Genomic DNA, 56,844 nt, shown 5'->3' with positions numbered 1-56,844 from the left:
GGTGCGCTCGATAATATTAAAAATCTATTCTGCTGCCCGCGTGACTTATTATTTTAACTGGCTCAACGGTTTTATTTTTCCATGCAGCGCCGGATTATCGCTTTCGTCTTTCAGGCGCACTCCGGTAAGCCGCCGCAAAAAGGCCTGCTCCAGTAGCCAGGCCAGTTTAAATGCGGCGGCATCAAAGCTCAGTCCTTCCGGACGGATATTAGAAATACAGTTGCGCTCCGACTCCAGCCGCTGACGATGCGGCTGCCAGGTTAAATACACCCCGAGGCTATCCGGCGAGGAGAGCCCGGGCCTTTCGCCAATCAATATCGCCACCGCTCTGGCCTTCAGCGTTTCGCCTATATCATCGCCCAGCGCGACCCGCGACTGGTGCGCCAGTACCACCGGGGCCAGGCTCAGGCCGAGGGTTTTCAGATAGGGCTGCAGGGCGCGAATCAGCGGCACCGCCTGGCGCTGCACGGCGTACGACGACAGCCCGTCGCCAATCACCAGCAGCAGGTCGGCGGGGCGCGCGCCGCTGGCGGCGAGGTCGGCGCGGCTCTCTTCGTTCAGCTGTCGCCCCAGATCCGGGCGATTCAGATAGACATGGCGATCGCTGGCGGCGCTGCGGACGGTCAGCGTCGACAGCCCCAGCTCCGCCAGCGGCTGGACTAACTGGTCGCTGGCGAAAGGCTGGTGAATGGCATCGCGCGCCCGGGCGTGGGCGAGGCCGAAATTCAGCACTTCGCGGGTCGGCAGGCTGGCGCCGCTGCGCCCCAGCGCAATCCGCGCATCGGTAAACTCACGCAGCGGGTTCCAGGCGTCGGGAGGATTCATACCGGTTCTCCTTGCGGCAGGACGGAAAGCAGCGGATGGCGGGCATCGGTCAGACGCAGCGCGCCGTGACGGTCAATAATCTGCATCTTCGTCAGCCAGTCGGCGAACTCAGGCGCATGCTGTAAACCCAGCAGTCGGCGGGCGTAAAGGGCATCGTGGAACGAGGTGCTTTGGTAGTTGAGCATAATATCGTCAGCCCCCGGAACGCCGATCAAAAAGGTCAGCCCGGCCGCGCAGAGCAGCGTCAGCAGGGTATCCATATCGTCCTGATCCGCTTCGGCGTGATTGGTGTAGCAAACGTCGCAGCCGATGGGCAGCCCCATCAGCTTGCCGCAGAAGTGATCTTCCAGCCCGGCGCGGATAATCTGCTTACCATCGTACAGATACTCCGGGCCGATAAAGCCCACCACCGTATTGACCAGCAGCGGCTCAAAATGGCGGGCGACGGCATAGGCCCGGGCTTCGCAGGTCTGCTGATCAACGCCGTGGTGGGCGTTGGCGGAAAGACAGCTGCCCTGGCCGGTTTCAAAATACATCACGTTGTTGCCCAGCGTGCCGCGGTTCAGGCTAAGCGCCGCTTCCCGCGCTTCCTGCAGCAGCGCCAGATTAATGCCGAAACCGCTGTTGGCGGCTTCGGTACCGGCCACCGACTGGAACACCAGATCCACCGGCGCGCCGCGCTCAATCAGCTGCAGGGTGTTGGTGACGTGGGTCAAAATGCACGACTGGGTGGGGATGGCGAAGCGCTGAATAATATCGTCAAGCATATGGTTCAGCTGCGCCAGCACCGGCAGGCTGTCGCTGGCCGGATTGATGCCGATCACCGCGTCCCCGGCGCCGTACAGCAGGCCGTCGAGCATGCTGGCGGCGATGCCTTTCATATCATCGGTCGGGTGATTAGGCTGCAGGCGCACGCTCAGGCGCCCCGGCAGGCCGATGGTATTGCGAAAACGGGTGACGACCCGGCATTTGCTGGCGGCGAGGATCAGATCCTGATTGCGCATCAGCTTGCTGACCGCGGCGGCCATCTCCGGGGTTATCGCGCGGGCGACCTGGCGCAGCGCCGCTTCATCGGTGGCGTCGTCGAGCAGCCAGTCGCGAAAATCGCCGACCGTAAGATGGCTAATCGCCGCGAAGCCCCGGGCGTCGTGGGTATCGAGGATCAGCCGGGTCACCTCATCCTGCTCGTAGGGAATCAGCGGATTATCGAGAATCTCCGTGAGCGGAACCTCCGCCAGCGCCATTTTTGCCGCCATCCGCTCTTCGGCGGAGCCGGCGATAACGCCCGCCAGCGCGTCGCCGGAACGCGCAGGAGAGGCCTTCGCCATCAAGGTTTTCAGACTATCAAAGCGCCATACCTGGCCCGATAGCGTAGTTTTATACATGTGTCGCCTCCTCAGGAGACCGTACGCAGCTGCGGATCCACCGCCGCGCGCTGGCGGGCCGCTGCGGTCTTGCGAAACCACAGGTAGCCGCCGAGCATCATGGCGGCGAAAATCAGCGCCAGCAGCGTGTTGTACCAGACCATCGCCACCAGGCAGAGTACCGCCATGGCCAGCGCGAAGGCCGGCGCCCACGGATAGAGCGGCGCGCGGAACGGTCGAATCAGCTTCGGCTCGCTGCGGCGCAGTTTAAACAGCGCCGCCATCGAGGTGATATACATAACAATAGCGCCAAATACCGACATCGTGACGATACAGGCGGTCAGCGGCATCCCGCTAATGGTGATCAGCGAATCGGAGAAAATGGCGGCAATGCCCACCACGCCCCCGGCGAGGATCGCCAGATGCGGCGTGCGGGTGCGGCGGTTCAGCGTCGCCAGGCTGGCGGGGAGATAGCCCGCGCGCGCCAGCGAGTAAATCTGCCGCGAGTAGCCCATGATAATTCCGTGGAACGAGGCCACCAGGCCGAAGAGCCCCAGCCACACCAGCATATGCAGCCAGCCGCTGCTGTTGCCGACCACCATTTTCATCGCCTGCGGCAGCGGGTCGTTAATATTGGCCAGGGTTCGCCAGTCGCCCACGCCGCCGGCAAAAATCATCACGCCAATCGCCAGCACGGTCAGGGTCAGGATGCCGCCGCCCAGCGCCCGGGGAATGGTGCGCTGCGGATCCTTCGCCTCTTCGGCGGCCATCGATGCGCCTTCAATCGCCAGAAAGAACCAGATAGCGAACGGGATGGCGGCAAACATCCCCGGCAGCGCCAGGCCGCTGAAGCTCTCCGCGCCCGCCCAGCCGTTAGCAGTAAAGTGGCTCCAGGAGAAGCCCGGTGCGACAACGCCCATAAACACCAGCAGTTCGAAAATCGCTAATAACGTCACCACCAGCTCAAAGGTCGCGGCGATACCCACGCCGAGAATATTCAGCGTCATAAAGATGATGTAAGCGCTGCAGGCCACCCATTTGGGGTCGAGCGCCGGAAACTGCACGTTAAGATAGGCGCCGATGGCCATGGCGATGGCGGGCGGGGCGAAGACGAATTCAATCAGGGTCGCGAAGCCGGCGATAAACCCGCCGGTCGGGCCAAAGGCGCGGTAGGCGTAGGCAAAAGGCCCGCCCGCATGCGGAATGGCGGTGGTCAGCTCGGTAAAGCTAAAAATAAAGGCGCAGTACATCGCGGCGATGGCCAGCGCGACGATCATAAAGCCCAGCGTCCCGGCCTGGGACCAGCCGTAGCTCCAGCCAAAATACTCTCCGGAAATAACCAGCCCAACGGCGATCCCCCATAAGCGGAAACTGCCGAGCGTTCTTTTTAGCGTTGTGGTTTGCTCTGTCATGTTCGTTGCCTCGCCAGATAAAGATATCGGGAGGGTTGCAAAGAGAATGCCAGGGCATACCACCGATAAACGCGGCGGTTTACGCCAACGAGGATCAAAAAAGGTGCAGACCGCGCCCGGCGGGAGAGTCGCCGTGGTGCAGCTGCCCGCAAATGTGGCGTTACTGGCGCCAGCGTCTTTTTTGCGCCATCGCGCCAGGCCGCTTTGCAATTTAGCAGTGGTCGCGGTATAAGGAATCTCTTATCTGGATGTTTAGATGTCTATACGCCCATGAGGTCAAATGCAAACAACACAACAACAAGGTGGGCAGCTTAAGCGCACCATGAAGACCCGCCACCTGATTATGCTGTCGCTGGGTGGCGTTATTGGCACAGGGCTATTTTTTAATACCGGCTATATCATCTCCACCACCGGAGCTGCGGGTACGCTGCTGGCCTATCTGATTGGCGCGCTGGTGGTCTGGCTGGTGATGCAGTGTCTGGGCGAACTCTCGGTGGCGATGCCGGAAACCGGGGCGTTTCACGTCTACGCCGCCCGCTATCTCGGCCCGGCGACCGGGTACACCGTCGCCTGGCTCTACTGGCTAACCTGGACCGTCGCGCTTGGCTCAAGCTTCACCGCCGCCGGATTCTGCATGCAGTACTGGTTCCCGCAGGTGCCGGTATGGGTCTGGTGCGTGGTGTTCTGCGCGGTGATTTTCGCCCTCAACGTTATCTCCACCCGCTTCTTTGCCGAAGGTGAATTCTGGTTCTCGCTGGTGAAGGTGGTCACCATTATTGCCTTTATTATTCTCGGCGGGGCGGCGATCTTCGGCATCATTCCGATGCAGGATGGCTCCCCGGCGCCGGGGCTGCGCAATATCACCGCCGAAGGCTGGTTCCCGCACGGCGGTCTGCCGATCCTGATGACCATGGTGGCGGTTAACTTCGCTTTCTCCGGCACCGAACTTATCGGCATCGCGGCGGGGGAAACGGAGAATCCGCACAAAGTCATTCCGGTGGCCATTCGCACCACCATCGCCCGGCTGATTATCTTTTTTATCGGCACCGTCTTCGTGCTGGCGGCGCTGATCCCGATGCAGCAGGCGGGAGTCGAGAAAAGCCCGTTTGTGCTGGTGTTCGAAAAGGTGGGGATCCCTTACGCGGCGGATATCTTTAACTTTGTGATCCTGACGGCGATTCTATCGGCGGCCAACTCTGGCCTCTACGCCTCCGGGCGGATGCTGTGGTCGCTCTCCAATGAAAAAACGCTGCCGGCCTGTTTTACTAAATTAACCAAGAACGGCGTGCCGCTGACGGCGATTTCGGTCAGCATGCTTGGCGGCGTGCTGGCGCTCTTCTCCAGCGTCGTGGCCCCGGATACGGTGTTTGTCGCGCTGTCGGCGATTTCCGGCTTCGCGGTGGTGGCGGTATGGCTGAGCATCTGCGCCTCGCACTTTATGTTCCGCCGTCGCCATCTGCAGCAGGGGAAGGCGCTAAGCGAACTGCACTACCGCGCGCCGTGGTATCCGCTGGTGCCGGCGCTGGGATTTGTGCTTTGCCTGGTGGCCTGCGTGGGTCTGGCGTTTGACCCGAGTCAGAGGATTGCGCTGTGGTGCGGGATCCCGTTCGTGGCACTGTGTTATGGTGCGTATTATCTGACTCGTTCACGGAAACTCACCCAGGAGCCTCAACATGTCGCAGAATAATCCGTTAACCGCCCTCCTTGACGCAAAGCCCTTTATCCTGCTGGACGGCGCGATGGCGACGGAGCTGGAAGCGCGCGGCTGCAATCTTGCCGACAGCCTGTGGTCGGCGAAAGTGCTGGTCGACAACCCGGAGCTTATCCGCGAAGTTCACCTCGACTATTTCCGCGCCGGCGCGCAGGTGGCGATCACCGCCAGCTATCAGGCGACGCCGGCGGGCTTTGCCGCCCGCGGCCTCGATGAAGCGCAGTCGAAAGCGCTGATCGGCAAAAGCGTTGAGCTGGCCCGCAAGGCGCGGGAGGCGTATCTGGCGGAAAACCCGCAGGCGGGCGCGCTGCTGGTTGCCGGTTCGGTCGGGCCGTACGGCGCCTTCCTGGCGGACGGTTCGGAGTATCGCGGCGATTATGTCCGCAGCCGTGAGGAATTTCAGGCGTTTCATCGTCCGCGCGTGGAAGCGCTGCTCGACGCCGGGGCCGATCTGCTGGCCTGCGAAACGATGCCGAATTTCGCCGAGATGAAGGCGCTGGCGCAGCTGCTGACCGCCTATCCGCGCGCGCGGGCGTGGTTCTCGTTTACCCTGCGCGATGCGCAGCATCTCAGCGACGGCACGCCGCTGCGGGAAGTGGTTGGTGTGCTGGCAAACTATCCGCAGGTGGTGGCGTTGGGCATTAACTGTATCGCACTGGAGAACACCACCGCCGCGCTGGCGCATCTGCATAGCCTGACGGCTCTGCCGCTGGTGGTTTATCCTAACTCCGGGGAGCACTATGACGCGGTATCCAAGACCTGGCATCACCACGGCGAAGCCTGTGCAACGCTGGCGGAATATTTACCCCAGTGGCTGGCGGCGGGGGCGAAGCTGATTGGCGGCTGCTGCCGCACGACGCCGAAGGATATTGCCGAACTGAACGCCCGGCGTTGAGTTTGCGCCGGGTGGCGGCTGATGCCTTACCCGGCCGACAACGTGCACGAATCGTAGGCCGGGTAAGCGTAAGCGCTACCCGGCATCAATCATCCGGCATCCGCTAACACAAACATCCCGTACGGGTGGATTTCGAGATAGTAATGCTCGCCGACGTCCGGCTGCAGTCGCGTCGCGTTCACCTGCAGCAAAATTTCCTGCCCGTGCCACTCCACCGTCACCTCGTACTGCGGCCCCATATAGGCCACGTGACGGATCGTGCAGCGCTGGCTCTCCTCGCCGCGATCGCTCAGGGTGATCGCCTCCGGGCGGACGCCGACGCTGCCCTCGCCGTGGGCGGCAAAATGCAGCGGCCTCGGCAGACGATAGCCATAAATATCGACGAATCCTTCGCTGAAGGCGGCCGGGAACAGGTTGGCATCGCCCATAAAGCTCGCCATAAAGCGCGACGCGGGCTGGCGGTAAAGATCCTGCGGCGAGCCGATCTGCATGATATGCCCCTTATTCATCACCAGCACGGTATCGGAAACCGCAAAGGCTTCACTCTGATCGTGGGTCACGTACAGCGAGGTGATATCAAACTGCTTTTGCAGTTCGCGGATCTTATCGCGCATGCTGCGCCGCAGGTTGGCGTCGAGGTTGCTTAAGGGCTCATCAAACAGCAGCACCTTTGGCTTGAGGATCAGGGCACGCGCCAGCGCCACGCGCTGCTGCTGGCCGCCGGAGATCTGATCGACATAGCGGTCTTCGAAGCCCTCCAGATCCACCATCGCCAGCGCCTCCTTCACCCGCGCTTTCACGTCGCTGCGCGACGCGCCGAGCATCTTCAGACCGTAGCCGACGTTGTCCCCCAGCGACATATGCGGAAACAGGGCGTAAGACTGAAACACCATACAGATGTCGCGCTGCTGAATGGAGCGATGGGTCACGTCTTCGCCATCGATGAAAATCTGCCCTTCGCTCGGTTTTTCCAGCCCGGCGACCAGGCGCAGAATGGTGGTCTTACCTCAGCCGGAAGGGCCGAGCAGGGTCACCATTTGCCCCTGCGGGATGGTGAGATTGATATTGTCGATAACCGTGTTGCTGCCGAATCGCTTGGTGACGTTGCGCAGTTCAACAAAATTTTTCTGACTCATAGTGCGCTCCATTACGCCTGGTTTTTGGCTTTTGACCGGGAGATACGCGCTTCCCCGATCAGCCAGTCAAAGATAAAAATAATCGCCAGCATCACTACGATCAGAATCGATCCGTAGGCGATCGCCACGCCGTATTCGCCGTCTTCCACCCGGTTGAGGATATAGGCGGTAGCGACGCGGGTGTCCGGCGTCACGAGGAACACAATGGCGCTGACGGTGGTAATGGCGCGCACAAAGCTGTAGATCAGCGCCGAGAGGATCGCCGGGCGCAGCAGCGGCAGCAGGATGTGCGTAATGGTGCGCAGGGAACCCGCGCGCAGGCTGAGCGACGCTTCGTCCAGCGATTTGTCGATCTGGCCTAAACCGGCAATGCCCGCCCGGATGCCCACCGGCACGTTACGCATCACCATCGAGATAATCACAATCGCCGCCGTTCCGGTGAGGTACACCGGCGCGCTGTTAAAGGCGAGAATATAGGAGACGCCCGCCACGGTGCCCGGTACCGCGAAGCACAGCATGGTGGTGAACTCGATGGTCTTTTTGCCTTTAAACTGCTGACGCACCACGATCCAGGCGATCAGCAGGCCGAAGGCGGCGGTGATCGGCGCGGCGATCCCGGCGTAGAGCAGGGTATCGAGCAGCGAAGGCCAGGCGCCGTCGCTCATCCCCTGGCCGAACAGCTTGATAAAGTTATCCAGCGTCAGGGTGTAGTCCACGCCCCAGTTAACGGTAAAGCTGCCGTAGAAAATGCTGCCGTAGAGCAGGGCGTTGAAGGCGATCCACACCGCCAGAATGGCGATCACGCTCCACACCAGGGTCACCGGCAGCGGCTGCACGTCGCCGCGATAGGACTTACCGGAAACCGTGACGTACGAGCGCTTGCCGATCCACATATACTGAATGCAGAACACCAGCAGCGAGAACAGCAGCAGGAACGCGCCCAGGGTACTGGCGGCCTGATAATCGAGCTGCGAACCGGTGATATAGAAGTAGATTTGCGTCGCCAGCACGTCGAAGTTGCCGCCGAGCACCAGCGGGTTGCTGAAGTCGGCCAGCGACTGGACGATGACAATTAAAAACGCGTTCGCCAGCGCCGGTTTCAGCAGCGGGACGAAGACGCCGTTAAAGGTCTGCCAGCGGCTGGCGCGCAGGGTGTACGACGCCTCCTCCAGCGACGGATGAATGGTTTTAATCGCGCCGTCGAGGATCATAAACGCCATCGGAGTGAACGCCAGCACCTGCGCCAGCCAGATGCCGGTAAACCCGTACAGCCAGTTGGTGTTGGTTAAGCCGAACCAGTCGACCATCAGCTCGGTGACGTAGCCGGAACGGCCCATCATCAGGGTAACGCCGAGGCCGACGACAAACGGCGGGGTGACGATCGGCAGAATCGAGAAAATGCGGCCAATAATCGCGCTGCGCTTGGCGATGCGGGTGGTGTAAATCGCCAGCACCAGGCCAAAGAAGGTGCAGCCGATGCCGACCGCAATCGACAGGGCGATGGAGTTGAGGATCACCTGGACGATATGCGCCTGCGACAGCACGGCCATAAACGCCAGCGGGGCAAACTCGCCGGCGTCGTTGGTGAACATCGGGATGAAAATGGCGATGCTCGGCCAGACGATAAAGACGCCGATTAACGCCACGATGGTGACCAGCGAACCAATCACAAAGCGGTCGCCGCCCAGCCATTCCAGGCGGGTGAGCGCCAGGGTCATGATGGCGCCCAGCGCGACAAACAGCACGAGGGTGGCGTAGCCTAACCCGCGGCCTTCCACGGTGGCGCTGACGACGATAAACGCCATACAGAGGAGCGCCCAGCCGGCGTCGAGGTAGTGGCGGCTGCGCTGCTCCCGGCTGGCTTCCTGCCATGGACGAATCAGCAGCAGGCTCGGCAGGAGATACCACAGCCAGCTGATATTGAACTGTGACCAGCCGTAGGCCGCGAGAATTTCATCTTGCGTGGACTCCAGCAGACCGTAATCCAGGCTCCAGCTCGGCAGCAGGGCGAACGCCAGCCAGCCGAATAAAACCCAAAGGAATATCGCATCCCGCTTTTTCACGGGATGGAGTGCAAGTGTGTGTGACATAAGTTTTCCGGTGTCGTAGGCCGGGTAGGGCGTGGATGCCGCCACCCGGCAAATGAACGCAGTGCGGGCTTATTTACCCATCTTCACTTCGCTAACCCATTTATTGATGAGCGCTTTACGCACGTCCGTTGAGCCGTATTTATCCATGTCGTAGTTGATAAGCTTCAGGTCGTCGAGCTTCAGCGAGTTCGGCGAAGTTTCGGCGCTGGTGTTGGTCAGGATCTGATAGGACTTGCCTTTCTTCCACGCCAGCTCCTGGGCCTCTTTCGACAGCACCCAGTCGACGAAAAGTTTGGCGTTGTCGAGGTTGCGCGCGCCCTTCAGAATGCTCACGCCGCCAATTTCGTAGCCGGTGCCTTCGCACGGCGAGATCAGCTCCAGCGGCGCGCCCTGTTCTTTTTCCAGCGAATAGTCGTGCAGGAAGCCGATGCCGATGGCCGTTTCACCGCGGGCGGCGTTGCGCGCCGGGGCGATACCGGATTTCGTGTACTGGGAGACGTTAGCGTTGAGCTGTTTGAGATAATCGAAAGCCTGATCGTCTCCCCACAGCTGGGCGAAGGTCGCCAGCGCGGTGTAGGCGGTGCCGGAGCTCTGCGGGTCGGCAATCTGGATTTCGCCTTTGTATTCCGGTTTGGTCAGATCCTTCCAGCATTTTGGCACCGGCAGGTTTTTCTCTTTCAGGCGCTGGGTGTTCACGCCGAAGCCGAGAATGCCGACGTACACCGCCGAGGAGTAGTTGCCTTTCAGCTTCGCCGGATCGCGGAACTGCTCCATCACCTGCGTAAGATTCGGCGATTTATAGGGCTGCAGCAGGCCCATTTCGCCGGCCTGGGACTGCGGGTCGAGGGTGCCGCCGTACCAGACATCCGCCTGCGGGTTTTTCTTCTCGGCATCGACCTTCGCCAGCGTGCTGCCGGAGCCGTTGCGAATAAACGAGGTTTTTACGTCATATTTTTCGCCGAAGGCTTTAGTTTCCGCCTCACACATTTCGTTGGTGGCGCTGCAATAGACCACCAGACGACCTTTGGCGTGCGCCGCGCCGCTTAACGTCGCCAGCGCAATGCCGGAAGCAATCAGGGTAGTGACCAGCGTTTTTTTCATTATTTTATCCTTTGAGCAGCAGAGGTAGTAATGCTCGCCATCAGCAGCGGCATCAGCAATAAACCCATCAGAACTGCGGCGACCGAGAGTAAACTGAACATCCCCGACCAGCCGTAGCGTTCAATGACCAGCGACAGAGGCCAGCCCGCCAGCGCTGCCCCCAGATAGGCGAACAGGCCGAGAAATCCGCTGATTGACCCCGCCGCCGCTTTGTGTCCGCATTCCACCGCCGCGAGGCCAATCAGCATTTGCGGGCCAAAAACGAAGAAGCCCACCGTAAAGAAACAAACCGCCAGCAGCGCGTAGTGGTGTACCGGCGCCAGCCAGAGCGCGGCGACGGAGACCATCAGCCCCAGCGTGAACAGTAAAATCATCGGCGCCCGCTGGCCGCTGAACAGCAGATCCGAACCCCATCCGGCGAACAGCGCGCCGAGCAGGCCGCCCGCTTCAAACAGCATCACCGTGGCGTTGGCGCTGAGCAGGTTGACGCCGTGGCTCTCCGTCAGCCAGATGTTGCCCCAGTCGTTGAGCGCGATGCGGATCAGGTAGACCAGCACATAAGAGACGCCCAGCAGCCAGATCATCGGGTTCTTCAGCATCGTGGTGCGCAGCATCTGCCACAGCCCCATCGGCGGGCTTTGCCGCTCCTGGCGCAGCTCCAGCGGGTCGTTACGCCAGGCGCCCACCGACGGCAATCCCTCTTCGCGGGGCGTTCCTTTCAGGTGCAGCGTTAACCAGATGCCTGATGCCATGCTGATCATCCCCGGTGCCAGCATCGCCGCCTGCCAGCCCCACCAGTGGGCGGCAAAGGCGCTAATCAGCGGGATAATCGCCCCGCCGATGTTGATCGACATATTCCAGCAGCCCCACCAGAAGCCGCGTTCGTTGCGCGAGTACCAGTGGGTTAGCAGGCGGGCGCAGGGAGGCCAGCCCCAGCCCTGAAAAAATCCGTTCAGCGTCCAGACCGCCAGCAGCAGCGTCAGCGACTCGCCGAAGGCGAAAACCACGTTCAGCAGACCGGTGGCGAACAGTCCCGCGCCCATAAACGAGCGCTGCCCGTGGCTGTCGTGCCACAGCCCGGCGGTAAACTTCGACAGGCCGTAGGTCAGGTAAAACAGCGACCCCAGCAGGCCGATATCGCCTTTATCCAGGCCCAGATCCGTTTGCAGCGCCGGCAGAACGTAGTTGACGCTTTTGCGCGTCAGGTAAAACGCCGCATACCCGATGACCATGTACATCAGCAGCTGCGGACGCAGCGTCCTGTAACGTTGATTAATGTCGGTTGCTGAGCGCATAGCCGTCTCCGTTTTGCTGACTATATGAAAGTGAAATCGAAAGGGGATGAGAGAAAGTCCGGAGTGACTAAGACTTTTTCCTGGTTAGCCGGCTGTTTGTTGCAAATTTGTGGGCAAGTTAACAATTACGCGTGTGCCGCGCTGCGACTCCAGCGTCAGCTCTCCGCCCAGGGCGCTGACCCGCTCACGCATGCCCTGAATGCCGAAGCCGGCCATTTTGTCGGGGCTGATGCCGATACCGTTGTCCTTCACCTCCAGGCGCAGCAGCGTCCCCTGCTGATACAGGGCAATGGCGACCTCGCTGGCGTCGGCGTGCTTACAGACGTTATTAAGCAGCTCCTGCAGCAGCCGATAGAGGGTGAAGCGCACCGTTTCGCTCTCCGGCGTGGCGGTGAGCCGGTAGTCAAAGCGGCAGCGGATACCGCGCTCGGCAAAGGCAAACTCATTGAGCAAATGGTGCAGCGCCTCTTTAAACGACAGCTCATCGAGGGCCGGCGGGCGCAGCTGGCGCAGCAGCTGGCGGGTGGAGTGGTGAATACGCCGGGCGAGATCGTTAATCTGGCTGGCGGCGGCCTGGGTTTGCACCGGATCGCGCGCCCGCTTCACCAGCTGCGACTGGATCTGAATGGCGGTAATATTCTGGCCGATTTCGTCGTGCAGCTCGCGCGCCAGGCTTTTGCGCGTATCCTCTTCGGTATGGATCAGCTTTTCGGCCAGCGCCCGCCGGGCCGCCAGCTCCGCTTCCAGTCGCTGGCGGTAGTGGTGCAGGTTTTGCGCCAGGTGCTGCTGGCGGCTGATGGCAATGCCCAGCCCGATGCCGAGCAGCGCCTGGGTGGCCAGAAAAATCTCCAGCTCCACCAGGTTGCTGAATCCAACGCCAACCTGGCGGGCGATGGTGATCATCATGCTGCCCAGCAGGCCGGAAAGGACGCCGCCCTGCCAGCCGAACTTCCACGCCATCACCACGTTGGGCAGAAACACCACAATTAACAGCAGGCGCTCGATTTCCGGCGACAGTACCATCTGGGTGCCTATGCCGATGATAAAGAACAGGCTGCACCAGATGATCAGCGAGGTGCGCAGCGGTGGATTATTGGTATCCAGTCCCAGCAGATGGTAGCGGTGCTGCTGGCGCAGGAATTCAAAAATCAGATAGACAAACGGCGTCAGCAGCACCCCGCCGGTAAACGAGGCCAGGCCGAGCATCATCGCCGGGCTTTTCACAAACGTCGAGAGCAGCGCGGTGTTGAGCAGCGCGCTGGCGGTGACCGTGGCCAGCAGTAGCGTCAGCCGCTGCCAGTAAAGGGGAAAGCGGTGCCAGAACTGTTGGGCGATGCCGGCGGGAAGCAGGCCTATCAACGGCGCGGCCAGCAGAATATAGCCGTTCAGCAGCTGTTCGCCGTGCAGCCAGAGCAGCATCAGCACCGGAGGCAGCACCAGCGCGGGCCAGTAGCGGCGCGAAAGCAGGATCAGCAGCGCCAGATAGACGCCGTGCGGCAGGAACAGCGCCGCCTGCTGGCCGTTATGGGTCAGGTAAAACCCGAGCGTCCACAGCATCAGCCAGCCGCTTCCCCAGGCCAGCACGATGAACAGCGAGATGACGCTGTGGCGAAGGCTGCGCGACATTAATGACCCGCCAGCAGCTGGTGGTCGAGGGCGAAATGGACCAGATCAATGGTGCTGTGACACTGTAGTTTGCCCAGCACGTTGGCGCGATGGACGTGAACCGTTTTGTGGCTGAGCTCGAGCTTAAAGGCGATCTCCTTGACGCTGTCGCCTTTAACCAGCAAATCAAAGACTTCGCGTTCACGCGGGGTGAGCACTTCCAGCACCTGCGCCGGTTGCTCTCCGCCGCGCAGCGCCCGCAGCGCATCGGCGCACAGGTAGTGTCCGCCCATACCGACGGAACGCACCGCCTGGACCAACTCTTCCGGGCCGCAGCGTTTGGTCAGATAGCCGCTGGCGCCGGCATCGAGCGCGCTCTGCACGAAGGTGGGGGTGTCGTAAATGCTGAGAATAATGGCGCGGAACTGCGGCTTTTGCGCGCGCAGGCGCTTTAGCAGGCTCAGGCCGTTCTCATCCGGCATGGCGATATCCATGACCGCCACGTCGACGTCGTCGCGCAGCAGCGCCGGCCAGGCTTCCGCCGCGCGGCTGAACTGGCCAACCACCTCGAGATCTTCTTCGAGGCTGAGTAACTGCGCAAAGCCTGAACGCACCACCACATGGTCATCGACCAGCACGACTCGAATCATGTTTCTTCTCTCTCAGCGCATCATGGTTCTATGATGCCTGCCGCCGCTGCGCTGGCAATCAATCAGGCGCAGTTATGCAATGAATGTAACAAAATCGCAATACACTTCATCCTTCAAGCTGCCTCTTTGTTGGCTTCGTTTGCCCGCCCCGGTCACTGACTTATGTCAGCTCCCGGGGACGAACAACCTTGCCGCCTCGATGCAGCATGAATGATTTTGTGTATAAGCATTGCCGTTTTTTTTCTAAAAACGCTTTGTTCTTAGCAAGAATTTTTAATTACTTCATCAAACGCATCGCGCCGGAAATACTGCACCCATAACAACTATGGGAAGCAGACACTATGGCACTTAAATCGCGTATCACACTCATTGCCGCGCTGGCGCTCGCGGCGTTCCAGGCCCAGGCGGTCAACGTTACCGTGGCGTATCAGACCTCCGCCGAGCCGGCGAAAGTCGCCCAGGCGGACAACACCTTCGCCAAAGCGAGCGGGGCGACCGTCGACTGGCGCAAGTTTGACAGCGGCGCGAGCATCGTGCGGGCGCTGGCTTCCGGCGACGTGCAGATCGGCAACCTCGGCTCCAGCCCGCTGGCGGTCGCCGCCACCCAGCAGGTGCCGATTGAAGTCTTTCTGCTGGCCTCAAAGCTCGGTAACTCCGAAGCGCTGGTAGTGAAGAAGAGCATCACCAAACCGCAGGACCTGATCGGCAAACGCATCGCCGTGCCATTTATCTCTACCACCCACTACAGCCTGCTGTCGGTGCTGAAGCACTGGGGGATTAAACCGGGGCAGGTGCAGATCCTCAACCTGCAGCCGCCGGCGATTATTGCCGCCTGGCAGCGTGGCGACATTGACGGCGCCTACGTCTGGGCGCCGGCGGTTAACGCGCTGGAAAAAGACGGCACGGTTCTCACCGACTCGTCGCAGGTGGGGGAGTGGGGCGCGCCGACGCTGGACGTGTGGGTGGTACGCAAAGACTTTGCCGAAAAGCATCCTGACATCGTCAAAGCCTTCGCCAAAAGCGCCATTGACGCGCAGCAGCCCTATATCGCCAACCCGGATGAGTGGCTGAAGCAGCCGGAGAACATCAGCAAGCTGGCGCGCTTAAGCGGCGTACCGGAAGCCGACGTCCCGGGGCTGGTGAAAGGCAATACCTACCTGACCGCCGCCCAGCAGGCGCAGGAGCTGAACGGGCCGGTGAATAAAGCCATCATCGACACCGCTAAATTCCTTAAAGAGCAGGGCAAAGTGCCCGCCGCCGGTAGCGACTACAGCCAGTACGTCACCGACCGTTTTGTGAAGTAAAGGAGGTCATGATGCTGCAAATCTCGCATCTTTCCGCCGGTTACGGCGGTAAACCGGCGCTGGCGGATATCAACCTGACGCTGGACAGCGGCGAACTGCTGGTGGTCCTGGGGCCCTCCGGCTGCGGTAAAACCACGCTGCTGAACCTGATTGCCGGATTCGTGCCTTATCAGCACGGCAGCATCACCCTTGAAGGCCAGCGGGTTGAAGGGCCGGGCGCCGATCGCGGCGTAGTGTTTCAGCACGAAGGGCTGCTGCCGTGGCGCAACGTGCAGGATAACGTTGCGCTCGGGCTGCAGCTGGCCGGGGTCGACAAAACGCAGCGCCGGGCAACCGCCGCGCAGATGCTAAAAAAAGTGGGCCTCGAAGGGGCGGAAAAGCGCTTTATCTGGCAGCTCTCCGGCGGCCAGCGTCAGCGGGTAGGCATTGCCCGCGCGCTGGCGGCCAACCCGCAGCTGCTGCTGCTCGACGAGCCGTTTGGCGCGCTGGATGCCTTTACCCGCGAGCAGATGCAAACCCTGTTGCTCAGCCTGTGGCACGAGACCGGTAAGAAGGTGCTGCTGATTACCCACGATATCGAAGAGGCGGTGTTTATGGCCACCGAACTGGTACTACTCTCGCCGGGGCCGGGCCGGGTGCTCGAACGGCTGCCGCTCGATTTTGGCCGCCGCTTCGTCGCCGGTGAATCCTGCCGCAGCATTAAATCGGACCCGCGGTTTATCGAACAGCGCGAATACGTCCTCAGCCGGGTATTTGAACAACGGGAGGCTTTCTCATGAGCGTGGTCATCAATGACAAACCGCGTCAGCGGGGGCTGAAGTGGCGCTGGCCGCTCTCGCGTCAGCTCAGCCTGAGCGTGGCGACCCTGGCGGTACTGCTGGCTATCTGGTGGGCCGTTGCCGCCCTGCAGCTGATTAGTCCGCTGTTTCTGCCGCCCCCGGGACAGGTATTGCAGAAACTTATCACTATTGCCGGTCCGCAGGGTTTTATGGACGCCACCCTCTGGCAGCACCTGGCGGCGAGCCTGACGCGTATCGTTATCGCGCTGCTGGCGGCGGTACTGCTCGGCGTGCCGGTGGGGATCGCCATGGGGCTGAGCCCCACGGTACGCGGGATCCTCGACCCGCTGATCGAGCTTTATCGCCCGGTGCCGCCGCTGGCCTATTTACCGCTGATGGTGATCTGGTTCGGCATCGGCGAGACCTCGAAGATCCTGCTGATCTACCTGGCGATATTCGCGCCGGTGGCGATGTCGGCGCTGGCAGGGGTTAAGAGCGCTCAGCAGGTGCGCATTCGCGCCGCGCAATCTTTAGGGGCCAGCCGGGCGCAGGTGCTGTGGCTGGTGATCCTGCCCGGCGCGCTGCCGGAGATCCTCACCGGCCTGCGCATTGGGCTCGGCGTGGGCTGGTCGACGCTGGTGGCCGCGGAGCTGATTGCCGCCACCCGCGGGTTAGGTTTTATGGTGCAGTCCGCCGGTGAGTTCCTCGCCACTGACGTGGTGCTGGCCGGGATCGCGGTGATTGCCATCATCGCCTTTTTACTGGAACTGGGGCTGCGCGCGCTGCAGCGTCGCCTGACGCCCTGGCATGGAGAAGTACAATGAGCGAACGTTTAAGCATTACCCCGCTGGGGCCGTATATTGGCGCGCAGGTATCCGGGGTCGACATCACCCGCCCGCTGAGCGACAACCAGTTTGAGCAGCTGTATCATGCGGTGCTGCGTCACCAGGTGGTGTTCCTGCGCGAGCAAAACATCACTCCCGAGCAGCAGCGGGATCTCGCCCTGCGCTTTGGCGACCTGCATATTCATCCGGTCTATCCGCACGCGCCCGGCGTGGATGAGATTATCGTGCTCGATACCCATGACGATAACCCGCCGGATAACGACAACTGGCACACCGATGTCACCTTTATTGAGACGCCGCCCGCCGGGGCGATCCTCGCGGCAAAAGAGCTGCCGTCAACCGGCGGCGATACCCTGTGGACCAGCGGCATTGCGGCCTATGAGGCGCTCTCCGCGCCTTTGCGCCAGCTGTTAAGCGGCCTGCGCGCGGAGCATGATTTTCGCAAATCGTTTCAGGAGTACAAATACCGCAAAAGCGAAGAGGAGCATCAGCGCTGGCTGGAGGCGGTCGCGAAAAATCCGCCGCTGCTGCATCCGGTGGTGCGCACCCATCCGGTGACCGGGAAGCAGGCGCTGTTTGTCAATGAGGGCTTTACCACCCGCATCGTTGACGTCACGGAGAAAGAGAGCGAGGCACTGCTCGGTTTCCTGTTTGCTCACGTTACTAAACCGGACTTTCAGGTGCGCTGGCGCTGGCAGCCGAACGACGTGGCCATTTGGGATAACCGCGTCACCCAGCACTACGCCAACGCCGATTACCTGCCGCAGCGGCGCATTATGCACCGGGCGACGATTCTCGGGGATAAACCCTATTATCGGGCGGGGTAATGCTTGTAGCCCGGTCGCGCGCCGCGGAGAAAAGCGGAAGCGGTATTGCGCGCTGCTTCCCGGAGGCGGCACTTAACGCGCCTTGTGGGCTACCGCTCCGCAGAAAGCGGTAAACCCGTAGCCCGGCTAAGGCGCAATGCGCCGCAAGCCGGGAAACAACCTACGATAAACGCGCCGCCTCCGGGAAAAGGCTTTTATGCCGATTTTTGCGCGTCCAGATGTACCCCAATATAGCGCTGATAGCGGTTCGCCTTCAGATAGGTCAAGTCCACCAGCACCAGACCATCCACGCAGTTGTTGAAATCCGGGTCGCTGCCGAAATCGATAAACTGTACGCCGCCCGGCTCGCAAACTTCCGAGTACTGCTTATACAGCGGCGGGATCGCGCAGCCGAGGTTGCCGAGCAGGGACTTCAGCCGCGCCAGATCGTCGTTGTAATCTTCTCCGCCAAACTGCGCCAGCACATCGGGCAGCGAGGCCGGATAAGGGCGGCGCGACTCCGCCAGCGGATGCGTCGCCGGGAACCACAGTCGATAGAACGCGACCAGCAGATCGCGCGCCGACGGCGGCAGCCCGCCGGAAATCGACACCGGGCCGAACAGATAGCGATAGTGCGGATAGCGCGCCAGATACGCGCCGATGCCGGACCACAGGTAGTCCAGTCCGCGGCGGCCCCAGTAGCGCGGCTGGATAAAGCTGCGCCCCAGCTCAATCCCGTGCTGCAGAATATCGTCCATGCGCGCGTCGTAATGGAACAGGCTGTAGCTATAGACGCCGTTCAGGCCGCGCTTTTCCAGCTGCATCGCGGTCGGCATAAAGCGGTAAGCGCCGACGATTTCCAGGTCTTCTTCATCCCACAGAATCAGATGCAGATAGTCGTCGTCGTAACCGTCAACGTCGCGACGTTTGCCGCTGCCTTCGCCCACCGCGCGGAAGGCGATTTCCCGCAGGCGGCCCAGTTCGCGCAGCACCGGCGCATCTTCCTGGCCGCGGCGCTGCCAGAGATAAATCACTTTGCCATCCGCCGTGCGCCCCAGCGTTTCCGCCCGGCCCAGTTCGCGCTTGAGCAGGGCGCGGTCTTCAGGTCGGGCAATAGCGCTTTCGCTTTTAAATACGCCGGGCTGCCCTTTTGCCAGCAGCTCCAGGTGGCGATAGCAGCGTTCGGTCAGCTCGCGAACAGAGCGCTGAGGATCGAACCAGCTTGACCAGGCAATCTGTTGGCCGAAATTAACCGGCAGGCTGCCGTTGCGGCGGCGAAACATTTGCTGCATCAGCAGCAGCAGCGGCAGGCTATCGGAAATCAGCGTGCTGGCGTAAAACAGCGCGCTGTTGCGCGCGCGGATCCACGCCGGCAGCAGCGGGGCGCGGTATTTCGCCGCCAGCTTAATAAATCCGGAGTGCCATTTTTTATCGCGAATACCGCGCCGGGTGAGGCGTGAAACTTCACCCGCCGGGAAGAAAATCAGCACGCCGCCGTTTTGCAGCTGCTGGTCCATCTGCTGCAGCGCCGCTTTGGCGGTTCGGCCGTTGATATTATCGACCGGAATAAACAGCGAACTCAGCGGTTCAAGGTGGGTCAGCATGCGGTTGGTGACCACTTTGACGTCGCGGCGCACGCGGGACACCGCGTAGAGCAGGGCCAGGCCGTCAAGCGTACCGGTGGGGTGGTTGGCGATAATGACCAGCGGGCCATGTTCGGGGATTTGTTCGAGATCGTGCGCCGGGATAGCGCAGCGGATATTAAGATGTTCGAGCACCTGTTCGACCGTATCCAGTCCTTTCAGGTGATGATGACGCGCGGCAAACTGCTGAAACTCTTCCTCATGCAGGAGCTTTTTCAGCACCTTTTTCTGCCAGAGCGCTGGCTTTGCCTGAGGCCACAGGTCATCGATGACATTGTCGAGACTAAACATAGCGGCACCTCCTCCGTCCTGCCCAGACAGTAGAAGGCGCAGATGTCGCTCAGATTACAGTTGAGTGAAGATTTGGGATATTTCCCCGGGTTGCGGCTGGCGCCTTACCCGGGCTACCGGAGCAGATCGTAGCCCCGGTAAGCGTAGCGCGACCGGGGGTTTACTGGCGTTCGCCGCACAAAAAATCGTGAATTTCACCACCCCAATTATCGGGATATAACCCGCGCCGTACATCCCGGTGAAAGGTTGAAAAAGGCCAATCACAAACCTGTCGTACCCAACCGTGTTTTACAGGATTAATGTAGGTGTAATCGATATGCCGGCGGTAGTCTTCTTCATCGCGGATTGCATGTTCCCAGAAGCGCGGTTGCCAGACATTTTCTTGTTTTAATGCTTTGCTAAAGCAACCTTTTATGTCCCGCCATCTGGCGGAGAAATCGCTATCGTCTCCGGGTAATGTCCAGATGCAATGAAGATGTTCAGGAAGGATAACCCATGCATCAATGTAAAAGGGTTTTCGCCGTTTGATGGTGAGGGTGGCGTGACGTAAAGTTCCGATGTGCTCGGTCAGAAGTCTGCTTTTTCGGTTTCGCAAATTAACTGTAAAAAACCAGGTTCCACCCTTCAGGTAATAACGACGGTAGGCCACCATGCAGCGCTCCTTTGCAAAAGATAGCGTCTTAAGCGGCAGGATAGAGTCGGGGTAACAGTCTGGCAAGAATCCAAAGATAATGGTGGAAAGAGTCTTGCAACTTTCTGCAGCAGAGGAATTCCCCGGGTTGCGGCTGATGCCTTACCCGGGCTACCGGAGCAGGTTTGTAGCCCCGGTAAGCGTAGCGCGACCGGGGAACGGTAATAGCCGAATTAACGCAGGATTTTCTTTTCGGCGAGATCGAGGGCGAAGTAGCTGAAGATCAGATCCGCGCCGGCGCGCTTGATTGCGCCGAGGCTTTCCAGCACCACTTTCTCTTCATCTATAGCGCCGGCCTGGGCGGCGAACTTAATCATCGCGTATTCACCGCTCACCTGGTACGCGCCGAGCGGCAGGTTGGTGCGCTCGCGCAGATCGCGCAGGATATCGAGATAGGGACCGGCCGGTTTGACCATCAGGCAGTCGGCGCCCTGGGCTTCGTCCAGCAGCGATTCGCGAATCGCTTCGCGGCGGTTCATCGGGCTCATCTGATAGGTTTTACGATCGCCTTTCAGCGCGGTACCCGCGGCTTCGCGGAACGGACCATAGAACGATGAAGCGAACTTGGTGGAGTAGGACATAATCGCCGTATCGGTAAATCCGGCGGCGTCCAGCGCCTGGCGAATGGCCTGCACCTGGCCGTCCATCGCGGCGGACGGGGCGATAAAATCCGCGCCTGCGGCAGCGGCGACCACCGCCTGCTTACCGAGGTTGGTAAGGGTTAAATCGTTATCGACACCGTGGTCGCACAGCACGCCGCAGTGGCCGTGGGAGGTGTATTCGCAGAAACAGGTGTCGGACATCACGATCATCTCCGGCACCGCCTCTTTACAGATGCGGGACATGCGCGCCACCAGGCCGTTTTCGTTCCAGGTATCGCTGCCAACGGCATCGGTATGATGGGAAATGCCGAAGGTCATCACCGAACGGATACCGGCGTTGGCAATGCGCTCGATTTCGCGCGCCAGGTGTCTTTCCGGAATACGCATCACGCCGGGCATCGCTTCGATGGCTTTGTAATCGTCGATTTCTTCTTCAACAAAGATCGGCAACACCAGGTCGTTCAAACTCAGTGTTGTCTCTTCAAACATGGCACGTAGCGAAGCGGACTTGCGCAGTCGGCGCGGGCGAGTGATTAAATCTGTCATGGTTTGCCTGATTTTGTGAAATGAAAAAAGCGAGTTTACCTCAATTGGCGGCGGGATGTTTCGCCAAAACGATCCTTATCTATCGTCGGCAAAACATCCCAACAGGTTACTGGCTGGCGGTCTCAATCCCGGGGCGGTTGCCGCTTAATTCGCTGACCAGCTCGTTGACGCCATCGCTCATGTTGTTGAAACGCGTCAATGAAGAGCGGGTGACTACCACGAAGGCGCCGACGTTAGCCTGCGGGTTCATCGCCATGTAGGTGATAAAACCGCCGCCGCCGCCGGTCTTCTGAATAATGCCCGGCTGGCCGTTTTTCGGCTTCATGTAGACCCAGCCGAGACCCAGCGCATCGGCTTTGCCCGGCACGTCCATCCCGATCACCCTCGTCAGCTGGCTGCGTTGATAAATGAGCGTCTGCATCCGGTCCGCCTGCTGCCCGCGGGTGAAGAAATCGGAAGAGAGGAACTGCTGCATCCAGCGCATCATATCGCCAGGCGTGGAGTAAACGCCGCCGCTGCCGATGGCCGCCAGCGTATTGTTGCACGGGCTGGCCCCTTTCTCCGGGATCATCAGGCGTCGGCACTGATCGGGCGAAGGCGTAAAGGTGGTGTCTTTCATCCCCAGCGGACGGGTGATCTGCTCTTCAAACAGCTGCGGCCAGGGCTTGCCCGCGGCGGTAGAGAGCGCATCGGCCAGTAAATCGAACGCCAGATTGGAATAGGCGGCCTGGGAACCCGGCGCGGCTTTTAACGTTGCCGTGGAGAGCCAGTTCCAGCGCTGCTGGCGCGTCGGCCAGACGAACACCGGACGATGCGCCGCGCCGCCGGGCTGCTCGCGCGGCAGGGCGCTGGTATGGGTCGCCAGATTCACCAGCGTAATGGGCGCTCCCTGATATGTCGGCACGCGCGCGCCCGGCGGGGCGTATTTGCTCAGCGGATCGTTGAGCTTCACCACGCCCTGGTCGAGAAGTTTGACCAGCATTTCGCTGGTCATCAGCTTGCTCAGGGAGGCGATGCGAATCACCGAATCGAGCTGCGGGTGCTCATTATTGCCCGGGCGCGTCTCGCCGAAGCTGCGGAATACGCGCTGGTTACCATCGATAACCACCAGCGCCATGCCGATCGCGCCGCTGCCGTAGTAGATATGGTTAGCGTAACGGTCGACAACATCCGCAGCGAATTCCGGGTCGACGCTTGGCTGCGCGGCCTGGACCGATGTCAACGACGCCGCGCACAGCGCAGCAAAAATGAGCAGACTACGTTTCAACGGGGGCATCCATCATGGTGAAGAAAAATATAGAGCGTATTTATACTACGAAGCGCCGCCGAGCAAAGCGCTAATAACGCCATTCTGTGCGGAAAAACGTAACCTGGCGTAAAAAATCCTTTTTTTGCTTTCGGATAGCGGCTTTCGCCTGCGGGCGCGTATTATATTCGTTTTGGCTAAACATGGGTGGCAAGAGACGATGGCGGCGAAACGGGTAGTGATGGTAGTGGATATGCAAAACGGCGTTTTCGCGACGCCGCGTATTGAGCGCGAGCGCTGCGCGGCGCAAATTAACCGCCTGATAAACGCCGCGGATACCGTTATCTTCATTCAGCACTGCGAAGAGGGCGGTCTGGAAGAGGGGAGCGAAGGTTTTGCTTTGCTGCCTGAACTGCACCAGCCGGCAGGCGCGTTGTTCGTGACCAAGACCGCCTGCGACGCCTTTTACCGCACCCGCCTGGAAGAGGTGCTGCGCGAACATCACATCACGCAGTTTGTGATTTGCGGCTGCGCCACCGACTACTGCGTAGATACCACCATCAAAAACGGCGCCAGCCGGGGCTATGCGATTACCGTCGCTGAAGATGCCCATACCACAGCCAACCGCCCGGCGGCGCAGGCCGTCACGCTGATCGCCCACTACAACGAGGTGTGGCGTACGCTGACCGTTCCGGGCAATCCTTTACAGGTGAAATCGACAGAAACAATTCTGAACGGATGGTCGGCGAACTAAGCTGCTGATATCCGGTCTCATCATCCGCCCACTTTGCTTCGCTGCGACGGCTTTGCGGCGGGCGTCTTTGTGGTACACAGCACAGCAAAACGAAAAAGAAGTTAGCAGGAGAGCATGATGTTTAAATCCTTTTTCCCCAAACCGGGGCCGTTTTTTATTTCTGCCTTTATCTGGTCGCTGCTGGCGGTGATCTTTTGGCAGGCGGGCGGCGGCGACTGGCTGCTGCGGGTCACCGGCGCATCTCAGGATGTGGCGATTAGCGCGGCGCGCTTTTGGTCGCTCAACTACCTGGTGTTCTACGCGTTCTACGTATTCTGCGTGGGCGTTTTCGCCCTCTTTTGGTTTATTTACAGCCCCCACCGCTGGCAGTACTGGTCGATCCTCGGCACCTCGCTGATTATTTTCGTCACCTGGTTTCTGGTCGAGGTCGGGGTGGCGATAAACGCCTGGTACGCCCCGTTCTACGATCTTATTCAGGCCGCGCTGGCGACGCCGCATAAGGTCAGCATTAACCAGTTTTATCAGGAGATTGGCATCTTTCTCGGCATCGCGCTTATCGCGGTGGTCATCGGGGTGATGAACAACTTCTTCGTCAGCCACTACGTTTTCCGCTGGCGTACCGCCATGAACGAACACTATATGGCGCACTGGCAGCATCTGCGCCATATCGAAGGCGCCGCGCAGCGTGTGCAGGAAGATACCATGCGCTTTGCTTCCACCCTGGAGAGCATGGGCGTCAGCTTCCTTAACGCGGTGATGACCCTTATCGCCTTCCTGCCGGTGCTGGTGACGCTCTCCGCGCACGTCCCGGATTTACCGATTGTCGGCCACCTGCCTTACGGCCTGGTGATTGCCGCCATCATCTGGTCGTTAATGGGTACCGGCCTGCTGGCGGTGGTGGGGATCAAGCTGCCCGGCCTGGAGTTCAAAAACCAGAGCGTTGAGGCAGCCTATCGTAAAGAGCTGGTGTACGGCGAAGATGACGCCAACCGCGCGACGCCGCCGACGGTGCGTGAGCTGTTTGGCGCCGTGCGCCGCAACTATTTCCGCCTCTATTTCCACTACATGTATTTCAATATCGCCCGTATTCTGTATCTGCAGGTGGATAACGTTTTCGGTTTGTTCCTGCTGTTTCCGTCGATTGTTGCCGGTACGATTACGCTGGGCCTGATGACCCAGATCACCAACGTCTTTGGCCAGGTCCGCGGTTCATTCCAGTATCTGATTAGCTCATGGACTACACTGGTTGAGCTGATGTCTATCTACAAACGTCTGCGCAGCTTCGAGCGCGAGCTGGATGGCAAAGAGCTGCAGACCGTGACGCAAACATTAAGTTGATCAACGCAAGGATGAACCATGCCGGTAGCGCAATCCAGAATCACTTCTCTCACCCTGACGCTACTGGCAGGGATTGTCCTCACCGCCTGCTCCAGCAAGCCGGAGCCGGAGCTGAAAAAGGGCGAAAAGGCGATTGATGTTGCCACGGTGGTGCGGCAGAAAATGCCCGCCAGCGTGAAAGATCGCGAGGCCTGGGCGCAGGCCATCGCCAAAACCTTTGCCAGCCAGAAGCTGGCGCCGACGGAAGAGAACGTCTGTTCGGTGCTGGCGGTGGCGCAGCAGGAGTCCAACTATCAGGCCGACCCGGCGGTGCCGGGGCTGAATAAAATCGCCTGGCAGGAGATTGACCGCCGGGCGGAGAAAATGCATATCCCGGTTTTTCTGGTGCATACCGCGCTGAAAATCAAATCGCCCAACGGCAAAAGCTATAGCGAACGCCTCGATAGCGTGAAAACCGAAAAGCAGCTGAGCGCGATTTTCGATGATTTTATCGGCATGGTGCCGATGGGGCAGAAGCTGTTCGGCTCGCTGAACCCGGTGCATACCGGCGGCCCGATGCAGGTCAGCATCGCCTTCGCCGAGCAGCATACCGACGGCTACCCGTGGAAAATCGACGGTACCGTACGCCAGGAGGTGTTCAGCCTGCGCGGCGGTCTGTGGTTCGGCACCTATCATCTGTTGAACTATCCGGCGAACTACAGCGTGCCGCTGTACCGTTTTGCCGATTTCAACGCCGGATGGTACGCCAGCCGTAACGCCGCCTTCCAGAACGCCGTCTCTAAAGCGACGGGCGTGAAGCTGGCGCTGGATGGCGATTTGATTCGCTACGATAGCGACGAGGCCGGAACCACCGAACTGGCGGTGCGCCGGTTATCCTCACAGCTGGCAATGAGCGATGATGATATCCATCGTCAGTTAAAGAAGGGCGATACCCTGGCGTTTGAAGAGAGCGATCTCTATAAGCAGGTGTTTCGCATTGCCGATAAGAAAGCCGGCAAAACGCTTCCGCGGGAGGTGCTGCCGGGCATTCAGCTTGAGAGCCCGAAAATCACCCGTAACCTGACGACCGCCTGGTTTGCCAAACGCGTTGACGACCGGCGGGCCAGCTGTATGGCGCGCCGTTAGCGGCGGCTGCGCCAGCGGAATATCAGCCCAGGAATACCAATGAGCACGCAGCCCGCCAGGAAGGGAATCAGGCCGAACAGGGTACCGACCACCAGGCTAATCTCGACCCGCGGGCGGCTGCTGTCCTGCATTTGAATCAGATGCTCAAAAACGCCGGGCGCGTGGATCAGCATACTCAGCATTTGCGCACCGGCCCAGAAGCAAAACAGCACAAACAGAGCGTAAGCGATGTTGCTGCCGGTGAGAGAGCCCCTCTTTTTGCCGCCGTTGACGGTCTTTGCAAAGGTGAACTCTGCCATCTTGACCTCCGTACTTCACTTTCTTGCCGTTTTTTCCACGGCGACGTAGAGGGTAATTCTGGCAACGAAGGGGGGATTTCAGTATCAGATTGCTGGTAATTTCCGCCCAGGAATATTCCTGATTTCATCGGGTTGTGAGTTTGCTACAAATTTGTGAAATTTAGACCGATATCGCAATGTGCGACAATTCTCAACGCCGCTACAGACCCGCGGTGGCGGCTATGCGAAGATGCTTTTTTTGTTGTCGGAGTGGTTATGAAACTCACGGAAAAAATCCGCCGCGATTGGCACTACTACGCGGTAGCGCTGGGGTTAATTTTTATTATGAATGGCGTGGTCGGGCTGCTCGGGTATGAAACCGAAGGCTGGCGTTCTTACGCGGTTGGGCTGGTGACGTGGGTCATTAGCTTCTGGATTGCCGGGTTTATTATTCGCCGCCGCCCAGCAGAGGAAGCGTGAACCGGAGGTGGTGAACCCGTAGCCCGGCTAAGCGCAGCGCGAGCCGGGAATATGCCGGGCTGATACATCAACCCCGGCGCACTCCCCGGGTCGCGGCGTAAACGCTTACTCGGGCTTAATTCATCGATGTTTTCAGCGCCCGATCGGCGGCGTGACGCTCAAGCGCCAGCTCAATCAGGCGGCTAATCAGGCTGGTATAGTCCAGACCGCTGGCCTGCCATAGCTTCGGATACATGCTGATGTTGGTGAAGCCCGGCAGCGTATTGATTTCGTTAATCACCACGTCGTTATCGGCGGTCAGGAACACATCGACGCGCGCCATCCCGCAGCAGCCGAGGGTCTGATAGGCGCGAACGGCGATATCGCGAATTTTATCGTTTACATCGCTGTCGATGGCCGCCGGAACCACCACCTTCGCGCCCTGATCGTCAATGTACTTGGTGTCATAGGCGTAGAATTCGCTGTTGAGGACGATTTCACCGCAGGTGCTGGCCTGGGGATTATCGTTGCCCAATACCGCGCACTCGATCTCACGCCCTTTAATCCCCTGTTCAACCACCACTTTATGGTCAAATTCGAAGGCCAGGGCGACGGCCTGCTGATACTGCTCTTCGCTGTTGACCTTGCTGACGCCCACCGAGGAGCCCTGGTTCGCCGGTTTGACGAACAGCGGCAGGCCCAGCTTCGCCTGCACTTCGGCAAAGCTCACCTGATGACGGTTGGCGCGGGTCAGGGTAATAAAAGGCGCAATCGACAGCCCGGCATCGCGCAGCAGACGCTTGGTCACGTCTTTGTCCATGCAGGCGGCGGAGCCGAGGACGTCGGAGCCGACGAAGGGCAGGTTAGCCATCCGCAGCATACCCTGCAGAGAACCATCTTCCCCAAGGGTGCCGTGAACAATCGGGAAAATGACGTCGATGGCCGCCAGCGGCTGGCCGCTATCGGCGTTAATCAGCTGCTGCGCTTCGCGTCCGGGAATTTGCGCCAGGGTAATATCGGATGGGCGCAGGGCAATATGGGCGGGGTCCTGTGGATTGAGCAGATAGTTGCTGGCGTCGTTGATATGCCACTGCCCCTGCTTATCAATCCCCAGCAAAACGACGTCGAAGCGCGTTTTGTCGATGGCTTCCACGATATTTTTCGCTGACTGTAGCGATACTTCATGTTCTGCCGACTTACCGCCGAAAACGATCCCAACCCTCATCTTAGCCATTTCAACTTCCATCATGATTACATCAAAGGGCATAACATAGCATGTGAAACGGCCGCCTGGCTGCCATAATATTCACCGGGTAAAGCATTGGGAGGCAGCGCGTGAAAGGAAAAGGGCTTATCGTTCTGTTGGCGCTGCTGGCGGCCGGATATTACGGCTATCGTTATCTTCCCGCGCACTATAACCCGCTGGCGCCGCTGCGTCTGGAGGATCCGCCGGGGTTCATCACCCACTATAAGCTGCGGCGATTGACGCCCGGACAGTGCGCCAACCTGCTGAAGGAAGCGAATCAGCGAAATCTCATCACCAGCCGGGCGGTGGCCGATAGCGGGGGAGAGTGCCCCCTGCAAAACGTGGTTCGGGTACGCGATTTTGGCGCGGTAAAGCTCAGCAGCAGCTTCCTCGCCAGCTGCCCGCTGGCGTTAAGCAGCGCGCTGTATCTGCAACAGCAGGCGAAACCGCTGACCCGGCGGATGCTGGGGCAAGAGCTCCGCCAGGTCGACCATTTTGGCAGCTATGCCTGCCGTAATATTTACCATCGTCAGAACGCGCGGCGCAGCGAGCACGCTACCGCGGAGGCGCTGGATATCAGCGGCTTTCGTTTGGCCGATGGCCGACGCATCAGCGTGCTGAAAGGGTGGCCCGATGCGCAGTATCACCCCTGGCTGCAGACGTTACTGGCCGGCGGTTGCAGCTATTACGGCAACGCTTTAGGGCCGGACTATAACGCGGCCCATGCGAACCATTTTCACCTCGGTATGCGCGGCCAGGGGTTCTGTTTCTGAGCATAACTCGCTGTATACCACGCTTTTCACCACGAAATTATTCGCAACAGGGCAATCTGGTGTCATAAAACACTAAACTCGCCGTCAGCGCATCTCTGGTAGTACGTCGGACAGGGGAAATTGCTAAGCTAGTTAATAATTGCCAAAAAATTAATGAATACGCGTAGTTATGGAATCCTGGAAGGTTAATCTTATCTCCGTCTGGTTTGGCTGTTTTTTTACCGGCCTGGCCATCAGCCAAATTCTTCCCTTTTTGCCGCTGTACGTTTCCCAACTGGGCGTGACCTCGCATGAAGCGTTATCCATGTGGTCGGGCCTGACGTTTAGCGTCACTTTTCTGGTGTCGGCGATTGTCTCGCCGATGTGGGGGAGCCTCGCCGACCGCAAAGGGCGCAAGCTGATGCTGCTGCGCGCCTCGCTGGGGATGGCCATCGCCATTTTACTTCAGGCGTTCGCCACCAACGTCTGGCAGCTGTTTATCCTGCGCGCGGTGATGGGACTGACTTCCGGCTATATTCCCAACGCCATGGCGCTGGTGGCGTCTCAGGTTCCGCGCGAGCGTAGCGGCTGGGCGCTGAGCACGCTGTCGACGGCGCAGATCAGCGGCGTGATTGGCGGGCCGCTGCTCGGCGGTTTCCTGGCCGACCACGTCGGTTTGCGCGCCGTATTTATCATCACCGCGATTTTGCTGACCGTAAGCTTCCTGGTGACGCTGTTTCTGATTAAAGAGGGAGCCCGGCCGCAGGTCACCAGGGCGGAACGGCTGAGCGGCAAGGCGGTATTTGCCTCGCTGCCCTATCCGGGGCTGGTGATCAGCCTGTTTTTCACCACTCTGGTGATCCAACTGTGCAACGGCTCAATCGGCCCGATTCTGGCGCTGTTTATCAAGTCGATGGCGCCGGATAGCAATAACATCGCCTTTCTCGCCGGCATGATCGCCGCCGTGCCGGGCGTGTCGGCGCTGATTTCGGCTCCCCGTCTGGGGAAACTGGGCGACAGGATCGGCACCTCGCGGATCCTGCTGGCGACGCTGTGCTGCGCGGTGGTGATGTTCTTTGCCATGTCGTTCGTTACGACCCCATTCCAGCTTGGCGTCCTGCGGTTCCTGCTCGGTTTTGCCGATGGGGCGATGCTGCCGGCGGTGCAAACGCTTCTGCTCAAATACTGCAGCGACAGCGTCACCGGGCGTATTTTTGGCTATAACCAGTCGTTTATGTATCTTGGCAACGTGGCCGGGCCGCTGATTGGCGCGTCGGTCTCGGCCATGGCCGGCTTCCGCTGGGTGTTTATCGCCACGGCGGTTATTGTCCTGATCAATATCTGGCAGCTGGCCATCATGCTGCGCCGCAGCCGCCGTCCTGCGGCTTAATTCCGCTCTTTCTCCTCGGCCGCGATGGATGCGACAGCGTCAGTAGCGGCCTCGGTGTTCCTGAAGCTCTAAATGTATCACCGATCACAAAACGATCATTTTCCCCTCTCATCCTCTTCTATTCCTGACTGTTACGCGTATACAGTTACGCGTAACAGTTATTGAAAAAGAGGTTTTATGCGAAATTTATTTGATTTGTCAGGGAAGCGCGCGCTGATCACCGGATCCGCTCAGGGGATTGGCCATCTGCTGGCCGGCGGTCTGGCGGAGTACGGCGCGGAGATCATCATCAACGACCGCACCCAGGCGCGCGCGGACCAGGCGGCGCAGGCGCTGGTGGCGCAGGGTTTTCATGCGGTAGGGGTCGCCTTTGATGTCACCCGGGCGGCGCAGGTCGAGCAGGCGATAGCCCGCATCGAAGAGGAGATCGGCGCCATTGATATTTTAATTAATAACGCCGGGATCCAGCGGCGTTTCCCTTTTACCGAATTTCCGGAGGAGGAGTGGGATAACGTTATTGAGGTCAATCAGAAGGGCGTTTTCCTGGTTTCACAGCAGGTGGCGAAATATATGATGGGCCGCCGCGCGGGGAAAATAATTAATATTTGCTCAATGCAGAGCGAGCTGGGGCGTAAAACCATTACGCCTTATGCGGCCTCGAAAGGGGCGGTTAAAATGCTGACCCGCGGCATGTGCGTTGAGCTGGCCGAATATAATATTCAGGTTAACGGTATCGCGCCGGGATATTTTGCCACCGACATGACGGCCGCCCTGGTCAACGATGAGGCGTTTTCCGCCTGGCTGTACCAGCGTACCCCGGCGGCGCGCTGGGGAAAACCGGAAGAACTGATTGGCGCCGCGGTATATCTGGCCTCGTCGGCGGCAAACTTTGTTAACGGTCATTTGCTGTTTGTGGACGGCGGAATGCTTGCCGCTGTCTGAATCACTTCGCGTCCTTCGGGCAGCAGCGTGCCCGCACTACCTGAAGGACAGAGTATTAAACCCGTGTGATGATATTGATATCTGAGGAGTGCTTATGCACATGCTCGCGAAATTACCCGCGCGTCGCTGGTGGTATTTAATGCCGATTATATTTATTACCTATAGTCTGGCCTACCTTGACCGTGCGAATTATGGTTTTGCCGCTGCGGCGGGAATTGAAAGCGATTTGGGTATTACCAAAGGAACGGCATCGCTTATTGGCGCGCTATTTTTTCTCGGCTATTTCTTTTTCCAGGTACCCGGCGCGATATATGCGGTAAAACGCAGCGTGCGAAAAATGATTTTCTTTAGCCTGATTTTATGGGGATTCTGCGCGGCGGCGACCGGGTTCGTCAGCAATATTCCGATGCTGATGGCGATTCGCTTTACCCTTGGCGTGGTTGAGGCGGCGGTGATGCCGGCGATGCTGATTTATATCAGCAACTGGTTTACGAAAACCGAGCGTTCGCGCGCCAACACGTTCCTGATCCTCGGAAACCCGGTAACGGTGCTGTGGATGTCCATCGTTTCCGGCTACCTGATTCAGGCGTGGGGCTGGCGCGAAATGTTTATCATCGAAGGCATTCCGGCGGTACTGTGGGCGGTATGCTGGTGGATACTGGTGCGCGATAAACCGTCCGAGGTTTCCTGGCTGAACGAGCAGGAAAAAGAGACCCTGCAGAAGGTGATGGACAGCGAGCAGAGTCATATCAAGCCGGTGCGCAACTACGGTGAAGCGCTGCGCTCGCGCAATGTGATCATGCTCTGCGCCGTGCATGCGCTGTGGAGCATCGGCGTGTACGGCTTTATGATGTGGATGCCGTCGATTCTGAAGAACGCCGCGCAGATGGATATCGTGGCGGTGGGCTGGCTGGCGGCGGTGCCGTACCTGGCGGCAATTATCCTGATGCTGACGGTCTCCTGGCTGTCGGATAAGTGCCAGAATCGTAAACTGTTTATTTGGCCGTTATTGCTGATTGCCGCTATCGCTTTCTTTGGCTCCTGGCTGGTGGGCAACCAGGCGTTCTGGCTCTCCTATGCGCTACTGGTCATTGCCGCGGCCTGCATGTATGCGCCGTATGGGCCGTTCTTCGCGCTTATTCCTGAACTGCTGCCGCGCAACGTTTCCGGCGTATCGATGGGCTTAATCAACAGCTTTGGCGCGCTCGGCGCTTTCCTTGGCGCGTGGCTGGTGGGGTACCTCAACGGGATTACCGGCGGGCCGGGGGTTTCCTATACCTTTATGGCTGTCGCGCTGCTGTCCTCCGTCGTGCTGATGTACAACGTGCGCGCTAACCCGCAACCCGTTTCCCCGGTGACGGCAAAAAAGGTTGCCGGCTAACATAAACCGCCGCTGCTGTGGTAAGGTTCTCTGCGAGCATAAAAGTCGCTTGTCGTAGAGAACCTGATGAAAAACAACCGGATGACATTGCAGGATATCGCCAACCTGGCGGGGCTGAATAAAATGACGGTCAGCCGTTATTTACGTGACCCCGGCCAGGTTTCTGAGCGCAGCCGTGAGCTGATTTCAAAGGTCATGGAAGAGAACAACTATATCCCTAACCGCGCCCCGGAAATCCTGCTTAACGCCCGGAGTAAAACGATTGGCGTGCTTATTCCCTCCTTCCGCAACCAGATTTTTGCCGATGTGCTGGCCGGCATTGAGTCGGTGACCTCCGCGCACCAGTACCAGACCCTGATTGCCAACTACGAATATGACCCGCAGCGCGAAGAGCGCGAAGTGCTCAATCTGCTCTCTTATAATATCGATGGGCTGATTTTGACCGGGAAGCAGCACAGCGATCGCATGGTGCAGTACGTGCGCGCCAGCGGTATCCCTGTCGCTGAACTGATGGACTACGGCGGCCAGCAGCTGGATATCCAGGTGGGGTTCGATAACGAAAAGGCGGCGTGGGATATGACCCATGCTTTTCTTGAGAGCGGCAAACGGGCGATCGCCTTTTTTGGTTCAATGGACGATCCCCGCGATTTAAGCCGCTTCCGCGGCACCGAGCTGGCGCTGGCGGAGCACGGCCTGAAGGCGTATCACATGGCGCCGCGGACCATCTCCTCGGTTGCGCTTGGCCGGCAGATGTTCCTGCAGATGCAGCAGACGCGCCCGGATATTGACGCCATTTTTTGTACCAACGACGATCTGGCGGTGGGGGTGCTGCTCGAGTGCCAGGCGCAGGGGAAAGCCGTTCCGCAGGAGATCGCCATCGCCGGTTTTCACGGGCTGGAAATTGGCCGTGCGCGGCTGCAAAAAATAGCCAGCGTCATTACCCCACGTTATGAAATCGGTAAAACGGCGAGCGAAATACTTATTGCGCGCCTGGCCGGTAAAGACGCGCCGGACAGCGTGAATCTGGCCTACCAGATATATTATGGCGATACGTTATAGTTATCGATAGAATAGCGATATTCCATTTTATTCTTATTTGTTAAAGTTGGTTATGATGCTTATTAATCCGCATTGAGTAAATTCCTGGCGGGTGGCATGCAAAGAGCAAAACGTTTCGCTTGTTATTCACCGGCGTGGCCAACTTTTTTAAAAAATAATAGTGGCAACCGACGGCTAATGTATGACATAAATAGCAGACTACGGACCTCGCATAAGGATAAAGTGCTGTGAAGAATCTCATTGCTGAGCTACTGGTAAAACTCGCCCAAAAGGAAGAAGAATCGAAGGAGCTGACGGCCCAGGTTGAGGCGCTGGAAGTGGTGGTGACCGCTCTGCTACGTCATATGGAGCAGGACGCCCAGCAGGCGCTCATCACCGATATTGAGCAGGCCATCGATGAGGCCAGCCCCGGCCCGCTGGTGGATGACCGCGATACCCAGCTCCTGCAGCAATATATAAAGAAGCTGTTACGGCATCCTCGTAGTTAGTTTTGTGACAGGGTATGGATGCTGTCATTTTACTGTCACATCGCTTTTATACAGTCTCCCTCGTTTTGTTTTTTAAAGTATTTTTTACATGGAGACGATAAAAGTGAAATTAAGCGCCCTGTTTATTGCCCTGCTGCCTCTGCTGGGCTCCCCGATTATTCACGCAGAAACAACAACCGCACCGGTTCTGGAAAATCGTGCCGCGCAGGGCGATATCACCACGCCGGGCGGCGCGCGTCGTTTAAGCGGTGACCAGACCGAGGCGCTGCGCGCTTCGTTAATCAATAAACCGGCTAAAAATATTATTTTGCTGATTGGCGACGGAATGGGCGATTCTGAAATCACCGCCGCGCGAAATTATGCAGAAGGGGCGGGCGGCTTCTTTAAAGGCATTGACGCGCTGCCGCTGACCGGCCAGTACACCCATTATTCTCTGGATAAGAAAACCGGCAAGCCGGATTATGTCACCGACTCCGCCGCTTCCGCAACGGCCTGGACCACCGGCGTGAAAAGCTATAACGGCGCGCTGGGCGTGGATATCCATGAAAAAGATCATCAGACCATCCTTGAGCTGGCGAAAGCGGCGGGCTTAGCCACCGGTAACGTCTCCACGGCGGAACTGCAGGACGCCACTCCCGCTGCGCTGGTGGCGCATGTGACGTCGCGTAAATGCTACGGCCCGAGCGTGACCAGCGAAAAATGCGCCAGCAACGCGCTGGAAAAGGGCGGTAAAGGTTCGATTACCGAACAGCTGCTGAACGCCCGTCCCGACGTAACACTGGGCGGCGGCGCGAAAACCTTCGCGGAAAGCGCGACGGCCGGTGAATGGCAGGGCAAAACGCTGCACGATCAGGCGGTAGCCCGCGGCTACCAGATCGTCACCGACGCCAGCTCGCTGGCCGCCATTAGCCAGGCCAATCAGGACAAACCGCTGCTCGGTCTCTTCGCGGAAGGCAATATGCCGGTGCGTTGGGAAGGCCCAAAGGCGTCTTATCACGGCAATATCGATAAGGCGGCGGTGACCTGTACGCCGAACCCGAAACGCGATGCATCGGTGCCGACGCTGGCGCAGATGACCGAAAAAGCCATCGATCTGCTGAGCAGCAATGAGAAGGGGTTCTTCCTGCAGGTGGAAGGCGCTTCTATCGATAAACAGGATCACGCGGCGAATCCGTGCGGTCAGATTGGCGAGACCGTCGATCTGGACGAAGCGGTACAGAAGGCGCTGGAATTTGCCAAAAAAGAGGGCAATACCCTGGTTATCGTCACCGCCGACCACGCTCACGCCAGCCAGATTATCCCGGCAGATACCAAAGCGCCGGGCCTGACGCAGGCGCTGAACACCAAAGATGGTTCGGTGATGGTGATGAGCTACGGCAACTCTGAAGAAGAGTCGATGGAACATACCGGCACCCAGCTGCGTATTGCCGCCTACGGCCCGCACGCGGCCAACGTGGTGGGTTTAACCGACCAGACGGACCTGTTCTACACCATGAAAGCCGCACTTAATCTGAAATAACCGGGCGCCGGTGATGAATTTTCGTTACCGGCTGGTTTTTTCTCCATCAGCGACCAGACTTACAGAGATCCACTCATAGAGGATGGTGCGATGAAAATAACATTACTTGTGACCCTACTTTTTGGCCTGGTATTTATGACAGCGGTGAGTGCCGCGGAAAAAGAGTTGACCCCTCAGCAGCAAAAGATGAGCGTCTGCAATAAAGAAGCGTCATCGAAGTCGCTGAAAGGGGATGAGCGTAAAACGTTTATGAGTAGCTGCCTGAAGAAAGATGGCGCCGCGCAGGACGGTAAGGGGCTAACGCCTCAGCAGCAGAAAATGCGCGAGTGTAACGCTCAGGCGACCCAGCAGTCCCTGAAAGGGGACGATCGCAGCAAATTTATGAGCGCCTGCCTGAAAAAACAGGTGTAAGAAATGGGCGGGTGAGGGAAACCTCACCCGCTATTCGCTATTGCAATCAGGAACGGCTCAGCTTCTCTGATTTCTCCATGCATTTCACCATCGCTTCGATGACGGCGGAACGGAAGCCTTTCTCTTCCAGCACGCGCACGGCTTCGATGGTGGTGCCGCCGGGCGAACACACCATATCCTTCAGCGTTCCCGGATGCTCGCCGCTTTCGAGTACCATTTTGGCCGAGCCCATCACCGCCTGCGCCGCGAATTTATAAGCCTGCGCGCGCGGCATTCCGCCAAGCACAGCGGCGTCGGCCATCGCTTCGATAAACATAAAGACGTAAGCCGGCGCGGAGCCGCTGACGCCGACCACCGGATGAATCATCGGCTCAGCAATGATTTCCGCCTGACCAAAGCAGCGGAATATGGTCAGGATCTCCGCGGTTTCTTCGGCGCTGACCAGCGCATTCGGCGTGACCGACGTCATCCCCGCGTTGACCAGCGAAGGCGTGTTGGGCATCGCGCGGACTATTTTGCGGTCATGGCCTAAGGCGCGCGCCAGCTGGTCGAGCGTCACGCCCGCGGCGATAGAAACCACCAGAGAGTCTTTATTCAGGCTGGAGGCGACGTCGCTGAGCACTTTTACCATCACGCCCGGCTTTACGGCGCCAAAAACGATATCCGCCACCTGAGCCACTTCCTGCGCGCTTTGCGCCGCATTAATGCCGTATTGGTCGTGCAGGGCCGCCACTTTATCCGGCGACGGGGTATAGACCCAGATTTGACCCGGCTGCACCTGCCCGCTGGCGATCAGGCCGCCCAGGATGGCCTTGCCCATGTTGCCGCAGCCGATAAAGCCGATTTTCTTCTCCATCACCAATCCCCTTTGTTTGTTTTATCGTTAGCGATATAGCTTAACATCTTGTTGCTTTCGCGGAAGGCAAAAGCAGGCGACAATACGGCATCTCTTTTTCATCGACAGGAGCCGCAATGGCTATTTGGGTTGATGCGGACGCGTGTCCGAACGTCATTAAAGATATTTTGTTCCGCGCCGCCGAGCGCGCGCAAATCTCGCTGACGCTGGTTGCTAACCAGCCTCTGCGCGTCCCGCCGTCGCGCTTTATCCGCACGCTGCGCGTGGCGCAGGGGTTTGACGTGGCGGATAACGAAATCGTACGTTTATGCGAGCCGGGAGATCTGGTGATTACCGCCGATATCCCGCTGGCGGCGGAAGTGCTGGAGAAAGGCGGGGCGGCGCTGAATCCACGCGGTGAACGCTACAGCGAGGCGACCATTCGCGAACGCCTGACGATGCGCGACTTTATGGAAACGATGCGGGCCAGCGGCGTGCAGACCGGCGGCCCGGATAGCTTATCCCAGCGCGATCGGCAGCAGTTTGCCGCCGCGCTGGAGAAATGGCTGTTAGACGTTAAGCGCCAGCAGGGTTAAACCCAGCTGTCGTCGTCGCTGCCGAAATCATCATTGCCGAAACCGGCGTCAAAGTCGGCGTCATAATCGTTGTTGTCGGCGAGGAACTGCCCGTCATCCTGGCGGAAGGTATCGTCAGCGACGCTATTGTCCTGCGCCTGGCTGAGATCCGGCTGCGGTTTCTCTTCGATGATATTGACGATCTCCTGCGGATGCGAGCCGCTAAACATATTGGTCAACATGTTTCCCAGCACCACGCCGCCCGCGACGCCTGCCGCCGTTTGCAGCGCGCCAGCCATAAAACCGCCGCCGCTGCGCGACGCCTGAGGGGCGTAGTTCTGCTGCTGCGCCTGCGGAGCATACTGAGGCTGGGCGCCGGCCTGCGGTCGGCCATACTGCTCGGCGCCAGGAATCGGGTCGGAACCGCGCGACTGACCGCCGCCAAACAGGCCTGAGAGAAACCCGCCGCTGCTCGGCTTCGCGGCCTGAAGCTGGGTGACCTGGCTCTCCAGCGCCTGAATGCGGTCGTTGAGCTGTTTGATCGCCGCTTCCTGAATCAGAATCGTTTGCGCCATATAGTAAGGGGCGAACGGCTGCTCTTTAATGTGCCCGGCAATCCGCTCCTCAGCGCTGGTATCCCGTGATGCGCTGTGGCTCTCGGCCTCTTTTAATCGGGAAAACAGTCCATCGATAAGGCGTTGCTCTTCAGATTGCATACTACATACCTCTGTCATACTGATTGATTAGCTTCAGATTCGCTCCGAAGCACGCATCTTGTAAATATGCGGCAGCGTAAAGCTGTGCAGAAATGTGTTACTGTTTACGCCAGACTGCGAACAAAAAATAACTTCTGTACAAAAGTAAAGCTGGCATAACACCAAATGCAATGATAAGTTTACATTAAATGTCCTTTCTAATACTAAGGTGAAAGGGTTTGCAGATGGTGTGTAACGTTTATTTTACGATTTGCGTCGGGTAAGTTTGCGGTACCATTGTTTCTCTTTTCGCTTTCATTTATCCGCAAAATGCGGAACCAAGGGGTCTTCGGTAATGACACAGCTAATATTTCTTGTCGGGCCTCGCGGCTGCGGTAAAACGACCATCGGACACGCGCTGGCGAAAGCTCGCAGCTTTAAGTTCGCCGACACGGACCATGAGCTGCAGGAGCATGAGCAGCGCACGGTAGCGGCTATCGTCCAGCAGGAAGGCTGGGAACGCTTTCGTGCGCTGGAAACGCAGGCTTTAGAACGCGTCGCTCAACCCGCGACGATCATCGCCACCGGCGGCGGCATTATCCTCAGCGAATACAACCGACAGTTTATGCGGGAAAATGGCATCGTTATCTATCTCGAAGCCTCGGTTTCCGCGCTGATTGACCGCCTTGAAGCCTATCCGAAGGCGGAACAGCGCCCGACGCTGACCGGAAAGCCCATCCGCGATGAAGTGGGTGAGGTGCTGGCGCAGAGGGAAGCGCTGTATCGCGCGGCCGCGCATCATATTATTAATGCGACCGCCACGCCGGATGAGGTCGTAGAACAGATTATGACCACCGTCTGCGGCGAGACCTATACCAGTTAAGACTTTGCCTGGGGTAAACGGATCGGCAGCGCCTATACTTTAAAGCTCTTAAGGTAAAAAAAGGAAACGCTATGCCGACCAGACCTCCATATCCAAGGGAAGCGCGTGTTGTCGCCGTTGAAAAGGGCCCGCAGGGCCAGACGGTCACCTGGTATGAACTGCGCGCCGATCACCCGACGCCAAACTCACTCATCAGCGAACATCCTACAGAACAGGAAGCGCTGGACGCCAAACGGCGTTACGAAGATCCTGATAAGTCTTAATTCCTCTTAAATGTCCGGGATTCGTTCTGAAAAGATCGCTACCGGACATGTATCACATTTTTAATCTATTAACGGTACTAATGATTACCTAAGGTACGGATTTTCAGGAGCGTTTTTGACGCTTCTGGAATCTTTACATTCCATATCAGCCGTAACCTGCTACGCTTCTCGACGGTTGCTTTGGGTCACCAGGGGGCAGAAGTTGTAAATAAAAGCCTGTTTTGAAACAGCGGTTGTGAAAAGGTAAACGATATGAGTAGTGCATCGATGGCAATCTTGACCATTGGGGTCGTACCCGTGGCGGAGATGCTGCCGCTTTTAACTGAACATATCAGGGAAGACGAGATCGCCCACATTAGCCTGCTCGGCAAAATGACGCGCGAAGACGTTATGCGGGACTACAGCATAGAGCCCGGCGATGAGATGCTATTGACCTTGCTTAACGATAATCAAATTGCGCAGGTCTCACGGCAGAAGGTTGAGCGTGATTTACGTAGCGTCATTGCGATGCTCGATAAACAAAATTACGACCTTATTTTACTCATGAGCACTCATCCCTTTAGCGGATTTACGGCGAATAATGCGATCCTGCTTGAGCCGCAAAGAATTATTCCGCCGCTGGTCGCGTCGATTGTCGACGGCCATCAGGTGGGGGTGATTGTTCCGGTTGAAGAGATTTTGCCGCTGCAGCGGAATAAATGGCAGGTATTAGAAAATACTCCGTTTTACGCCATTTCCAATCCGGTGAGCGGCGGTAAAGAGGAGTTAATCGCCGCGGGCAGGGAGTTGATTGAACAGGGCGCAGACGTATTAATGCTGGATTGCCTTTGCTACCACCAGCAGCATCGCGACATATTACAAAAGGCGCTGGATATTCCGGTTCTGTTGTCAAATGTGCTGGTTTCACGGCTGGCGGCAGAACTATTAGTTTAACCTGATGTAACGCGTTAATTTTACGTGACAGGGGCAAGGAGCGCCCCCTATATTGTGCCTTCAACACAAGATCATAAGGGCGAGTTTATGCTTCAAAGCAATGAATACTTTGACGGAAAAGTAAAATCTATCGGCTTCACCAGCAGCAGCACCGGTCGTGCGAGCGTGGGCGTGATGGCGGAAGGGGAATATACCTTTGGTACCGCGCAGCCGGAAGAGATGACCGTAGTCAGCGGCGCGCTGAACGTACTTCTGCCGGGAGAGACCGAGTGGAAAGTCTATGCCGCCGGGGAAGTATTCAACGTTCCGGGGAATAGCGAGTTTAATCTGCAGGTGGCTGAGCCGACCTCTTATCTGTGCCGCTACCTGTAATGTTCGTTTCCTTCCTGCGCTGGCAGGAAGGAATTCACGAGATTAGCGCTGCGCTTCGCCGCCTAACCCTTCCACCAGATTCTGAATCAGCGCGGCCAGCTCGCCGGTCATCAGAATAAAGTCCGCGTCAAAACGCTGGGCGAAATCTTCCCGATCGATATCTTCATTCTGATCGCGCAGTTCGTCGCAGAACTTCAGGCGTTTAATCGAACCATCATCGCACATTAAGAACTGAATGCGCTGCTGCCAGTCGAGCGCCAGCTTGGTGACGACCTTACCGGCTTCAATGTGCACGGCGATCTCGTCGCTCACCAGATCCTGTTTTTTCGCGCGGATCACGCCGCCGTCTTCCAGCATCGCTTTCAGCTCGGCTTCATCCAGCAGCTGGAAGCCCTGAGCTACGGTACCGGAACGCACCCACTCGGTCAGCGTCAGTTCGATCGGGGTTTCCAGCGCCAGCGGAACAACCGGCAGCGAGCCCAGGGTTTTACGCAGCAGCGCCAGCGTATCTTCCGCTTTTTTGGCGCTGGCGCAGTCCACCATGATCAACCCGTTGACGGTATCGATCCACATCATGGTCTGGCTGAAACGGCTGAAGGCGCGCGGCAGCAGGGAATGCAGCACTTCATCTTTCAGAGAATCTTTTTCGGTTTTTTTCAGCTTACGGCCCTGCTCGGCTTCCAGCTTGAAGATCTTTGCTTCCAGCGCCTGTTTGATCACCGGAGACGGCAGGATCTTCTCTTCTTTACGCGCGCAGATAACGATCTGGCCATTTGCCGTATGCGTCAGCGCATCGCTGTGCGATCCCATCGGCGGTACCCAACCGGTTTTGGCCATATCCTGGCTGCCGCAAGGGGTAAAGGTCAGCTCGGCCAGCTGTTTTTCCATCTCCTCGGCGCGCAGGGAAATGTCGCGGCTGAGACGATAAACCATTAAATTTTTGAACCACAGCATGATAATTTCCACGGCTTAGTCGTTAAATCCAGCGGGCATGATAGCGAATTGTCGCTATGCTTGCATTGTTAATCGGGAGAGGAATTCACAGTGCGCATTGGCATTGATTTAGGCGGAACCAAAACGGAAGTCATCGCGCTGAGCGACCAGGGAGCGCAGCTATTTCGTCATCGCCTGCCTACGCCAGGGGGCGATTATCGCCAGACGATAGAGACGATAGCCTCGCTGGTCGAGATGGCCGAGCAGGCTACCGGGCAGAGCGGCACGGTCGGCATCGGCATCCCCGGATCGATTTCGCCCTATACCGGCGTGGTCAAAAACGCTAACTCAACCTGGCTCAACGGTCAGCCGTTTGATAAAGACCTTAGCCAGCGTCTGCAACGGGAAGTTCGTCTGGCCAACGATGCCAACTGCCTCGCGGTGTCGGAAGCGGTAGACGGCGCGGCGGCCGGGGCGCAAACGGTATTTGCGGTGATTATCGGCACCGGCTGCGGTTCAGGCGTGGCGCTTAACGGACGCGCCCATATTGGCGGCAACGGTACGGCGGGCGAGTGGGGGCACAACCCGCTGCCGTGGATGGATGAAGAGGAACTTCGCTATCGCGCTGAAGTACCGTGCTACTGCGGCAAGCAGGGCTGTATTGAAACCTTTATCTCCGGTACCGGCTTTGCGACCGATTACCGGCGGTTAAGCGGTCATTCGCTAAAAGGCAGCGAGATTATGCAGCGCGTGGGCGAGCGGGATCCGCTGGCGGAGCTGGCGCTGAGCCGCTATGAGATGCGGCTGGCGAAGTCGTTGGCTCACGTGGTTAACATCCTCGATCCGGACGTTATTGTGCTTGGCGGCGGAATGAGCAACGTTGACCGTCTCTACCAGACGGTGCCGAATCTGCTAAAACCATGGGTATTCGGCGGTGAATGCGAGACGCCGATTCGCCGGGCGGCGCACGGGGACTCCAGCGGCGTGCGCGGCGCGGCCTGGCTGTGGCCGCTGTAATCATCAACCGCTGCGCGGCCTGAACGGCGCAGCGGGTATCCCGTGGATTACCGGTCCGGGATCTCCTCCAGGCTGTAGTAAATCGACAGCCCCCTTTTTTTGCCCTCCTCAATATCCAGGTCCGCTCCGCGGGATTCGCCCGGCATGCGCAATATAGCGTCGCAGCGGCTAATGACACGGTGAGCGACCGGGTAGAGATATTCCTCGCTAATCGCATCGCCAATTTCCGTTGAACCCGCAGCTTTGGCGATGGGCAGAGCCAGCCATTCGCCGACCACGGGGATATGCCCTTTCTGATAAACGCGTAGCGCAACCTGGGCCATATTGTTCAGGTTAGCGTCGATAAGTTCCGCGCGATTGTGGGTGCCGCTGCGTACCGGGCCGGCAATCAAAATAAGTAAGCTTTTCATGGTTAAGACCTTCTTAATGGGCCAGAGGGGATGGGACGATGCTGCCGGAGGCTGCAGCACGCCCTCAGAAAAAGTTATGAATGCACGTTTTTGCACGAAATGATGTGGTTAAAATAATAAGCACGGTTTTTATGCATGATTTCGCCTGAAGCTCATCGTTAAAGCAATGAATTTAAACTTATCATGCAAATTCGTGCAATATCAAGATTTATCGTGGATGCTGAGCCCGGGCAACGGCGCGACCTCTCCCGTGGGGGAGAGGCTTGAAGACAGGTGCGGAGGGGGAAATTTATTCGACGGCGAAAGCTTTATCGAGACGGCTATAGCCCAGCCCGTTGATTTTTTTAACTTTAATTTGCACAGGAATGCGCTCTTTCATCGCCTCAACGTGGCTGATGACGCCGATAATCTTGCCGCTGGCGTTGAGCGCGTCCAGCGCATCCAGAGCGGTATCCAGGGTTTCGCTGTCCAGAGTGCCGAAGCCCTCATCGAGAAACAGCGAGTCTATCCGCGTTTTATGGCTCACCAGATCGGAGAGCGCCAGCGCCAGCGCGAGGCTCACGAGGAAGCTCTCGCCGCCGGACAGCGTCCGGGTGTCGCGCACCGCGTCCGCCTGCCAGGTATCGACCACTTCCAGCTCCAGGGCGTCGCTGGCTTTGCGTTGCAGCAGATAGCGGCCGTGCAGGCGGTTGAGCTGATGGTTGGCCAGCCACACCAGGTTATCCAGCGTCAGGCCTTGCGCAAACTTACGGAATTTATCGCCCTCTCTGGAGCCGATAAGCGCGTTCAGCCATCCCCAGTCTTCCACTTCCTGCGCAGCGCGTTCCATCTGCTGGCGTAACGACTGCTGACGCTGCTGGTTTTCTGCATTCTGCTTCAGCTGCTGGCGAATCTCTCCCTGACGGGCGCTGTTTTCCCGCAGCAGCGTCGTCAGCTGCTGAAGCTGTTCCTGTACCCGCTCAAGAGGCTGGCTGATATCCGTTTCCGCCGGCGGCTGCTGGCGGTGGTTATCCAGCGCCTCGCGGGCCCGCATCGCCAGCGCCTGATTCTGCTGTAGCGTACTTTCCAGCGTCTGCTTCAGGCGTTCAAGGCGCCGGCGCGTCTCCTCATCGAGCAGCGCGGCGAGAAACGCCTGCTGGTCAGCGAACGGGCTGGCGGCCAGCGCCGCGCTGAACTGCGCTTCGCTCTCTTTCAACTGAGCCTGCTGCTGGCTCTCCTGCTGCCCCAGGGTTTGCCACTGGCTCTGAAGCGCGAGGCAGTCGTCGTGCACCTGGCGCCAGCCGTCCAGCGGCGCGGGTTCCGCCGCTAAGTCCGTTTCCGGCAAGGACTCCAGCAGCGGGGTCAACTGCTGAAGCTGTTCCTGCAGGGCGATCAGTTCGTTCTGTTTGGCCTGCCAGCCGCGGGTCTCGTCTTCCCGCTGCGCCAGCCAGCCTGCGGCCTGCTCTGCTGCCGGTAAACTCAGCGCAAATGCGGCCAGTTCAGCCGCCAGCGCGGCGCTGCGCTGCGCTTGTTCCTGCTGGAGCTGCTGGAGCTGCTGCTGGCACTCCTGCTGCTGGGCCTGCCAGGCCAGACGCTGCTGATGCTGATACAGCCGCTGTTCATGCTCCTGCTGCGCGTTTAGCCAGCCGGGAATGTCATCCTTTGGCGTCAGGTCGATATTTAATCCGGCGATCGTCGCCTGCCAGCGTGAGGTAAGCGCTTGCTCCTGCTGCAGAAGCGATGCTTTCTCGGTGGCCTCTTTCTGCTGCTGCTTAAGCAGGGCGTCCAGCTCGCCGCGCACCAGGGCGCCGGCCTCCGCCAGCTGTTTGACTTCGCGCTCAAGCGCATCGCGCCGCGCCTGATTTACGCCGGGAACCAGCGCCTGATACTCGGCGACGGCCGGATGCTGCGCGGAACCGCAGAGCGGACAGGGGGAACCGGGCTGCAGGCGGGCTCGTTCGGCCTCCAGGCCGGCAATGCGCGCTTCCATTTCGCACAGGGCTTTGACATCGCTAAACTGCTGATTCTTCTCTTTATAGGCCTGACGGCGCTGGGCCAGGGTGGTTTCCAGCCGCTCCTGCTCCTGCTTACTGGCCTGCCCGGCGGCATGAAGCTGTGATAATCGCTGGCTCAGCGGCTGCAGCTGGCCATGCAGGGCCGCGAGCTGCTGGCGCAGAGCGCGCGCCGCGGCGTGCTGCGCGAGGCCGGCGCTGACCTGCTCAGCATCCAGCGCCAGCCCGTCGGGCGGCAGTTCGCCCAGCCGGCGGCTGGTTTCCGCCAGACGCTGCTGCAGAGCGGCTTGCTGCTGCGTATCGCGGGCCTGCTGCTGGAAAGCGGCCCGCCAGCCCGCCAGCGCATTGCCCCATCGCTGGTAGCGGTCGTGCTCTTTTAGCCATGCGGCGAGCGTTTGCTGGTGGTTCTGCAGGCGTTCAGATTGCTGCCGGGCGGCGAGGCGAATCCCCGCCCGCAGCCGCAGTCGTTCATGTAAGCGAGTATTTACTTCTTCTCTCAGATTGCGGGTTTGCGCCAGCGCGGCGATTTGCTCCTGTTGACGCGTCCACTGCGGGCGTAGCTGCTCCGCGGGCTGGGCATTCAGCAATACGGTAAGCTGCGGTTGCGCCTGCTCCAGCGCAGCCTGCGCTTCGCGTAGCGCGGTTTGAGCCTGCCGATCTTCTGCCGTCAGCTCTGCGCCGCGTACCAGCCACTGACGGGCATTTTGCAGGCGGGTTTGTTCGCTAACCTGCTGTTTTTCTTCATCAGTAAGCGCTTGCAAACGTTGTTGGAGCGCCTGCTGCTGTTCGTCGCTCAGCAGCAGCACGCCGGAGGCCTGGGCCTGAATTTTCTCCAGCTCGACGCGGGCCTGCTTATGCTTTTCAAAGACCTGTGCCGAAATCTGGCCGTAAATCTCGGTGCCGGTCAGCTCCTCCAGCAGCTCGGCGCGTTCTTTCGGTTTCGCGTTCAGGAAGGCGGCGAACTGCCCCTGCGACAGCAGCATCGAGCGGGTGAAGCGGCCATAGTCCAGGCCGGTGAGCGAGGCGGTCAGTTCCAGCTTATCTTTGACCTTATCGGCGAGGATCTTGCCGTCCTCGCAGCGCGCCAGCTCGACGCGCGGAACCTGCAGGTTGCCGTCCGGCTGGTTTCGCGCCCGGTTCTGGCTCCAGAAGGCGCGGTAGGCGATGCCTTTGACCTCAAACTCCACTTCCGCCAGGCATTCGGCGGTGTCGCGGGTCATCAGATCGTTCTGCGATTGCGACACGCTGCTCAGGCGCGGGGTTTCGTGATACAGCGCGAGGCAGATAGCATCCAGCAGGGTGGTTTTTCCGGCGCCGGTTGGCCCGGTAATCGCGAACAGTCCGTTGCTGGCGAAGGGCTCAGCGGTGAAATCAATTTTCCATTCGCCTTTAAGTGAATTGAGGTTTTTCAGGCGTAAGCTGAGTATTTTCACAGGCGATCCTCACCGTTCAGGCTATGCAGCGTTTCATTAAAGAGCTGTTCCAGGCGCTGCTGCTGCGTCGCTTCCAGCGTTTCCAGCGCCAGACGGCGGGCGAAGACGTCCTCCACCTGCAGTTCGCTGAGGGTCTCGCGCTGAGCGCCGGCCAGAATGCGATCGCGCTGGGCGCGGCTGCGGCGTACCAGCAGCACTTCTACCGGCAGCGTTTCGGTCTGCGCCTGGATTTTACGTTGGATATCATGCATATATTCGTCGCTGGTGACTTCGATATCCAGCCACGCTGAGGGCTGCTGGTCGTTATTCTGCCATTGGTTTAGCTGTGCGCTAATGCTGGCGAAATCGCCCTTCAGGACCGCCAGCGGCTGGGTGACGGGGACGATAAGCGGCGTGACGTCCGTCAGGCAGCCGTTAGCGAAAGTGACCAGATTGACGCTCTTATTTTTCCCGGTTTCGTCAAAGCTCAGTGGGATGGGCGAACCGCTGTAGCGGATATGTTCGCAGCCGCCGACCACCTGCGCCCGGTGAATGTGGCCGAGCGCGATATAGTCAGCGGGCGGAAAACGGCTCGCCGGGAAGGCGTCCAGCGTACCGATATAGATTTCGCGAACCGCGTCGCTTTTGCTGGCGCCAACGGTGGTTAAATGGCCGCTGGCGATAATCGGCAGCGCCCGGTCGCCGCGCAGTTCGCAGGCCAGCTGGTACTGCTGCTGGTAGTAGTCGCTGATGGCGCTGAGCAGCAGCTGCTGCTTTTCGCCGCCAGAGTGCCCGGCCTGGCTGGTCACCAGCTCACGCGGGCGCAGGAACGGTACCGGACAAAAAATCGCCCCCGGCGTACCGTCGCGCAGCGGCAGGATAAAAGGGGCGTGGCCGGCATTGGCCACCACCGTCGTATTCAGGAAGGCGAGAATGTCTCGCGACTCGTTGAGGGTGGCGACCGAATCGTGGTTTCCCGCCAGCACCACCAGCCGGCAGCGGGTCTGCTGCAGCTGAACGACAAAGCGGTTATACAGCTCGCGCGCGTAGCTCGGCGGTGAGCCGGTATCAAAAATATCGCCCGCAACAATAATGGCATCGACGTCATGCTCCTGCGCGCTGGCCAGCAGCCAGTCGAGAAACGCCTGATGTTCGGCGGCGCGACTTTTGCTGTAAAAATTTTGCCCAAGGTGCCAGTCAGAGGTGTGAAGGATGCGCATAGTTGTTCCATAGCAAAAAAGCGTAAGCGGCATTATATACCCGTCATCCTGCAAGTTGCTTATGCGTTGGCTACGTCCAGCCACCTGGTTACCTGTACTTGTGGGGAGTGAAACCTGAATTATTGGGGGGATAACGCCGCTCTTCGCTGAGTTAAGTCCGTGTCACAATTCGAAATCCGCGTTCATCTGGCGGTCATTTTTTTCATAAATCTGTCATAAATCTGACGCATAATGGCCGCGCACTTCTATACTGATGGCTAAAAAATACAGGGTAAATAATGGCGAGAAGAATTCTGGTCGTTGAAGATGAAGCTCCAATCCGCGAAATGGTTTGCTTTGTTCTGGAGCAAAACGGCTTTCAGCCCGTCGAGGCGGAAGATTTTGACAGCGCGGTCAATCAGCTCAATGAACCCTGGCCTGATTTGATCCTCCTTGACTGGATGCTGCCGGGCGGGTCGGGTCTGCAGTTTATTAAACAGCTCAAGCGTGAAGCGATGACCCGCGATATTCCGGTGGTGATGCTGACCGCCCGCGGCGAAGAGGAAGATCGCGTCCGCGGCCTGGAGACCGGCGCCGATGACTACATCACTAAGCCGTTTTCCCCGAAAGAGCTGGTGGCGCGAATTAAAGCCGTGATGCGGCGCATTTCGCCGATGGCGGTGGAGGAGGTGATTGAAATGCAGGGGCTGAGCCTCGACCCCTCTTCGCATCGCGTCATGACCGGCGAAAACCCGCTGGATATGGGGCCTACGGAGTTTAAATTACTCCACTTCTTCATGACGCACCCGGAGCGAGTCTATAGCCGCGAACAGCTGCTGAATCACGTCTGGGGAACCAACGTTTATGTCGAAGACAGAACGGTAGACGTGCATATTCGCCGTCTGCGCAAAGCGCTGGAACATAGCGGCCATGACCGGATGGTACAAACGGTTCGCGGTACGGGATATCGTTTCTCCGCCCGTTTCTGAATGCTGACAGGAGTGTGAACCGTGCTGGAACGGCTGTCATGGAAAAGGCTGGCGCTTGAGCTTTTCTTGTGTTGTATCCCGGCCCTGATCCTCGGGGCGTTTTTAGGTTACCTGCCGTGGTTTTTATTGGCGGCAGTGACCGGTCTTCTTGTCTGGCATTTCTGGAATCTGATGCGCCTGTCGTGGTGGCTGTGGGTTGATCGCAGCATGACGCCGCCGCCGGGCAGCGGCAGCTGGGAGCCGCTGCTTTACGGACTGCACCAGATGCAGATGCGTAATAAAAAGCGCCGCCGTGAGCTGGGAAGCCTGATTAAGCGCTTTCGCAGCGGGGCGGAGTCTCTGCCGGATGCGGTGGTGCTGACCACCGAAGAAGGGGTGATGTTCTGGTGCAACGGTCTGGCCCAGCAGATCCTGAATCTGCGCTGGCCTGACGATAACGGGCAGAACATCCTTAACCTCTTGCGCTACCCTGAATTTGCCAATTATCTGAAATACCGCGATTTTTCCAAACCGCTCAATCTGGTGCTGAATAACGGCCGTCATCTTGAAATTCGCGTGATGCCCTATAGCGATAAACAGCTGCTGATGGTGGCGCGCGATGTCACGCAGATGCACCAGCTGGAAGGGGCGCGGCGAAACTTTTTCGCCAACGTCAGCCACGAACTGCGCACGCCGTTGACGGTGCTGCAGGGGTATCTGGAGATGATGCAGGAGCAGGTGCTGGAAGGGGGAACGCGCGAAAAAGCGTTGCACACCATGCGTGAACAAACCCAGCGCATGGAAGGACTGGTTAAGCAACTGCTGACGCTGTCGCGAATCGAAGCCGCGCCGGTACTGGCGATGAACGATAAAATCGATGTGCCGATGATGCTGCGGGTGGTCGAGCGCGAGGCGCAAACGCTAAGCCAGCAGAGGCAGGTGCTGCATTTTTCGGTCGATGAATCGCTGAAAGTACTGGGTAATGAAGAACAGCTGCGCAGCGCCATTTCCAACCTGGTCTATAACGCGGTCAACCATACGCCGCCGGGAACGGACATTACCGTAAGCTGGCAGCGCGCGCCGCACGGAGCGTTGTTCAGCGTCGAAGATAACGGGCCGGGCATCGCGCCGGAACATATTCCGCGTCTGACCGAGCGTTTCTACCGGGTGGATAAAGCGCGTTCAAGGCAGACCGGCGGCAGCGGTCTGGGGCTGGCGATCGTCAAACACGCCGTCAGCCATCACGATAGCCGCCTCGAAATTGAGAGTACGCTGGGGAAAGGCACCCGCTTTAGCTTCCTGTTACCGGAACGTTTAATTGCCAAAAATTGAGCCCGAGCGGCCGGGTGTCAGAATAACTTGCCAATGACCAGCTTCGGCTGGTCATTTTCCTTTGCAGCGCAATCACAGCTGCGTAATTAACGAACGCTCGCTGCTTTTTTGTTCGCATGATAAGCCAGATGTTTTCTATCCATCAGGTAAATAATTCTACGCATCAAAATAGAGTTAGCATAATCATCTGCTTTTGCGATCCCTCCTTGCTTTAAAACGTTATAAGCGTTTAAATTGCCCCCCTACGGTCGCAGACAGACTGTTTTTGCGTGGTAATTCAAAAAACAATTCTTTTCCACGCCGCTTTGGGAGCATATCCCGCTGAGTTTACTGACAATGGCCGCTGTATCATCCCCAGGGGAAAGGCGCGGTATTTATCCGTTTTTACAACACCACATCCACAGGCTGTAATGAATTTATGACCCATCAGTTAAAATCTCGCGACATCATAGCGTTGGGCTTTATGACCTTCGCGCTGTTTGTCGGCGCAGGCAATATTATCTTCCCCCCAATGGTTGGCTTACAGGCCGGCGAACACGTCTGGAGCGCGGCCATTGGCTTTCTGATTACCGCCGTGGGTCTGCCGGTGCTAACGGTCGTGGCGCTGGCAAAAGTCGGCGGCGGCGTAGAGAGCCTGAGCACGCCGATTGGTAAAGTCGCCGGTATCCTGCTGGCGGTCGTCTGCTATCTGGCCGTAGGGCCGCTGTTCGCGACCCCGCGTACCGCGACCGTCTCTTTTGAGGTGGGGATTGCGCCGCTGACCGGCGACGGCCCGCTGCCGCTGCTGATTTACAGCATTATCTATTTTGCGCTGGTGATCCTCGTTTCGCTCTACCCGGGCAAGCTGCTGGACACCGTGGGGAATTTCCTCGCGCCGCTGAAAATTATCGCCCTGATTATTCTCGCCGTGGCGGCAATCGTCTGGCCTGCCGGTCCGCTGAGCCACGCGATGGAAGCCTACCGCACCGCGCCGTTCTCTAACGGCTTCGTCAACGGCTATCTGACCATGGACACCCTCGGGGCAATGGTCTTTGGTATCGTGATTGTCAACGCCGCGCGTTCTCGCGGGGTGACCGAAGCCCGCCTGCTGACCCGCTACACCGTCTGGGCTGGCCTGATGGCCGGCGTGGGCCTGACGCTGCTGTACCTGGCGCTGTTCCGTTTAGGTTCCGATAGCGGCACGCTGGTGGAGCAGTCCGCTAACGGCGCGGCGATTCTGCATGCTTACGTCCAGCACACCTTCGGCGGCGCGGGAAGCTTCCTGCTGGCGGCGCTGATCTTTATCGCCTGTCTGGTGACGGCGGTGGGCCTGACCTGCGCCTGCGCGGAGTTCTTTGCCCAGTACCTGCCGTTCTCCTACCGTACGCTGGTGTTTATCCTCGGCCTGTTTTCGATGGCGGTCTCCAATCTCGGCCTGAGTCACCTGATTCAGATTTCGATTCCGGTGCTGACGGCTATCTATCCGCCGTGTATCGCACTGGTTGTATTAAGCTTTACCCGCGGTTGGTGGCATAATTCGTCCCGCGTAATCGCCCCGGCAATGTTTATCAGCCTGATGTTTGGTATCATTGACGGCATTAAAGCGTCGGCGTTTGCAGAGATGATGCCGTCCTGGACCGCGCGTCTGCCGCTGGCGGAGCAGGGTCTGGCCTGGCTGATGCCAACCGCCGTTATGGTGGTGCTGGCGGTTATCTGGGATCGCGCAGCGGGACGTCAGGTGACATCCAGCGCGCACTAACCGACGCTTTACACAGGTGTTTAACCACGGGACTTCAGGTCCCGTGGTTTTTTGTTTTTTTGGTCACCCTCCTTTGTTCTTTGCCCCCGCGAAGGCCAGAGGAGAAAAACGGCATGGAACACGATGGAAAGTAGTAACAAGCTTAAGCGCGGGCTAAGTACCCGGCATATTCGCTTTATGGCGCTGGGGTCGGCAATCGGTACCGGCCTTTTCTATGGTTCGGCTGACGCGATTAAAATGGCGGGGCCGAGCGTTCTGTTGGCTTATATTATCGGCGGCGCCGCGGCCTACATTATCATGCGCGCGCTGGGCGAGATGTCGGTGCATAACCCGGCCGCCAGTTCATTCTCGCGCTACGCGCAGGATTATCTTGGCCCGCTGGCGGGCTATATCACCGGCTGGACCTACTGTTTCGAAATTCTGATTGTCGCCATCGCCGACGTCACGGCCTTCGGTATCTATATGGGCGTCTGGTTCCCGGCGGTACCGCACTGGATCTGGGTACTCAGCGTGGTGCTGATTATTTGCGCCGTCAACCTGATGAGCGTGAAGGTCTTCGGCGAGCTGGAGTTCTGGTTCTCCTTCTTCAAAGTCGCCACGATTATCATCATGATCCTCGCTGGTTTCGGCATCATTATCTGGGGTATTGGCAACGGCGGGCAGCCGACGGGTATCCACAACCTCTGGAGCAACGGCGGCTTCTTCAGCAACGGCTGGCTGGGGATGGTGATGTCGTTGCAGATGGTAATGTTCGCCTACGGCGGGATCGAAATCATCGGTATCACCGCCGGCGAAGCGAAAGATCCGGAGAAATCCATTCCGCGCGCTATTAACTCGGTGCCGATGCGTATCCTGGTGTTTTACGTCGGGACGCTGTTTGTGATTATGTCTATCTATCCGTGGAACCAGGTGGGGACCAACGGCAGCCCGTTCGTACTGACCTTCCAGCATCTCGGCATCACTTTTGCCGCCAGCATCCTGAACTTTGTGGTGCTGACCGCTTCGCTGTCGGCGATTAACTCCGACGTCTTTGGCGTGGGGCGTATGCTGCACGGCATGGCGGAGCAGGGCAGCGCGCCGAAAATGTTCGCGAAAACCTCCCGTCGCGGGGTGCCGTGGGTGACGGTGACGGTGATGACGATTGCCCTGCTGTTCGCGGTCTATCTTAACTACATTATGCCGGAGAACGTCTTCCTGGTGATCGCCTCGCTGGCGACCTTCGCCACCGTCTGGGTGTGGATTATGATCCTGCTGTCGCAGATCGCCTTCCGTCGCCGCCTGCCGCCGGAAGAGGCGAAGGCGCTGAAGTTCAGGGTGCCTGGCGGGGTCGCGACCACGGTGATTGGCCTGCTGTTCCTGGTCTTTATTATCGGTCTGATCGGCTACCATCCTGATACCCGCATCTCGCTGTACGTTGGCTTTGCGTGGATTCTCCTGCTGCTGATTGGCTGGCAGTTTAAAACCCGCCGCGAGCGAAAACTGGCGAAAGCCTAGTCATTTTCGTTCTCTTCTTGCCGGATACGCACGGGCTATCCGGCAAGCTATCCCTCCACCCCCGCCATCCTCCCCCAATAATTCTGCCGATGATGAGTCATACGCCAGTACGCTGTGGCAAGGTGTGCCCATTCTGCAAAGAGAGGAATAATGATGTTGAAGGCATGGCACCTCCCGGTTGCTCCGTTTATTAAGGAACAGCAGGAACGACTGATTATTACGCTATGGTTAAGCGGCGACGATCTGCCGCCGCGGGTCACGCTGCGCGCGGAAGAGGACAACGAAGAGCTGTCGCTGCCGATGCACCGCCTGCGGCAGGAGCCGCATCCGGGCGTGGTGGCGTGGCGCGGGGAAATCAGCCTCGTTAACGGGCAGCCGCGTCGCCGCTACAGCTTCAAGCTGCTGTGGGCCGACCGCCAGCTGTGGTTCACGCCGCAGGGGTTCAACCGCTTTCCGCCGGCGAGGCTGGAGCAGTTTGCGGTCGATCTGCCGGACAGCGGACCGCAGTGGGTAGCCGATCAGGTATTTTATCAAATCTTCCCTGACCGTTTTGCCCGCAGCGAGTCTCGCGAAGCGGGACAGGATGCGATTTATTACCATCACGCCGCCGGTCACGACATCGTACGCAAAGCGTGGGATGAACCGCTAACCGCCGAGGCGGGCGGCTCCACCTTTTACGGCGGCGATCTCGATGGTATCAGCGAGCGGCTGCCGTACCTGAAGCAGCTTGGCGTAACGGCGCTGTACCTGAATCCGGTATTTGTCGCCCCCAGCGTGCATAAATATGATACCGAGGATTATCGTCGCGTTGATCCGCAGTTTGGCGGCGATGCGGCGCTGCTGCGCCTGCGCCACCATACGCAAAAAGAGGGAATGCGTCTGATCCTCGATGGCGTGTTCAACCATAGCGGCGATTCGCATGCCTGGTTCGACCGCCACCAGCGCGGTAGCGGCGGTGCCTGCCATAACGCCGATTCGCCGTGGCGCGACTGGTATAATTTTTCCCCCGAGGGCGTTGCCCACGACTGGCTGGGATACGCCAGCTTGCCTAAGCTGGACTACCGGTCGTCGACGCTGATCGATGAAATCTATGGCGGGGAAGATAGTATCGTGCGCCACTGGCTGAAAGCGCCATGGAGCATGGACGGCTGGCGCCTGGATGTGGTGCATATGCTGGGCGAAGAGGGCGGGGCGCGCAATAACCTGCGCCATATCGCCGGCATTACCCAGGCGGCGAAGCTGGAGCGGCCGGACGCTTTCGTGTTCGGTGAGCATTTCGGCGACGCGCGCCAGTGGCTACAGGCCGACGTTGAAGACTCGGCGATGAACTACCGCGGCTTTACCTTTCCGCTGTGGGGCTTTCTCGCGAACACCGATATCTCCTACGATCCGCAGAAAATCGATGCGCAGACCTGTATGGCGTGGATGGATAACTATCGCGCCGGACTGTCGCACCAGCAGCAGCTGCGGATGTTTAACCAGCTCGATAGCCACGATACCGCGCGCTTTAAGTCTCTGCTCGGCAAAGATGTTGCCCGCCTGCCGCTGGCGGTGGTGTGGCTATTTAGCTGGCCGGGCGTGCCGTGCATTTACTACGGCGATGAAGTGGGCGTGGATGGCAATAACGATCCGTTCTGCCGTAAGCCGTTCCCGTGGGATCCGGCTTTGCAGGATGGCGCTCTGCTCGAACTGTACAAGCGGATGAGCAAGCTGCGTAAGGCCAATCAGGCGCTGCGCTACGGCGGCTGTCAGGTAATTTATGCCGAAGATAACGTGGTGGTGTTCGCGCGCGTCTATAAGCAGCAGCGCGTGCTGGTGGCGATCAACCGCGGCGAAGCCTGCGAGGTGGTGGTGGAGGATTCGCCGCTGCTCGACGTCACCGGCTGGCAGCTGAAAGAGGGCGCCGGGGCGCTACACGACGGCGTGCTGACGCTACCGGCGATCTCCGCCAGCGTCTGGTTTAGCCGCTAGTCGTAGAGCTGGCCCAGGCTTTCACTTTGCAAAATGGCCTCGCGCCACCAGCGCTGGGCCAGCCCGTCGTTGCCGCTGCGCCAGGCCATATAGGTGATATCTTTCTCGCGGCAGGAGATGACGGCCTTTTCGACCAGCTCGCCTTTTTCCAGCCACGGCCGGGCAATGTGGCGCGGTAAAAAGCCGCAGCCCAGCCCGGCGCGCAAGAGTTCGACTTTACTGGCGAAATCATCGACGCGGATTTGCGGCTGCTCGTCGAGCAGGTTGCTGTTGAGCGGATGGCAGTAGCGGGCGCTGTCGCTGATAACCACCGCGCGATGCAGGCTGAGCTGCTTGTTGGTCAGCGGTTGGGTTGTTTCCGCCAGCGGATGCCCCGGCGCGATGACGAAAATATTGTCCATGGCGCCGAGCATTTTCCACGACCACTCGGCGGAGGTCGGCGGTTCATTGATCGCCCCGAGAATAATATCCGCGCCGTTGTGGGTGAGCTCTTCCCACGAGCCCGCAAGGGTATGGTGGGTAAAGTTAAGGCGGGTTTGCGGATGCTGGGCGTAGAACGCGTCGATCAGCGGCAGCAGCGCGCTAAACGGGAAAGAGTCATCCAGGGCGATTGCCAGATCCCGCTCCCAACCGGCGCTGAGCTGCACCGCCTGCTTTTCCAGATCTTTGGCGGCATTCAGCAGCAATCGGCCTTTCTCCAGCATCATTCTGCCCGTATCGGTAAATTTTGCCCGGTGCCCGGAGCGATCCAACAGAGTGATATTCAGATCGTTTTCCAGCTTTTGAATCATGTAGCTCAGCGCGGCAGGGGTTTTAAATAGCGATTCTGCGGCGGTGGCAAAAGAGCCATGTTTGTCCAGCGCGTCGAGAATCAACAGGACATCAAGGTTCAGGCGCATGCGTCAGCTTCCGGTAAAAAAGAGTGCCCCCGTTTTACCGGAGCGCCCTGTTCAATTCCAGTGAATAATTTAGAACGGTTAACCGTAAAAATTTGATAAACATAATTTCGCCCATCTTGTAATGGTTAATCGAATAGCCATTACTTTTCGCTTTGGAAATAAATCAGAAAAAAATCTTTAATAACTCGTTAGAAATTACTGACTATACTCACCATGCTTTATCAGTCAGGATCCAGACAGCACAACGGAAACGGTAGTATCTTTTTAACTCATTGATTAACAGGATATGTTATGTCTATTCGTGAACTGATCGATCCCTCAAACTCAGCGCTTATTTTTATTGACCACCAGCCGCAAATGTCTTTTGGCGTAGCCAATATTGACCGTCAGACCCTGAAAAATAATACGGTAGCCTTAGCCAAAGCGGGCAAAATTTTTAATGTTCCGGTGATTTATACCTCAGTAGAAACCAAAAGCTTCAGCGGCTATATCTGGCCGGAACTGCTGGCCGTACATCCTGATGTGAAACCTATTGAACGTACCTCAATGAATTCCTGGGAAGACGCGGCTTTTGTTGAAGCGGTAAAGGCGACCGGACGCAAGAAACTGATTATTTCCGCACTGTGGACGGAAGTCTGCCTGACTTTCCCGGCGCTGATGGCGCTGGATGCGGGCTATGAAGTTTACGTGGTGACCGATACCTCCGGCGGCACCTCGGTTGATGCCCACGAACGCTCCATTGACCGTATGGTGCAGGCCGGCGCGGTGCCGGTAACCTGGCAGCAGGTGCTGCTGGAGTACCAGCGCGACTGGTCGCGTAAAGAGACGTATGACGCGGTGATGGACCTGGTGCGCGAGCACAGCGGCGCCTACGGGATGGGCGTGGATTACGCTTATACCATGGTGCACGGCGCGCCAGAGCGTAAAGCTTAAATACACTTCATC

General features: G+C 58.6%; 51 protein-coding genes and 1 pseudogene. 30 read left to right on the top strand and 22 right to left on the bottom strand.

Annotated features, from left to right (window positions below; translation table 11 throughout):
- Positions 1-48 precede the first annotated feature (48 nt).
- From eutC to eat, 3 genes are read right to left on the bottom strand one after another with little or no spacing between them, the layout of a single operon-like run.
- The gene (gene eutC / locus ACESQ2_RS01735; protein WP_373170111.1) at positions 49-825 is read right to left on the bottom strand and encodes an ethanolamine ammonia-lyase subunit EutC; all 777 of its coding nucleotides are present in this window, start codon (positions 823-825) and stop codon (positions 49-51) included.
- The gene (locus ACESQ2_RS01730) at positions 822-2,210 is read right to left on the bottom strand and encodes an ethanolamine ammonia-lyase subunit EutB (protein WP_032748165.1); all 1,389 of its coding nucleotides are present in this window, start codon (positions 2,208-2,210) and stop codon (positions 822-824) included. The genes eutC and ACESQ2_RS01730 overlap by 4 nt, the downstream gene beginning before the upstream one ends.
- An 11-nt stretch (positions 2,211-2,221) precedes the next feature.
- A complete protein-coding gene (eat, locus tag ACESQ2_RS01725; RefSeq protein ID WP_032748166.1) occupies positions 2,222-3,601 on the bottom strand; it encodes an ethanolamine permease in 1,380 nt (459 codons plus the stop codon).
- Positions 3,602-3,881: 280 nt separating this feature from the next.
- Between eat and mmuP the strand changes: the two genes are divergently transcribed.
- Positions 3,882-5,288 carry an S-methylmethionine permease gene (gene mmuP / locus ACESQ2_RS01720; RefSeq protein ID WP_032748168.1) on the top strand — a complete coding sequence of 469 codons (1,407 nt, stop codon included), beginning with the start codon at positions 3,882-3,884 and terminating at the stop codon, positions 5,286-5,288.
- Positions 5,275-6,207, top strand: coding sequence for a homocysteine S-methyltransferase (mmuM, locus tag ACESQ2_RS01715; protein ID WP_046877020.1), 933 nt, complete (start codon positions 5,275-5,277; stop codon positions 6,205-6,207). The genes mmuP and mmuM overlap by 14 nt, the downstream gene beginning before the upstream one ends.
- 89 nt (positions 6,208-6,296) lie before the next feature.
- On the opposite strand, the pseudogene fbpC reads toward mmuM, so the two are convergent.
- From fbpC to ACESQ2_RS01685, 6 genes and pseudogenes are all read right to left on the bottom strand, one after another.
- Positions 6,297-7,343, bottom strand: a pseudogene (fbpC, locus tag ACESQ2_RS01710) (ferric ABC transporter ATP-binding protein).
- 11 nt (positions 7,344-7,354) lie between these two features.
- Positions 7,355-9,433, bottom strand: a complete 2,079-nt coding sequence (locus ACESQ2_RS01705) for an iron ABC transporter permease (RefSeq protein WP_025107207.1) — start codon at positions 9,431-9,433, stop codon at positions 7,355-7,357.
- A gap of 69 nt (positions 9,434-9,502) precedes the next feature.
- Positions 9,503-10,534, bottom strand: coding sequence for an ABC transporter substrate-binding protein (locus tag ACESQ2_RS01700; RefSeq protein WP_025107206.1), 1,032 nt, complete (start codon positions 10,532-10,534; stop codon positions 9,503-9,505).
- Positions 10,534-11,853, bottom strand: a complete 1,320-nt coding sequence (gene uhpC / locus ACESQ2_RS01695) for an MFS transporter family glucose-6-phosphate receptor UhpC (protein ID WP_373170136.1) — start codon at positions 11,851-11,853, stop codon at positions 10,534-10,536. The genes ACESQ2_RS01700 and uhpC overlap by 1 nt, the downstream gene beginning before the upstream one ends.
- Before the next feature lie 60 nt (positions 11,854-11,913).
- Entirely contained in the window at positions 11,914-13,455 is a 1,542-nt protein-coding gene (locus ACESQ2_RS01690) for an MASE1 domain-containing protein (RefSeq protein ID WP_368762420.1), read from the bottom strand.
- Positions 13,455-14,084 (bottom strand): response regulator transcription factor, encoded by a 630-nt coding sequence (locus ACESQ2_RS01685; protein WP_014228124.1) that lies wholly within the window; start codon positions 14,082-14,084, stop codon positions 13,455-13,457. Before ACESQ2_RS01685 ends, ACESQ2_RS01690 begins: the two co-directional genes overlap by 1 nt.
- Positions 14,085-14,425: 341 nt before the next feature.
- Between ACESQ2_RS01685 and tauA the strand changes: the two genes are divergently transcribed.
- From tauA to tauD, 4 genes are read left to right on the top strand one after another with little or no spacing between them, the layout of a single operon-like run.
- A complete protein-coding gene (tauA, locus tag ACESQ2_RS01680; RefSeq protein WP_373170110.1) occupies positions 14,426-15,388 on the top strand; it encodes a taurine ABC transporter substrate-binding protein in 963 nt (320 codons plus the stop codon).
- Positions 15,389-15,399: 11 nt separating this feature from the next.
- Complete coding sequence (gene tauB / locus ACESQ2_RS01675) at positions 15,400-16,167, top strand: taurine ABC transporter ATP-binding subunit (protein ID WP_373170134.1); 768 nt, start codon at positions 15,400-15,402, stop codon at positions 16,165-16,167.
- Entirely contained in the window at positions 16,164-16,991 is an 828-nt protein-coding gene (tauC, locus tag ACESQ2_RS01670; RefSeq protein WP_032694130.1) for a taurine ABC transporter permease TauC, read from the top strand. The genes tauB and tauC overlap by 4 nt, the downstream gene beginning before the upstream one ends.
- Positions 16,988-17,839, top strand: coding sequence for a taurine dioxygenase (tauD, locus tag ACESQ2_RS01665; RefSeq protein WP_032694131.1), 852 nt, complete (start codon positions 16,988-16,990; stop codon positions 17,837-17,839). Before tauC ends, tauD begins: the two co-directional genes overlap by 4 nt.
- A gap of 194 nt (positions 17,840-18,033) precedes the next feature.
- Here tauD and ACESQ2_RS01660 read toward each other — a convergent pair whose 3' ends face one another.
- The 4 genes from ACESQ2_RS01660 to ampH all read right to left on the bottom strand — a co-directional run bounded on the left by ACESQ2_RS01660 (position 18,034) and on the right by ampH (position 22,858).
- Complete coding sequence (locus tag ACESQ2_RS01660) at positions 18,034-19,752, bottom strand: lysophospholipid acyltransferase family protein (RefSeq protein ID WP_014228127.1); 1,719 nt, start codon at positions 19,750-19,752, stop codon at positions 18,034-18,036.
- Between the two features lie 160 nt (positions 19,753-19,912).
- Positions 19,913-20,404 carry a transposase gene (locus ACESQ2_RS01655; RefSeq protein WP_224260014.1) on the bottom strand — a complete coding sequence of 164 codons (492 nt, stop codon included), beginning with the start codon at positions 20,402-20,404 and terminating at the stop codon, positions 19,913-19,915.
- A gap of 212 nt (positions 20,405-20,616) precedes the next feature.
- The gene (hemB, locus tag ACESQ2_RS01650; protein ID WP_004848143.1) at positions 20,617-21,591 is read right to left on the bottom strand and encodes a porphobilinogen synthase; all 975 of its coding nucleotides are present in this window, start codon (positions 21,589-21,591) and stop codon (positions 20,617-20,619) included.
- 106 nt (positions 21,592-21,697) lie between these two features.
- Entirely contained in the window at positions 21,698-22,858 is a 1,161-nt protein-coding gene (gene ampH, locus ACESQ2_RS01645; protein WP_373170109.1) for a D-alanyl-D-alanine-carboxypeptidase/endopeptidase AmpH, read from the bottom strand.
- 220 nt (positions 22,859-23,078) lie between these two features.
- Between ampH and ACESQ2_RS01640 the strand changes: the two genes are divergently transcribed.
- The 3 genes from ACESQ2_RS01640 to ACESQ2_RS01630 all read left to right on the top strand — a co-directional run bounded on the left by ACESQ2_RS01640 (position 23,079) and on the right by ACESQ2_RS01630 (position 26,054).
- A complete protein-coding gene (locus ACESQ2_RS01640) occupies positions 23,079-23,591 on the top strand; it encodes a cysteine hydrolase family protein (protein WP_160741885.1) in 513 nt (170 codons plus the stop codon).
- Positions 23,592-23,708: 117 nt separating this feature from the next.
- The gene (gene sbmA, locus ACESQ2_RS01635; RefSeq protein WP_373170133.1) at positions 23,709-24,929 is read left to right on the top strand and encodes a peptide antibiotic transporter SbmA; all 1,221 of its coding nucleotides are present in this window, start codon (positions 23,709-23,711) and stop codon (positions 24,927-24,929) included.
- An 18-nt stretch (positions 24,930-24,947) separates the two neighbouring features.
- Positions 24,948-26,054, top strand: coding sequence for a DUF1615 domain-containing protein (locus ACESQ2_RS01630; protein ID WP_046877016.1), 1,107 nt, complete (start codon positions 24,948-24,950; stop codon positions 26,052-26,054).
- Here ACESQ2_RS01630 and ACESQ2_RS01625 read toward each other — a convergent pair.
- Positions 26,051-26,353, bottom strand: coding sequence for a DUF2755 family protein (locus ACESQ2_RS01625; protein WP_009653569.1), 303 nt, complete (start codon positions 26,351-26,353; stop codon positions 26,051-26,053). The genes ACESQ2_RS01630 and ACESQ2_RS01625 overlap by 4 nt on opposite strands.
- A 255-nt stretch (positions 26,354-26,608) precedes the next feature.
- Here ACESQ2_RS01625 and ACESQ2_RS01620 point away from each other — a divergent pair, with 255 nt between their 5' ends.
- Positions 26,609-26,812 carry a DUF2754 family protein gene (locus ACESQ2_RS01620; RefSeq protein ID WP_004132489.1) on the top strand — a complete coding sequence of 68 codons (204 nt, stop codon included), beginning with the start codon at positions 26,609-26,611 and terminating at the stop codon, positions 26,810-26,812.
- A gap of 115 nt (positions 26,813-26,927) precedes the next feature.
- Here ACESQ2_RS01620 and ddlA read toward each other — a convergent pair whose 3' ends face one another.
- Positions 26,928-28,025, bottom strand: a complete 1,098-nt coding sequence (ddlA, locus tag ACESQ2_RS01615; RefSeq protein ID WP_048261558.1) for a D-alanine--D-alanine ligase — start codon at positions 28,023-28,025, stop codon at positions 26,928-26,930.
- Positions 28,026-28,126: 101 nt separating this feature from the next.
- Between ddlA and ACESQ2_RS01610 the strand changes: the two genes are divergently transcribed.
- The 8 genes from ACESQ2_RS01610 (at position 28,127) to psiF (ending at position 35,979) form a co-directional block, all read left to right on the top strand.
- Positions 28,127-28,810 (top strand): extensin family protein, encoded by a 684-nt coding sequence (locus ACESQ2_RS01610; protein WP_046877015.1) that lies wholly within the window; start codon positions 28,127-28,129, stop codon positions 28,808-28,810.
- A 169-nt stretch (positions 28,811-28,979) separates the two neighbouring features.
- The gene (locus tag ACESQ2_RS01605) at positions 28,980-30,179 is read left to right on the top strand and encodes a multidrug efflux MFS transporter (protein ID WP_014228136.1); all 1,200 of its coding nucleotides are present in this window, start codon (positions 28,980-28,982) and stop codon (positions 30,177-30,179) included.
- Positions 30,180-30,356: 177 nt separating this feature from the next.
- On the top strand, positions 30,357-31,121 hold the full coding sequence (gene idnO / locus ACESQ2_RS01600; protein ID WP_014228137.1) for a gluconate 5-dehydrogenase: 765 nt from the start codon (positions 30,357-30,359) through the stop codon (positions 31,119-31,121).
- Between the two features lie 94 nt (positions 31,122-31,215).
- On the top strand, positions 31,216-32,502 hold the full coding sequence (locus tag ACESQ2_RS01595; RefSeq protein WP_032748202.1) for an MFS transporter: 1,287 nt from the start codon (positions 31,216-31,218) through the stop codon (positions 32,500-32,502).
- Between the two features lie 66 nt (positions 32,503-32,568).
- A complete protein-coding gene (locus ACESQ2_RS01590; protein WP_014837560.1) occupies positions 32,569-33,561 on the top strand; it encodes a substrate-binding domain-containing protein in 993 nt (330 codons plus the stop codon).
- A gap of 227 nt (positions 33,562-33,788) precedes the next feature.
- Positions 33,789-34,049, top strand: coding sequence for an anti-adapter protein IraP (iraP, locus tag ACESQ2_RS01585; RefSeq protein WP_004848155.1), 261 nt, complete (start codon positions 33,789-33,791; stop codon positions 34,047-34,049).
- An 88-nt stretch (positions 34,050-34,137) separates the two neighbouring features.
- Positions 34,138-35,568 (top strand): alkaline phosphatase, encoded by a 1,431-nt coding sequence (gene phoA / locus ACESQ2_RS01580; RefSeq protein ID WP_025107196.1) that lies wholly within the window; start codon positions 34,138-34,140, stop codon positions 35,566-35,568.
- Between the two features lie 90 nt (positions 35,569-35,658).
- Complete coding sequence (gene psiF / locus ACESQ2_RS01575) at positions 35,659-35,979, top strand: phosphate starvation-inducible protein PsiF (RefSeq protein ID WP_004132478.1); 321 nt, start codon at positions 35,659-35,661, stop codon at positions 35,977-35,979.
- A 46-nt stretch (positions 35,980-36,025) separates the two neighbouring features.
- Here the strand turns inward: psiF and proC are convergent, their stop codons facing one another.
- A complete protein-coding gene (gene proC / locus ACESQ2_RS01570) occupies positions 36,026-36,835 on the bottom strand; it encodes a pyrroline-5-carboxylate reductase (protein ID WP_004848157.1) in 810 nt (269 codons plus the stop codon).
- Between the two features lie 116 nt (positions 36,836-36,951).
- Between proC and ACESQ2_RS01565 the strand changes: the two genes are divergently transcribed.
- Positions 36,952-37,410 carry a YaiI/YqxD family protein gene (locus ACESQ2_RS01565; RefSeq protein WP_009653579.1) on the top strand — a complete coding sequence of 153 codons (459 nt, stop codon included), beginning with the start codon at positions 36,952-36,954 and terminating at the stop codon, positions 37,408-37,410.
- On the opposite strand, the gene ACESQ2_RS01560 is transcribed toward ACESQ2_RS01565, so the two are convergent.
- Positions 37,407-38,105 carry a DUF2076 domain-containing protein gene (locus tag ACESQ2_RS01560; protein ID WP_048261381.1) on the bottom strand — a complete coding sequence of 233 codons (699 nt, stop codon included), beginning with the start codon at positions 38,103-38,105 and terminating at the stop codon, positions 37,407-37,409. The genes ACESQ2_RS01565 and ACESQ2_RS01560 overlap by 4 nt on opposite strands.
- 334 nt (positions 38,106-38,439) lie before the next feature.
- Between ACESQ2_RS01560 and aroL the strand changes: the two genes are divergently transcribed.
- From aroL to ppnP, 4 genes are all read left to right on the top strand, one after another.
- Positions 38,440-38,967, top strand: a complete 528-nt coding sequence (aroL, locus tag ACESQ2_RS01555; protein ID WP_004848163.1) for a shikimate kinase AroL — start codon at positions 38,440-38,442, stop codon at positions 38,965-38,967.
- 71 nt (positions 38,968-39,038) lie between these two features.
- Positions 39,039-39,230: a YaiA family protein gene (locus ACESQ2_RS01550; RefSeq protein ID WP_004129622.1), complete on the top strand. Its 192-nt coding sequence runs from the start codon at positions 39,039-39,041 to the stop codon at positions 39,228-39,230.
- 252 nt (positions 39,231-39,482) lie between these two features.
- Positions 39,483-40,163: an AroM family protein gene (locus tag ACESQ2_RS01545; protein WP_165795123.1), complete on the top strand. Its 681-nt coding sequence runs from the start codon at positions 39,483-39,485 to the stop codon at positions 40,161-40,163.
- 87 nt (positions 40,164-40,250) lie between these two features.
- Positions 40,251-40,535, top strand: a complete 285-nt coding sequence (gene ppnP / locus ACESQ2_RS01540; protein ID WP_004099395.1) for a pyrimidine/purine nucleoside phosphorylase — start codon at positions 40,251-40,253, stop codon at positions 40,533-40,535.
- A gap of 42 nt (positions 40,536-40,577) precedes the next feature.
- Here the strand turns inward: ppnP and rdgC are convergent, their stop codons facing one another.
- Complete coding sequence (rdgC, locus tag ACESQ2_RS01535) at positions 40,578-41,489, bottom strand: recombination-associated protein RdgC (RefSeq protein ID WP_004099396.1); 912 nt, start codon at positions 41,487-41,489, stop codon at positions 40,578-40,580.
- A gap of 90 nt (positions 41,490-41,579) precedes the next feature.
- Between rdgC and mak the strand changes: the two genes are divergently transcribed.
- Positions 41,580-42,485, top strand: coding sequence for a fructokinase (mak, locus tag ACESQ2_RS01530; protein ID WP_046877012.1), 906 nt, complete (start codon positions 41,580-41,582; stop codon positions 42,483-42,485).
- Positions 42,486-42,532: 47 nt separating this feature from the next.
- Here the strand turns inward: mak and ACESQ2_RS01525 are convergent, their stop codons facing one another.
- The 3 genes from ACESQ2_RS01525 to sbcD form a co-directional block, all read right to left on the bottom strand.
- On the bottom strand, positions 42,533-42,895 hold the full coding sequence (locus tag ACESQ2_RS01525; RefSeq protein WP_014228145.1) for an NUDIX hydrolase: 363 nt from the start codon (positions 42,893-42,895) through the stop codon (positions 42,533-42,535).
- 289 nt (positions 42,896-43,184) lie between these two features.
- Positions 43,185-46,319 (bottom strand): exonuclease subunit SbcC, encoded by a 3,135-nt coding sequence (gene sbcC, locus ACESQ2_RS01520; protein WP_046877011.1) that lies wholly within the window; start codon positions 46,317-46,319, stop codon positions 43,185-43,187.
- Complete coding sequence (gene sbcD / locus ACESQ2_RS01515; protein WP_014228147.1) at positions 46,316-47,518, bottom strand: exonuclease subunit SbcD; 1,203 nt, start codon at positions 47,516-47,518, stop codon at positions 46,316-46,318. Before sbcD ends, sbcC begins: the two co-directional genes overlap by 4 nt.
- Positions 47,519-47,796: 278 nt before the next feature.
- On the opposite strand from sbcD, the gene phoB reads away from it, so the two are divergent.
- The 5 genes from phoB (at position 47,797) to malZ (ending at position 55,000) form a co-directional block, all read left to right on the top strand.
- Positions 47,797-48,486 (top strand): phosphate response regulator transcription factor PhoB, encoded by a 690-nt coding sequence (phoB, locus tag ACESQ2_RS01510; protein WP_004099401.1) that lies wholly within the window; start codon positions 47,797-47,799, stop codon positions 48,484-48,486.
- Positions 48,487-48,507: 21 nt separating this feature from the next.
- Positions 48,508-49,797, top strand: coding sequence for a phosphate regulon sensor histidine kinase PhoR (gene phoR / locus ACESQ2_RS01505; RefSeq protein WP_004848171.1), 1,290 nt, complete (start codon positions 48,508-48,510; stop codon positions 49,795-49,797).
- Positions 49,798-50,215: 418 nt separating this feature from the next.
- Positions 50,216-51,535, top strand: coding sequence for a branched-chain amino acid transporter carrier protein BrnQ (gene brnQ / locus ACESQ2_RS01500; protein ID WP_025107191.1), 1,320 nt, complete (start codon positions 50,216-50,218; stop codon positions 51,533-51,535).
- A gap of 123 nt (positions 51,536-51,658) precedes the next feature.
- The gene (gene proY, locus ACESQ2_RS01495) at positions 51,659-53,029 is read left to right on the top strand and encodes a proline-specific permease ProY (protein ID WP_014228149.1); all 1,371 of its coding nucleotides are present in this window, start codon (positions 51,659-51,661) and stop codon (positions 53,027-53,029) included.
- Between the two features lie 153 nt (positions 53,030-53,182).
- The gene (gene malZ / locus ACESQ2_RS01490; RefSeq protein ID WP_368767841.1) at positions 53,183-55,000 is read left to right on the top strand and encodes a maltodextrin glucosidase; all 1,818 of its coding nucleotides are present in this window, start codon (positions 53,183-53,185) and stop codon (positions 54,998-55,000) included.
- Here malZ and ACESQ2_RS01485 read toward each other — a convergent pair.
- Positions 54,997-55,899 carry a LysR family transcriptional regulator gene (locus ACESQ2_RS01485; protein WP_004129645.1) on the bottom strand — a complete coding sequence of 301 codons (903 nt, stop codon included), beginning with the start codon at positions 55,897-55,899 and terminating at the stop codon, positions 54,997-54,999. The two genes, malZ and ACESQ2_RS01485, sit on opposite strands and share 4 nt — an antisense overlap.
- A gap of 291 nt (positions 55,900-56,190) precedes the next feature.
- Between ACESQ2_RS01485 and ACESQ2_RS01480 the strand changes: the two genes are divergently transcribed.
- A complete protein-coding gene (locus ACESQ2_RS01480; protein ID WP_004848179.1) occupies positions 56,191-56,832 on the top strand; it encodes a hydrolase in 642 nt (213 codons plus the stop codon).
- Positions 56,833-56,844: the final 12 nt, after the last annotated feature.

This window comes from Klebsiella sp. Q11 (assembly GCF_964241505.1).
GTDB classification, from domain to species: Bacteria; Pseudomonadota; Gammaproteobacteria; order Enterobacterales; family Enterobacteriaceae; genus Klebsiella; species Klebsiella michiganensis.
The sequence above is the reverse complement of the archived record's forward strand: the minus strand, read 5'-3'. Positions and strand labels throughout refer to the sequence as shown.

Excerpts from the sequence above, each read along its gene's own strand:
- ACESQ2_RS01590 (WP_014837560.1), top strand. The coding sequence starts at position 32,569 with ATGAAAAACAACCGGATGACATTGCAGGATATCGCCAACCTGGCGGGG.
- ACESQ2_RS01685 (WP_014228124.1), bottom strand. The coding sequence starts at position 14,084 with ATGATTCGAGTCGTGCTGGTCGATGACCATGTGGTGGTGCGTTCAGGC.
- ACESQ2_RS01625 (WP_009653569.1), bottom strand. The coding sequence starts at position 26,353 with ATGGCAGAGTTCACCTTTGCAAAGACCGTCAACGGCGGCAAAAAGAGG.
- ACESQ2_RS01660 (WP_014228127.1), bottom strand. The coding sequence starts at position 19,752 with ATGTTTAGTCTCGACAATGTCATCGATGACCTGTGGCCTCAGGCAAAG.
- sbmA (WP_373170133.1), top strand. The coding sequence starts at position 23,709 with ATGTTTAAATCCTTTTTCCCCAAACCGGGGCCGTTTTTTATTTCTGCC.
- brnQ (WP_025107191.1), top strand. The coding sequence starts at position 50,216 with ATGACCCATCAGTTAAAATCTCGCGACATCATAGCGTTGGGCTTTATG.
- tauC (WP_032694130.1), top strand. The coding sequence starts at position 16,164 with ATGAGCGTGGTCATCAATGACAAACCGCGTCAGCGGGGGCTGAAGTGG.
- ACESQ2_RS01480 (WP_004848179.1), top strand. The coding sequence starts at position 56,191 with ATGTCTATTCGTGAACTGATCGATCCCTCAAACTCAGCGCTTATTTTT.
- sbcD (WP_014228147.1), bottom strand. The coding sequence starts at position 47,518 with ATGCGCATCCTTCACACCTCTGACTGGCACCTTGGGCAAAATTTTTAC.
- ACESQ2_RS01630 (WP_046877016.1), top strand. The coding sequence starts at position 24,948 with ATGCCGGTAGCGCAATCCAGAATCACTTCTCTCACCCTGACGCTACTG.
- mmuP (WP_032748168.1), top strand. The coding sequence starts at position 3,882 with ATGCAAACAACACAACAACAAGGTGGGCAGCTTAAGCGCACCATGAAG.
- aroL (WP_004848163.1), top strand. The coding sequence starts at position 38,440 with ATGACACAGCTAATATTTCTTGTCGGGCCTCGCGGCTGCGGTAAAACG.
- ACESQ2_RS01620 (WP_004132489.1), top strand. The coding sequence starts at position 26,609 with ATGAAACTCACGGAAAAAATCCGCCGCGATTGGCACTACTACGCGGTA.
- rdgC (WP_004099396.1), bottom strand. The coding sequence starts at position 41,489 with ATGCTGTGGTTCAAAAATTTAATGGTTTATCGTCTCAGCCGCGACATT.
- proY (WP_014228149.1), top strand. The coding sequence starts at position 51,659 with ATGGAAAGTAGTAACAAGCTTAAGCGCGGGCTAAGTACCCGGCATATT.
- ddlA (WP_048261558.1), bottom strand. The coding sequence starts at position 28,025 with ATGGCTAAGATGAGGGTTGGGATCGTTTTCGGCGGTAAGTCGGCAGAA.
- mmuM (WP_046877020.1), top strand. The coding sequence starts at position 5,275 with ATGTCGCAGAATAATCCGTTAACCGCCCTCCTTGACGCAAAGCCCTTT.
- ACESQ2_RS01560 (WP_048261381.1), bottom strand. The coding sequence starts at position 38,105 with ATGCAATCTGAAGAGCAACGCCTTATCGATGGACTGTTTTCCCGATTA.
- tauA (WP_373170110.1), top strand. The coding sequence starts at position 14,426 with ATGGCACTTAAATCGCGTATCACACTCATTGCCGCGCTGGCGCTCGCG.
- ACESQ2_RS01705 (WP_025107207.1), bottom strand. The coding sequence starts at position 9,433 with ATGTCACACACACTTGCACTCCATCCCGTGAAAAAGCGGGATGCGATA.
- tauB (WP_373170134.1), top strand. The coding sequence starts at position 15,400 with ATGCTGCAAATCTCGCATCTTTCCGCCGGTTACGGCGGTAAACCGGCG.
- ACESQ2_RS01690 (WP_368762420.1), bottom strand. The coding sequence starts at position 13,455 with ATGTCGCGCAGCCTTCGCCACAGCGTCATCTCGCTGTTCATCGTGCTG.
- proC (WP_004848157.1), bottom strand. The coding sequence starts at position 36,835 with ATGGAGAAGAAAATCGGCTTTATCGGCTGCGGCAACATGGGCAAGGCC.
- ppnP (WP_004099395.1), top strand. The coding sequence starts at position 40,251 with ATGCTTCAAAGCAATGAATACTTTGACGGAAAAGTAAAATCTATCGGC.
- ACESQ2_RS01655 (WP_224260014.1), bottom strand. The coding sequence starts at position 20,404 with ATGGTGGCCTACCGTCGTTATTACCTGAAGGGTGGAACCTGGTTTTTT.
- idnO (WP_014228137.1), top strand. The coding sequence starts at position 30,357 with ATGCGAAATTTATTTGATTTGTCAGGGAAGCGCGCGCTGATCACCGGA.
- phoA (WP_025107196.1), top strand. The coding sequence starts at position 34,138 with ATGGAGACGATAAAAGTGAAATTAAGCGCCCTGTTTATTGCCCTGCTG.
- phoB (WP_004099401.1), top strand. The coding sequence starts at position 47,797 with ATGGCGAGAAGAATTCTGGTCGTTGAAGATGAAGCTCCAATCCGCGAA.
- ACESQ2_RS01640 (WP_160741885.1), top strand. The coding sequence starts at position 23,079 with ATGGTAGTGGATATGCAAAACGGCGTTTTCGCGACGCCGCGTATTGAG.
- psiF (WP_004132478.1), top strand. The coding sequence starts at position 35,659 with ATGAAAATAACATTACTTGTGACCCTACTTTTTGGCCTGGTATTTATG.
- ACESQ2_RS01700 (WP_025107206.1), bottom strand. The coding sequence starts at position 10,534 with ATGAAAAAAACGCTGGTCACTACCCTGATTGCTTCCGGCATTGCGCTG.
- ACESQ2_RS01550 (WP_004129622.1), top strand. The coding sequence starts at position 39,039 with ATGCCGACCAGACCTCCATATCCAAGGGAAGCGCGTGTTGTCGCCGTT.
- hemB (WP_004848143.1), bottom strand. The coding sequence starts at position 21,591 with ATGACAGATTTAATCACTCGCCCGCGCCGACTGCGCAAGTCCGCTTCG.
- ACESQ2_RS01545 (WP_165795123.1), top strand. The coding sequence starts at position 39,483 with ATGAGTAGTGCATCGATGGCAATCTTGACCATTGGGGTCGTACCCGTG.
- malZ (WP_368767841.1), top strand. The coding sequence starts at position 53,183 with ATGTTGAAGGCATGGCACCTCCCGGTTGCTCCGTTTATTAAGGAACAG.
- ACESQ2_RS01595 (WP_032748202.1), top strand. The coding sequence starts at position 31,216 with ATGCACATGCTCGCGAAATTACCCGCGCGTCGCTGGTGGTATTTAATG.
- ACESQ2_RS01525 (WP_014228145.1), bottom strand. The coding sequence starts at position 42,895 with ATGAAAAGCTTACTTATTTTGATTGCCGGCCCGGTACGCAGCGGCACC.
- tauD (WP_032694131.1), top strand. The coding sequence starts at position 16,988 with ATGAGCGAACGTTTAAGCATTACCCCGCTGGGGCCGTATATTGGCGCG.
- eutC (WP_373170111.1), bottom strand. The coding sequence starts at position 825 with ATGAATCCTCCCGACGCCTGGAACCCGCTGCGTGAGTTTACCGATGCG.
- ACESQ2_RS01565 (WP_009653579.1), top strand. The coding sequence starts at position 36,952 with ATGGCTATTTGGGTTGATGCGGACGCGTGTCCGAACGTCATTAAAGAT.
- ACESQ2_RS01605 (WP_014228136.1), top strand. The coding sequence starts at position 28,980 with ATGGAATCCTGGAAGGTTAATCTTATCTCCGTCTGGTTTGGCTGTTTT.
- ACESQ2_RS01730 (WP_032748165.1), bottom strand. The coding sequence starts at position 2,210 with ATGTATAAAACTACGCTATCGGGCCAGGTATGGCGCTTTGATAGTCTG.
- ACESQ2_RS01485 (WP_004129645.1), bottom strand. The coding sequence starts at position 55,899 with ATGCGCCTGAACCTTGATGTCCTGTTGATTCTCGACGCGCTGGACAAA.
- eat (WP_032748166.1), bottom strand. The coding sequence starts at position 3,601 with ATGACAGAGCAAACCACAACGCTAAAAAGAACGCTCGGCAGTTTCCGC.